The sequence below is a fragment of the Burkholderia sp. Bp8991 genome (assembly GCF_003853795.1).
Lineage (GTDB): Bacteria > Pseudomonadota > Gammaproteobacteria > Burkholderiales > Burkholderiaceae > Burkholderia.
Map to the genome: position 1 here is coordinate 1 of NZ_QTQJ01000007.1, position 56548 is coordinate 56548.

Genomic DNA, 56548 nt, shown 5'->3' on the forward strand with positions numbered 1-56548 from the left:
GCGGTCGCCTGCTGCTCGCGCGACGTCGCCGCGATTTCGGCGACCGACGTCGTCACCTGCAGCGACGACTGCTGCGCGCGCGCGACCAGCTCGGTCAGCTCGTCGGCCATCCGGTTGAAGCCCGTCTCGAGCGTGCCGAATTCATCGCGGCGGCGCAGATCGAGGCGGCGCGTCAGGTTGCCGGTACGCATCACGTCGTGCACCTCGACGAGCCGCGTCATCGGCACGGTGACGGAACGGTACAGCCCGTAGCCCAGCCCCAGCGCGGACAGCAGCACGATCGCCAGCGCGGTCGCGAGCACGACCTCGGTGTCCTGCACGGATTCGCGGATCAGCTTCGCGGACTGGTCGGCGAACTTGCGGTTCTCCTGCACCAGGATATTCGCGTTGCGCACGACCTCGGCCCATGAAGGCTGCACCTTCGCATAGGCGGCGACGGCCTCTTCGCGCGACACGCGGCTCTTCTGCACCGCGTCGTTCAGCAGCGGCAGGTAGCGGTCGAAGGCGCCTCGAAACGTCGCGAAGCGCTGGCGGTCGTCATCGCGGAACGTCGTGTTCTGGTAGTCGACCGACAACGACTCGACCTCCTTGAGCGCCTCGCCGATCTTCGCGAAATCGCGCTGCACGAGTTCGGGATCGGTGTCGACGAACGTCGCCTGCTGCAGCGCCGTGAACGATTCGTTGACCGCGCCGCGCAGCGACGCCGCGAGATAGACGCCGGGCAGCGAATCGCGTTCGATGCTGACGGCTTCGCTGTTGATCGCGCGCAGGCGCTCGTAGGACACGCCGGCCATCACCAGCATCAGCACGAACAGCACGCCGAAGCTGATCAGGATACGGTTGCCGAGCGTCAGCCGGGCGGCGCCGCTCGTCGTGTGCAGGCTTTCATTGGTCGCGCGGGGCGTCACGGTGGCCATGTTCGTTATGGGCTTTCTAAAATCAGCGTTGAAAAAATCCGCGCCCGCCTGCGCGCCGGACGGCGCGCCACGAGCGCATCGGGGTCTGCGGGCAACGCGGCACCGGCGGGCCGCGCCGCGAAATCATCGCTCCGCTTGTGCCGGCAGCCGAAGCGCGACCATGAAGCCGCGCGCCGTATTGCGCATCAGGATCTGGCCGCGATGCCGCGCGGCCGTCGCGCGGACGAACGCAAGCCCGAGGCCGAAGCCGCCGCGCGCCGCGCCATGCGCGGATTCGAGCCGCACGAACGACTCGGTCGCGGCCGTGCGCTGCTCGGGCGCGATGCCGGAGCCGGCGTCCTCGACGCCGATCAGCCAGGCACCGTCATCGTCGCTCAGCGTGCAATGCACGTCCGTACCGGCCGGGCCGTATTTCAGCGCGTTGTCGATCAGGTTCGCGACCGCGCGCGTGAGCATCATGCGGTCGCCCATCGTCACGCACTCGGTGCCGGGCACGTGGGCAACGACCCGGCTGCCGAATCCGGCCGCCTTCTCCCACAGCTGGTCGACCGCGTCGAGCACGATCTCGTTGAGGCTCAGGACCTCGTGCGCGCGGCGTTCCGACTGCGCGCGGGTCAGATGGATGAAGCCGTCGGCGAGCGCGAGCGCGCGCCGGGCGTGGCCGGCAATGCGCTCCATGATCGCCGGCATGTCGCCGTGCTCGGTCCGGTAGACCTCGAGCAGCGCGAGAATCGAGGTCTGCGGCGAGCGCATGTCGTGCGACAGGAAATCCAGTGCTTCGTCGCGCTGCCGCGACATCAGGTACGAATTCGAGTGATAGCGGATGCGCGCGGTCAGCTCCATCGCGTCCGGGAGCTTCACGAGATAGTCGTTCGCGCCGGCGATGAACGCCTCGCGCTTGACGATCGGCTCTTCCTTCGCCGACAGCACGATGATCGGCACGCGTGCGGTGTCGGCGTTCGCGCGCCACGCGCGAACGAGGTCGAGGCCGTCGATGTCCGGCATCACGAGATCCTGCAGGATGACCGTCGGCTTCACGTCGCGCGCGACCGCCATCGCCCGGTGTGCGTCGGTGCACACATGCAGGTCGATATCGTGCTCGCTGCGCAGCGCGCGACGGATCACCTCGCCGACGAACGGCTGATCGTCGACGAGCAGAACCGATAGCCCCGATTCGAGACAATCCGGCGCATTTTCACCGCTGGATTCTTTCATAAATACCGTTTCAAACGCCAAATCTCCAATTGATTCTTTCATAGGAGTTGTTTATCCGACTTGGACGCCATCTTAAAACATGGCGGCAGAGAAATCCGCCTGTGTTGCCGATCTGGCCTGTCGGCATTGCCTCGCGGGGATCCGAACGCCGAATTCACCCCGACGACGGTCGCATTACCTCCGCGCGCTTTCTCTCAATAAAGATAACCGGCTGATTCTAAATGAAATTAGAACACAGCATCTATCTCCTTCCGGTTTAGTTTTGCCAAATATGGTGAGAGAGCGGAATTCAGATAAATCAGATCATTTCCTGACGCGAAAGACGACAACGTTTGCGAAGCCGCCGCCATGAGGTTTGCATGCGCTGCAAGGCCGCCCGTCGAACGTATCGGGACCGGATTTCGATGCGACGGAATGGGGAAGGTGGAGAGGAGAAAAGCGCGCGCCGCCACCGGATCGGCCGCGACGCGGCACGCATCGAACGCCGCCGGCCGGCGCCGGTGGCGCAGCAAGGCGGCCGTGCGCTCACGCCCGACCGCGCGGCCGGTTACCCGCGCGCGTGCTGCGCGGACACTTCCTGCAGGTCGAGATCGCGCTCGACCATGTGCAGCATCTCGTCGTGAATGCGGCCCGTACGATGCAGGCGCAGCAGCTCCGCGCGCCCGGCCTTGATCGCGGCCAGCACGACGTCGTAGTGCGCGACGCGGACCTCCGCCGGATATTCGGGCTCGTTCTTCGCCCGCTCGGTCAGCTCCGCACGATACGTGTATTGCTCCAGCAGGCGCGGATGAATCACGTTGCCGCTGTCGTCGCGCACCAGCGGCTGGATCGCCGCGAGCTGCGCTGCCTCGATATGCGCCCACGTCTGCGGCTCGGTCAGGTGATGCGCGGCGCGCTCTTCGCGTTGCGGCAGGCGCAGCAGCCGGATCAGCGGCCCGATGGTCGTGCCCTGCAGCAGCACGGTGACGAGGATCACCGCGAACGACGCGACCAGGATCACGTCGCGGCCCGGCAGCGCCTCCGGCAACGACAGCGCGATCGCCAGCGTCACGACCCCGCGCATGCCGGCCCAGCTCATGACCGTCGCGGCCTTCCAGTCGGGCGCGCCGCCGCGCCGCACGATCCCGCGCACCGGCCACTTCAGCACCTCGACGGCATAGATCCACACGAAGCGCGATACGATCACGGCCGCCAGCACCGCGAGCACGGCCGGCATCATCGTGGCGAGCACCTGCTCGAAGCCGCCGAGCCGGTGGATCGCGCCGCGCAGCGACAGCCCGATCAGCACGAACACCAGCGCTTCGAGCAGGAACACGATGACCTGCCAGAACGCGGTGCCGCGCGTGCGCACGGCCGCCGAGAACACCTCGTGCTGATGCCAGCCGACGATCATGCCGGTCGTGACCGTCGCGATCACGCCCGACACCTCGGCCATCTCGCCCGCGATGTATGCGATCCAGCCGGCGATCACCGCGACGGTGACCACCAGGTAGTCGTCGTCGAGCAGCTTCAGGAACCACACGACGAGCTTGCCGACCAGGAAGCCGACCACGACGCCGCCGAGCCCGAGTTCCGCGAAACGCACGACCGCGTGCTCGAGGCTGAACGCGCCCGTCAGCGCGGCGGCGACCGCGAAGCGGAACAGCACCAGGCCCGCCGCGTCGTTCAGCAGGCTCTCCCCTTCGAGCAGCACCATCAGACGGCGCGGCAGCGCGACGCGTTCGAGCACCGCCTTCGCGGCCACCGCATCGGGCGGCGACACGATCGCGCCGAGCGCAAAGCACGCGGCCCACGGCAGCGACGGCACGACCCAGTGCACGGCGAAGCCGACCGCGAACGTCGTGAACACCACCGCGCCGATCGCGAGCAGCAGGATGCCGCCCACATTGCGCTTGAACTCTTCCCACACGGTGAAATACGCGCCGTCCATCAGCAGCGGCGGCAGGAACACGAGCAGCACGAGCTCCGGATCGAGGTTGATCGGCGGCAGGCCGGGAATGAACGCGATGCCGATTCCGCCGATCAGCAGCGCGGCCGCTGGCGGCAACCGCAACCGCTTGGCGATGTATTCGAGCGCAACGATCGCGAGGAATGACAACAGAACCAGCTTGAATGCCGAGACGGGGGACATGAATCGACCTCGTGAGGAATGAATGCGCACGCCAGCCGGTGTCGTACCCCGGTTGGCCATTTCGCGCGATTACATCACGATGCGATGCGTGCAGTCGAGCGCGTTCGGCCGGCGCGGCCCGCATTGCCACGACGATGGCGCACGGCGGACATCGCCGCGATCCGTCGGTGTGCGCCGAAACGAAAACGGCACGCGGGCCGGCGCGATGCGCCCGCCCGCGTGCCGTCATGCGGCGCCTCTCGCGCTAGCGGCGCCGCACGACCATCAGGCGCGGCTCGGTCATGTCCTCGATCGCGTAGCGGATCCCTTCGCGGCCGAGCCCCGAATCCTTCACGCCGCCATACGGCATGTTGTCGACGCGGAACGACGGCACGTCGTTGATCACGACGCCGCCCACCTCCAGTTCGTCCCATGCGCGCTGCGCATGCGCGAGCGAATCGGTGAACACGCCCGCCTGCAGGCCGAAGTCGCTGTCGTTGACGCGCGCGAGCGCATCGTCGAAGCGCTCGAACTTCTCGAGGATCGCGACCGGACCGAATGCCTCCTTCCGGTAGAGGTCCTGTTCGCGGCCGACGTTTTCCAGCAGCGTCGCCTCGAACATCGCGCCGTCGACCTTGCCGCCCGCGACGATCTTCGCGCCCGCCGCGACGGCCGCATCCATCCAGCCCGACAGGCGGCGCGATTCGGATTCCGAGATCATCGGGCCGACGAACGTCGACGGATCCTTCGGATCGCCCATCTTCAGCGAACGCGTCTTCGCGACCAGCTTGTCGCGCAGCGCGTCGTACAGGTCCGCATGCACGAGGATCCGCTGCACGCCGATACAGCTCTGGCCCGACTGGTAATACGCGCCGAACGCGAGACGCTCGACCACGTAGTCGAGCTGGTCGCGCTGGTCCGCGTCGACGATCGCCGCCGCGTTGCCGCCGAGCTCCAGCACGACTTTCTTCTTGCCGGCCTTCTCCTTCAGCGCCCAGCCCACGGCGGGCGAGCCCGTAAACGACAGCAGCCTGAAGCGCTCGTCGGTCGTGAACAGGTCCGCGCCGTCGCGATGCGCGGGCAACACCGAGAATGCGCCCTTCGGCAGGTCGGTTTCGGCGAGCACCTCGCCGATGATCAGCGCGCCGATCGGCGTGCGGCTCGCGGGTTTCAGCACGAACGGACAGCCAGCGGCCAGCGCCGGTGCGACCTTGTGCGCGGCGAGGTTCAACGGGAAGTTGAACGGCGAGATGAACGAGCACGGACCGATCGGCACACGCCGCGTATAGCCGGTGTAGCCTTGCGCGCGGGCCGAGATCTCGAGGTTGATCACTTCGCCGTCGATGCGCACCGACTCCTCGGACGCGACGCGGAACGTATCGATCAGCCGCGTCACTTCGCCCTTCGAATCGTTGATCGGCTTGCCGGCCTCGATGCACAGCGCCTCGGCCAGCTCGTCGAAGCGCTCGCGAAAGCGCGCGACACAGTGGTCGAGCACCGCCTGCCGCCTGTAGGCCGGCAACTCGCGCATCGGCTTCGCGGCGTCGACCGCCGCGCCGATGGCCGCATCGATCGCCTTCGCGTCGGCCAGCGCGACGCGTGTCGCGACCTTGCCGCTGAACTTGTCGGTGACTTCGAGATCGGTGTTCGCGTAGACGGCCTCGTTGGCCAGATAGTACGGATAGGTATCCTTCAGCATGGAACGCTCCTTCCGGTGAACGGCGGATTCAGAGTTGCGCCGACAGGCGCTTGATTTCGCGGTTGAGCACGCGCTCGTTGTCCGAATAGTCGATCGGCACGTCGATCACGTGCACGCCCGGCGTCGCGAAGCAGTCGCGCAGCAGCGGCCCGAGATCGTCGGCCGCTTCGACGCGATGCCCGTGCGCGCCGTAGCTCTGCGCATACGACACGAAATCGGGGTTCTTCAGCGTCATCGCGAAATCGGGGAAGTTCATGTTTTCCTGCTTCCAGCGGATCATCCCGAACGCATCGTCGCGCAGGATCATCACGACGATGTCGAGCTTCAGCCGCACGGCCGTTTCGAGTTCCTGCGAATTCATCATGAAGCCGCCGTCGCCGCAGACGGCGATCACCTTGCGCTGCGGATGCACGATCTTCGTCGCGATCGCCGACGGCAGGCCGGCGCCCATCGACGCGAGCGCGTTGTCGAGCAGCAGCGAGTTCGGTTCGTGCGCGCGCCAGTAGCGCGCGAACCAGATCTTGTACATCCCGTTGTCGAGACAGACGATCCCGTCGACCGGCAGCGCGTTGTACAGGTCGTTCACGATCCGCACCGGGTACATCGGGAAGCGCGGATCGTGCTGGCCCTTCTCGAGGTGCGCGTCGAAATGCGCCTTGATCATCTTGAAGCGCTCGAAATCCCAGTGCGATTGCGGCGTCACCGCTTCCTTCATCTGCCACACCGCGTTCGCGATGTCGCCGACCACTTCGATCTGCGGGAAGTAGACGGGATCGACCTGCGCGCCGAGGAAGTTCACGTGGATCACGGTCTTGTCGTCCGTGCGCATGAAGAACGGCGGTTTCTCGATCACGTCGTGGCCGACGTTGATGATGCAGTCCGCGTGCTCGATCGCGCGGTGCACGAAGTCGCCGTCGGACAGCGTCGCGTTGCCGAGCCACAGCGGATGCGTTTCGTCGATCACGCCCTTGCCCATCTGCGTCGTGAAGAACGGGATGCCCGTCTTGTCGACGAATTCGAGCAGCATCTTGCAGGTCGTCTTGCGGTTGCCGCCCGCGCCGATCATCAGCAGCGGGTGACGCGCGGCCTGGATCGCGTCGACCGCGTGCGCGACCGCCTTCTCCTCCGCCACCGGCCGCCGGCTGTAGCTGCGCGGAATCGGCTTGCCGTCGCCCTCCTCGTGCGCGATGTCTTCCGGCAGTTCGAGGTGCGCGGCGCCCGGGCGCTCCTCCTCCGCGCGGCGGAACGCCTCGCGCACCGCCGACGGAATGTTGCCGATCGACACGATCTGCCGCGTGAACTTCGTGAGCGGCTGCATCATGTCGACGACGTCGACGATCTGGAAGTGGCCCTGCTTGCTGGACTTGATCGGCTTCTGCCCGGTGATCATCAGCATCGGCATGCCGCCGAGCTGCGCATACGCGGCGGCCGTCACGAAGTTGGTCGCGCCCGGCCCGAGCGTCGCGAGACACACGCCGGTGCGGCCCGTCAGGCGGCCGTAGGTGGCGGCCATGAACCCGGCCGCCTGCTCGTGCCGGGTCAGCACGAGCTTGATCTTCGAGCGCCGCAGCGATTCGAGCAGATCGAGGTTTTCCTCGCCGGGAATGCCAAACACGTACTCGACGCCTTCGGCTTCCAGCGCCTTCACGAACAGATCCGATGCTTTCATGGGGGACTCTCGGTTGATGCCGCCTGCCCGGCTTACGGGCGCGCGACGTTCAGAACGCGCGCCGGCCTACGGCACGCGGACGCTTTACCTACTGGACACAAACCACGGCACTGCCCGCCGTGCGGAGCAACGTGTGCAACGCATGGCGGCGCCTCCCTGGGCGGGAGGACAAACGGATTCACCCGCGCGCGGCAAGCACGCGCGGGCGGCAAGGACGTTTTTGATTGTAGACGGATTCGCGGAATTCCGACTTCGGCCGAATGGCCGGGTCCGGCCGCGCGAAAGGGTCGGCCTGACGGCCAATTCGACCTCAAGCGGCGCGCGCGGCCCTATCGTTGGGGGCAAGCCAATTTCATTCATCGAACCTGTGAACCATGGTTGACATACCGAGATCCATGCCCTACAGTGCCCCTACGTTCAGTATCCGGACCACCGATGTCTTCGACGCGTGGTTTGCCGGCCTGCAGGATCGCGTCGCCAGGCGGCGCATCCAGGCCCGCATCGACCGCCTGTCGATGGGCAATCCGGGCGACTGGAAATCCGCCGGCTCGCCCGTCGTCGAAATGCGTATCGACCGCGGCCCCGGTTATCGCGTCCACTACGTCAGGCGCGAAACGATATGGGTGATCCTGCTCTGCGGCGGCGACAAGTCGACGCAACAGGCGGACATCCGCGCCGCCCACGCGATGCTCGAGCGGCTCGATCTGGAGTAACCGATGGACAAGATCAAGACCCGGCCGTGGGATTCGGCCGAACACCAGAAGACCGACGACGACATGGCCGACTACTTCGAGGCCTGCCTGCAGGAAGCCGGCGACGACCCGGCCTTCATCGCGCATGCGCTCGGCGTGATCGCCCGCGCGCGCGGCATGTCGCAGGTCGCGCGCGACGCGGGCCTGTCGCGCGAAGGGCTGTACAAGGCGCTGTCGCACGACGGCAATCCGAGCTTCGGCACGATCCTGAAGGTGATCAAGGCGCTCGGCCTGCAACTGCACGGCGCGAAAGCGCACGCGTGATGCGGCGGCACACGATGCCGCGCCACATGCTCGACGCTCGGGGCCGCATCAATGCAGCCACTCCGCGGCCCAGCGCGGCACCAGCGACACCAGATACAGCCCGAGCCCGATCAGCCCGCCGACCAGCGTGCCGTTGATGCGGATGTACTGCAGGTCCTTGCCGATGTTCAGCTCGATCTGCCGCGACATCTCGCGCGCATCCCAGTTGCGCACCGTGTCGCGGATGTGACGCATCAGGAAATCCGCGAAATCCGGCGCCATCTCGTGCACGGCCTTCTCGATGTGCTCGTTCAGCGACGCGCGCAGCGCCGGGCTCTCCGCGAGCCGCGCGCCGAGCCAGCCGCCGAGCGTCGCGGCCTGCCGGTGCAGCGTCGAATCGGGCCGTGCGAGATCGGCCTTCAGCCATGCGCGCAACTGGTCCCACAGATCGCGCACGTAGTCGTTGAACGCGTCACCATCGCGGATGTAGCGCTTGATCTCGTCGCCCTTCGCGATGAACGCCGGGTCGTGCTTCAGCCGCTCGGTCAGCCGCACGACCGTGCGGTCGAAGCGCTGCCGAAGCTCGTGTTCGGGATCGGCCGCCACGCCCTCGAGCACGCGGCTCACCGCGCTCGCCAGCATGCGCGCACCGTTCTCGCCGAACCACTGCGTCGGCATGATCTTCTCGATCTTCGGGTATTGCGTCTTCAGCCATTCGACGATGAAGCCCGCGATCACCTCGCGGTTCTCCTCCTTGTCGAGCACGTCGACCACCTGTTCGATCGCATCGTCGAGCAGCGCCTGGTGGCGGCCGTCCTTCGTCAGCGTGTCGAGGATCGCGCCGGCCGATTGCGACAGGTCGATCCGGTCGATCACCGCGCGGAACGCGTCGTGCACGAACGACTGGATCCGCGCGTCGTCGGTCATGTCGAGCGCGAAGCTCATCAGCTTCGTCACGTAGCCGCCGAGCGCGTCGGTGTTCGCGGGCTCGCCGAGCCATGCGCCGAGCTTCTGCGCGGGATCGTGCTGGCGAATCTGCGCGGCGAGCGCGTCGGGGCCGAGGAATTTCTCGCGCACGAACACCGCGAGGTTGTCGGCGATCTTGTCCTTGTTCTTCGGGATGATTTCGGTGTGGCGCGACACGAACGGAATCGGCACGCGGCGGAACAGCGCGACGACCGCGAACCAGTCGGCGAGCGCGCCGACCATCGCAGCCTCGGCCACCGCCTTGAAGCCGTCGACCCACGGGCCGCGCGGCAGCAGTATCGTCGTGACGAATACCGCGACGGCGGCCAGCAGCAGCCATAGCGCGCGGCGCTTGCTGCGTTTCAGTTCGAGGGCTTTGTCTGTCGTCATGGGCGACCGGTGAAACGGCAATGCCGCTAATATGCACCGATCGCCGGCCCGCGACAAACCCGAGCGCATTGCGCGCGCCGGGAATGTTGTCCCGAACGGGTTTCCTCCTGCGTTTGAGCGATCCGACGCGAACACGGCCGCCCCGGCCGCATTCGCGCGTTGCCTCAGAGAAACGTCTTCAGGTTCACCGCCGGATCGGCAAGCTTCGCCGGATCGGGCACGGCCCCTGCCGCAATCAACCGCCGCGACGCGCCGATGTCGCGCCCCAGGTTCGCCGCGGCCACCGCGACGATCTTCCCGTCGTCGCCCAGCCCGAACACCGTGAACGGCCCGCTCGCGGGATCGCCGCGCACGACGGTCGTCCGTTCGCTGCCGAACAGCCCGAGCATCTGCAGGTTGCAGTCGTACTGATCGGACCACAGCCAGGGCAGCTCGGCATAGGTTTCGTCCGCGCCGAGCAGGTTCGCGGCCGCGACGGCCGGCTGGTTTTCCGCGACCTGCCACGACTCGATCCGTACGTGGCGACCGAGCAGCGGATTGAAGTGCATCGTCACCTCGCCGGCGGCGAAGATCGCGCGATCGGCCGTCCGGCATCCCGCATCGACACGGATCCCGTTGTCGACCTCGAGGCCGGCCGCCTGCGCGAGCTCGACATTGGGCACGACGCCGATCCCGACTACCACGATATCGGCCGGCACGTCGCCGCGATCGGTCTCGACGATCGCGCCGCCGCCCGGGGCGCGGCGAATCGCGCGCGGCAGCGTCGCCATCTGGAAGAGCACGCCGCGCGCGTCATGCAGTTGCCGCGCATACGCGCCGACGACTTCCGGCAACGCACGCTGCAGCAGGCGCGCAGCCGGGTCGATCACCGTCACGTCGCAACCGAGCTGGCGCGCCGCGGCCGCCACTTCGAGGCCGATGAAGCCGCCGCCGAGCACCGCCACGCGACGCCCCGGCGCGAGCTGCGCGCGCAACGCACGCGCGTCGGCCACGGTGCGCACGTAATGCGGGACGACGCCTTCGTCGACCGGCCCGCCGAACGCACGCACGCGCGAACCGGTCGCGAGCACGAGCCGCGTGTACGGCACCGTCGCATCGTTATCGAGCCGCACACGCTGCGCGGCGCGGTCGATCGCGTCGACGCGCGAGCCGAGCCGCAACTCGATGCGCTGCGCGTCGTACCACGCGGCGTCGCGGATGAACGCGCGCTGCTCGCCGCCGTCCGACAGCAGCGCGTCCTTCGACAGCGCGGGCCGGTCGTACGGCAGCTCGCGCTCCGCGCCGATCATCACGATGCGTGCGTCGGCGTCGCGCGCGCGCAGCGCCTCGGCCGTACGCCGCGCCGCGTGGCCGGCGCCGACGATCACGAACGGGTCAGCCGACATTGACTTCCACCTGCCCGTCGACGATCCGGATCGGATAGGTCCGCACCGGCTCGGTGATCGGCGCGCATTTCGGCGCACCCGTGCGAATGTCGATCAGCCCCTGGTGCAGCGGGCATTCGACGCAGCCGTCTTCCACATAGCCTTCGGACAAGCGCGCGTGACCATGCGAACAGAGGTCATGCATCGCGAACAGTTCGTCGCCGATCCGGAACACCGCGATCGGCTTCTGGCCGGCGACGCGTGCCGCCGGTTCGTCTTCGGAGAATTCGTCGAATGTGCCCAGCGAGTGCCATTCGGCGAGGGTTGCTTCGGTCATGTCGTTTCCTTGGCTGTCGGATCGGTCAGATCGGGGTGGCGAGCAGCGTCTGCACGCGCGACGTGTCGTAGATCACGCGCTTGGTCTTGTAGCGCAGCCCGTCGGGCGTGCGCACGACCGTGTCGTAATACTTGCCGGCCTGGTACACGTTCGATTCGCCGTTGCTGCGCGTCTGCACGACCACGTAGTTGCTCTCGGTGTCGATCTCGCCGTCGCGTTCGGCGACGATCGTGAGGCCCGACGTCATGTGCCGGTACGTGTGCTCTTCGAAGATGTTCGCGTGCCGCAGCGACACCACGCGGTCGCGCAGCATCCGCTGGTTCGTGCAGTGGACGATCCCGACCGGCAGCCCGAGATCCGCGTTCTCCTTCGGCACGATCTCGTACGTGCAGTCCTCGGTGAACATCTCCGGCCAGCGTTCGAGCCGGTCGTTGTCAAGGTGGCCGATGTAGCGGTTCTGGAGCATGTAAATCTCGAACCACGTCTTCATGTCTTCCGTCAGGTTTTCCATCGTTCCGCGCTCCCGCTTCAATAGCCCATCAGCTTCTGATAACCGACCCAGAACTTGCGGATCAGGCTTTCGGTGATCACCGTGTCCTGCTGGTCAGGGTTGCCGCGCGACATCTCGATCACCGACGTCGCATCGGCGTCGCGCACCGTGCCGCGCTGCACGAGTTCGGTCGCCTCCGTGTCCTCCATCGAGATGTAGCCGGCCGGCCCGACGAGGTTCGCCTGCTTGATGCGCAGCGCGCGCAGCTCGGGCGTGTCGTCCGCATAGCCGAAGAAGTGGAAGATCAGCTCGAAGTTGTCCGGCCCCTTCGGCAGGATCTGGCGCGCGACCAGCGTGTTGTGGATCTGCTGGATCACGAGCTGCGGGAAGATCGGCTGGATGTGGTTCGTGCAGTCCTCGTCGTATTCCGACACGAGATCGAGGATCGACTCGTCTTCGAGATGGAAACCCTCGTCGAACGAGCGGATGTTCTGCTGCTTGTACGCGGCCGACGTGTCGTCGCCCGTCTTCGTCACCGTGATGATGCTGTGCAGCCCGTGGTTCGCATCGGGAATCGAGCGCGCCTTCATCCCGACGCGGAAGATGTTGAAGGTCGTATGGAACAGGTGCAGCATGCTCGCGTGATACGGATCCTTCACGTTCTCCATGTACAGCTTCCAGTTCGACTTCGAATACTGGCGCGTGCAGCCGAGATACTCGATCGGCTTGTGGAAGATCCGGTCGATCCACGGACGCATCTGCTCGCCCAGGTATTCGGGCAGCGGCGCCACGTCGTCGCTGAAGGTTGCGAACACGAGCCCGCGATAGCTGTCGACGCGCAGCTTGCGCAGCCCGTGCTGCTTCGGGTCGAAGTCGGCCGGCATCCCGGTCATCCCCTTCTGGCCGCGCCGGAACGGCACGCCGAGCAGGTTGCCCTGGTTGTCGAAGCTCCACTGGTGGTAGACGCACGTGTGCGAGCTCGCGTTGCCGCGCGACTTGCGGCAGACCTGCGCGCCGCGATGCGCGCAGCGGTTCACCCAGGCTGACAGCGTGCCGTCCTCGGTGCGCGTGACGACGACCGGCGTGTCGCCGACGAACGTGCTCTTGAAGTCGCCGGCGTTCGGGATTTCCGCTTCCAGCGCGACGAAATTCCAGGTCGGCCCGCGGAAGATGCGTTCCTGCTCGCGATCGTAGACCGCGCGCGAGCTGAACACCTTGTACGGCACGCGCGAACCGTCTTCGTGCGGAAAGCGCACATCGGACGCGTCGTCACGCGTGGCGAATACGACGGGCGATTCTGTCTGCTCCATGTCGGACTCCTTGTGGTTCCGTTTCGTTGATTCCATGGAGCCGATTTTTGAAAAGCTAATATTCGGCGTCTATCCGGAAAGTGCGATTGCGGCGGCGCAATATCCACTTTCGGCGGATTTCTGCGCTAGCATGGCGACACACGCGACCCGGCGCACGATCGCGACCCATTCGTCGGATCGAAGCGCGCGTCTACACCAAGGCCGATGCCCATGTCCCCAACGTCGTTCGAGCCGCTTGCGCTGCGCGCGCACCGGCTGTTCGAATCCCGCGATCTCGACGAGACGCGCGAGCGGATCTCGCGCGTGATGCAGCCGCACGCGCTGCTGCCGAGCGGGCGCGTGCAAGGCGCATCGCATATGGATTTCGTCCGGCTCGGCGGCCTCGGGATCGGCACCATCGCGTTCGGCGACGCGATGCGCGTGCAGGTCGACGCCGTCGACGGCTATTACCTGCTGATGTTCTGCCTGTCCGGGCAGGCGGAAGTCCACGCGATGGGGCGCCGGCTCGGCGTCGACGGGCAGACGGGCGTGCTGTGCGCGCCCGGCGAGCGCTTCGACGCGGTGCTCTCCGCCGACTGCGAGCAGTTCGTGCTGCGCATCGATGCCGCGACCGTCGGCTCGCTGACCGGCGATCCGCGCGCGATGCTCGACCCCGTGCTGCACATCAGCGATGCCGCGCTCGCCGCGTGGCGCCAGCAGCTGATGCTCGTCGCCCGCTCGCCCGAGCTGCTCGAACGTGCGAATGCCAACCCGCGCGTCGCGTCGCAGCTCGAGCACCTGCTGATCGATCTGCTGATCGAAGGCCACCCGCCGTCGGTACCGAGCGCGCGCCTCGATCCCGCGCCGGGGTTCGTGCGGCGCGCGCAGGAGTTCGTGAACGCGCACTACGCGCAACCGCTGCAGCTCGCCGATATCGTCCAGGCCGCCAACGTGCCGGAGCGGACGCTGCGCGACGCCTTCCTGCAGTTCCGCGGGATGAGCCCGATGCAATACCTGCGCGCGACGCGGCTCGAGCATGCGCGGGAGTTGCTGCGCGGGTCGGCGTCCAAGCGACGGATCGCCGATATCGCGCTCGATTGCGGGTTCACGCACCTCGGGCGGTTCGCGATCGCGTACCGGGAGAAATTCGGCGAATCGCCGTCGGAGACGCTCGACGGGATGCGGTAGGCGGGTGCCGGGCTTGTCGGGCTTGTCGGGCTCGGCTGCCTTGCTGCGTTAGCGCCTTAGCGCCTTACCGGCCTGATCGGCTCGCTCCGCGCCTGCATCTACGGCAAATGACATCGCATCGCGATGCCCTCTCCGCATTCGGCGTAGCGTGGTGAAATCGACCGTTAGTTGCAATCGATACGGAAACGGCCGGCCCTACGCCGCCGGCGCGATCATCGCCCGCGCGATCGCGCAGAACGCGGTCGTCGCGGCGCTTTCGCCGTGCAGGCGGCGGCTCATGATGATCGGCGACGTCGCCGTGGGTTCCGGCAGCCGCCGGTAGACGACGCCCTTCACGCGCACGCCTTCCACGCTTTCCGGCACCAGCGACACGCCCACCTGCGCGGCGACGAGCCCAAGCGCCGTCTGCAGTTCGCGCACCTCGTGCACGGCCGCGGGCACGAGCGCGCCGTCGCGCAGCGCGGACAACTGCTGGTCCGCGAAGCTCGGCCGCGGCGTGCTCGGATAGACGATCAGCGTCTCGTTCGCGATGTCCGCGAGCGTCAGCGGCCGGTCCGGATCGGCGAGCGGATGCCCGACCGGCAGCGCCGCGATCAGCTTTTCCTCGATCAGCGCCTCGCGCACGAGCTGGTCGTCGTCGAAGCGCAGGCGGCCGAACCCGACGTCGATCCGTCCGCCCTTCAGCGCGCCGAGTTGCTCGAGCGTGAACATTTCGATCAACGACAGCTCGACGTCCGGCTGCGCCTCGCGAAACGCGCGGATCACGTCCGGCAGCGCGCCATAGAGCGTCGACGGCACGAAGCCGATCACGATCCGCTCCGACAACTGCGCGAGCCGCCGCGTCAGCGGGCCGAGCTCGTCGGCCTGTTCGACGACCCGCGTCGCCTGCGCATAGAACACGCGGCCCGCGTCGGTCAGTTTCAGCGGCCGCGCGCCGCGCTCGAACAGCGGCAGCCCGACCTCGTCCTCGATCGCCTGGAGCTGGCGGCTCAGCGGCGGCTGCGTCATGTGCAGCCGCTCCGCGGCCCGCGTGATGTTCATTTCCTCCGCGACGGCGATGAAGTAGCGGAGCTGGCGCAATTCCATTTCATGCCTCAAAGGTATGGAAGTAGTCGGAAAGAGTGTTGGACGACGCCGGGCGGGAATTCCTACCATGTGCACCAACAGGAGGAATCGCATGATAGCAACTGCCGCCACCATCGAACGCATCGAGACGCTGCTCGTCGACGTGCCGACGATTCGGCCCCACAAACTGTCGGTCGCCACGATGAATTGCCAGACCCTCGTACTGGTCCGCGTTCGATGCACGGACGGTATCGAAGGCGTCGGCGAGGCGACCACGATCGGCGGGCTCGCGTATGGCGAGGAGAGCCCCGAGAGCATCAAGGTCAACATCGACACCTACTTCGCGCCGCTGCTGCAAGGCATGGACGCGACGCGTCCGGGCGCTGCGATGGCGCGTGCGCGCAAGCTGTTCCAGGGCAACCGGTTCGCGAAGTGCGCGCTCGAAACCGCGCTGTTCGATGCGCAGGCGCGCCGCCTCGGCGTGCCGCTGTCCGAGTTGTTCGGCGGCCGCACGACCGACGCGGTCGACGTCGCGTGGACGCTCGCGAGCGGCGACACGCAGCGCGACATCGCGGAAGCCGAGGCGATGCTCGACGCACGCCGCCATCGCGCATTCAAGCTGAAGATCGGCTCGAACGCGGTCGACGACGACGTCGCGCACGTGATCGCGATCAAGCGCGCGCTCGGCGAGCGCGGCGATGTGCGCGTCGACGTGAACCAGGCCTGGACCGAAACCGACGCGATCCGCGCCGGCGCACGACTCGCGGACGCCGGCGTGAGCCTCGTCGAGCAGCCGATCGCCGCAACCAATCGCGCGGGGCTGAAACGCCTCACGCAGCTCGCGCACATTCCGATCATGGCCGACGAGGCGCTGCACGGCCCCGTCGATGCGTTCGCGCTCGCACAGGACCGCGCGGCCGACGTGTTCGCGGTGAAGATCGCGCAGTCGGGCGGCCTGCTCGGCGCGGCGAGCGTCGCATCGATCGCGTCGGCGGCCGGCATCGACCTGTACGGCGGCACGATGCTCGAAGGCGCGGCCGGCACGATGGCGTCCGCGCAACTGTTCAGCACGTTCGGCTCGCTGAAATGGGGCACCGAGCTGTTCGGCCCGCTGCTGCTCACCGAGGAAATCCTCGTCGAGCCGCTGCGCTACCAGGATTTCAAGCTGCACCTGCCGGCGACGCCCGGCCTCGGCATCACCTTCGACTGGGCCCGCATCGAACGAATGCGACGCGACGCCCGCTGATCCCGCACGACACGACAACCGAAACCGGAGACACAGATGAACAAGCAAGCCATCGACGCCCTGCTGAAAACCTTCGACGACGCCGCGGAAAAGCCCGGCAATCCGCGCGTGCGCGCGATCGTCAACCGGATCGTGAAGGACCTCTGCTACACGATCGAGGATTTCGACGTGCAGCCGAGCGAGTTCTGGACCGCGCTCAACTACCTGAACGAAGCCGGCCGTGAATTCGGGCTGATCGCCGCGGGCCTCGGCCTCGAGCGCTTCCTCGACGTGCGGATGGACGAGGCCGAGGAGAAGGCCGGCTTCCACGGCGGCACGCCGCGCACGATCGAAGGGCCGCTGTATGTCGCGGGCGCACCGGAATCGGTCGGCCATGCGCGTCTCGACGACGGCACCGATCCGGGCCAGACGCTGATCATGCGCGGCCAGGTGCTCGGCCAGGACGGCACGCCGCTCGCGAATGCGCTCGTCGAGGTATGGCACGCGAACCATCTGGGCAACTACTCGTACTTCGATCAGTCGCAGCCGGCGTTCAACCTGCGCCGCTCGATCCGCACCGATGCCGAGGGCCGCTACAGCTTCCGCAGCGTGCTGCCGGTCGGCTACAGCGTGCCGCCGGGCAGCAAGACCGAGCAACTGCTCGACCAGCTCGGCCGCCACGGCCATCGTCCGGCGCACATCCACTTCTTCGTTTCCGCGGACGGATATCGTAAGCTGACGACGCAGATCAACATCGAAGGCGATCCGCATATCTGGGACGACTTCGCATTCGCGACCCGCGAAGGGCTGATCCCGAAGATCAGGCAGGCCGAGGGTGCGGAAGGCAAACCGTATGGCGTCGACGGGCAGTTCGCGCTGATCGACTTCGATTTCTCGCTGCTCAAGGACAAGCAGGACGTGCCGGCGAGCGAAGTCGAACGGGTGCGGGCGCAGGCCTGAGCGGCCGTCCCGTTCGCCGAATCGACAACAAGGAGCGCAGGATGCTGTTTCATGTGGAAATGACCGTCCGCCTGCCGGCGGACATGGATCCGGTCAAGGCGGCCACGCTGAAGGCCGAAGAGAAGGCGATGTGCCAGCGGCTGATGAACGAAGGCGTCTGGCGGCATCTGTGGCGGATCGCGGGGAAGTATGCGAACGTCAGTATTTTCGACGTCGAAAGCGTGCAGCAGCTGCACGACCTGTTGAGTCAGCTGCCATTGTTTCCGTATATGGAGATGGAAGTGCGGGCGCTGTGCCGGCATCCTTCTTCGGTGCGGGAAGATGATCGGTAAGAAGTGAATGTGAAGCGCGGCGTTATCGAACGGCCGCGCGAAGCACGCCCCGGGCGGCCGGCGATTTTCTCGCCGGTCGCCCGTGACGTTTTGCACAGCCGCCGGGTTCAGGTGGCGCCCGCGTCACGACGATACAGTGACGATCACCGCTCGCTCGCCAGATGCGCCGCGAACCCGACCGTCCCCGGCGCGATTTCCGCCTTCAGCGTCAGCGCCGGAATCTCGTAATCGCCCGCATTCTGCCGCCGGAACGGGATCGGCGGCGTGGTCCACAGATCGTCGAGGCGCTTGCCGAGCGCCGCGCGCGTTGCGTCGAAGCGCTCATCGTTCATCTTTCCCGTCCGGTAAATCACGAACGGCGGCAGCACGTCGAACCCCGGGTAGTACAGAATCCCGTGCTGGATCGGGAACAGCACGTCGTCGATCGGCCCGTTGATGCCGCGCGCGCTGTAATGCGACTCCCAGCCGCCCGTCGTGACGATCACCATCGCCCGTTTGCCCGCCAGCGAACCTTCGCCGTAACGGTCGCCCCAGTGCAGGTCGGAATGCTCGCCGACGCCGTATGCGAAACCATACGCATACACACGCTCGACCCAGCCCTTCATGATCGCCGGCATCGAGAACCACCACAGCGGGAACTGCAGGATCACCGCATCGGCCCACTTCAGCTTGTCCTGTTCGCGCGCGATGTCGTCGCGCTGCGTGCCCGTCTCGAACGCATGCTTCGAATCGAGCGCAGGATCGAAACGCGCGTCGGGTGCACGGACGGTCACGTCGTCCGCGTCGAATGCGGCCTTCCAGTTCATCGCATAGAGGTCCGTCACCTGCACGCTATGACCCGCCGCTTCGAGATGCTCGACGGCAAAGTCGCGCAGCGCGCCGTTCAGCGAACGCGGCTCCGGATGGGCATAAACGATCAGGACATTCATGTTCGTCACTCCGTTGATTGAATGACTGCAGGATGCCGTCGCCGAAGGTATATTGGAAATGAATTCCCGATATTCCAGGTATAGACATGAACAATCTCAGACGACTGGATCTGAACCTGCTGGTCACGCTCGACGTGCTGCTTGCCGAGCACAACGTCACGCGGGCGGCCGAGAAACTGAACATGTCGCAGCCGTCGGTCAGCGTGCAACTGCAGAAACTGCGCGACCTGTTCGGTGATCCGCTGTTGCTGCCGGGGCCGCGCGGAATGCGGCCGACCGCGCGGGCGGAAACGCTGCGCGAGCCGCTGCGAGATGCGCTCGAAGCAGTCGAACGCGCGGTGCTGACGGCCACGCCGTTCGATCCGGCAACCGCGACGAACACGTGGCGCGTGGCCGCAACCGACTATGGCGAATCGACGATCGTGCTGCCCGCGCTGAACAGGCTGCGCTCGGCCGCGCCCGCGACGCGCCTCGCCGTCGTCGAACTCGTGCCGCCGCGCATCGAGCAGGACGCCGAGCGAAACGGTATCGACCTGGCCTTCCACACGACAGACGGTTCGCCGGAAGGGATGCGGCGTCTGCCGCTGTTCGTCGAGCGCTACGTGCTCGTCGGCCGCGCCGGTCATCCGAAACTGAAGCGTCGCCCGACGCTCGCGCAGTTCGGCGCGCTGGAACACGTAATCGTGTCGCCCGACGGCGGCGGCTTCTTCGGCGTGACGGACGAAGCGCTCGCCAAAGCCGGCGCCACGCGGCGCGTGGTGCTGTCGGTGCCGCATTTCCTGTTCGTGATGACGGCCGTCGCCACAACCGACCTCGTGGCGATGCTGCCCGAGCGGCTGGTGCGCAATACGCCCGCATTGCGCGTCGTGGAGGCGCCGGTCGACGTGCCCGGCTATGAAATGTCGATGCTGTGGCACGAGCGCGTGCACCGCGATCCGGCGCATCGATGGTTGCGGGAGACGATCGCCGCGTCGGTGTAGATCGCCAGACGAGCGGTCGGCGCAGTGAGGCCACCGCGAGGTTCCGAGACATGACGTGCGCAGCGCGATGCAGCGAAGAGCACGGAGCAGAAACGCGCTTCTTGCCAATGCGGCTTCATGCGTCGGCCGCCCTCGCCGGTCGCCCTTGCCGGTCGCCCTTGCCGGCCGCCCTTGCCGGTTGCCCGAATCCGCTCACCCGAATCCCGGTCGCCCCACGAACACATTCATTCAGTACTTGAAACCGCCTCGAACACTGTATATATTTACAGTGCTTTTGTACCATTTGACCCGAATTCCGTCACCCATGACGGACGGACTTTTGTGAGGCGACCATGTTCCAGTCATCCGCATTCGATCCCGAGCAACCCGGCTTCAACCCCGTCCACTTCGAGCGTGCCGCGCGGCAAGCGGTCGTCGATCTTCAGCGTGTCGTCGGCGGCCCCGCGCAGCGGGCGCTCGGCTTGCGGCGCCGCAGCCATCCGGCCGCAGTCCGCACGATGAGCTGGCAGGCGCTGCTGAATGTCGAGGAGCTGGCGTTCTCGAACACCGGCTTCCTGAACCGCAACGATCCGATGGTCGTCGACGCCTTCATCCGGCTGCGCGACAGTCGGATGGTCGCCGCGGACGTCGAGGAAGCCGTCGACTGGAAGCGCGACGACGACGATCTGCCCGCCGTCTATCTGATCGTCAAGGCGATGCTGGAAGCGGAAGAGCGCGAGACACAACGCGTCGAGATGGAGTGACGGCGGCGCCTCGCGCGCCGTACCGTTACAGCCGCGCCGCGAGCCGCGCGCCCTGATCGATCGCACGCTTCGCATCGAGCTCGGCCGCCAGCTCCGCGCCGCCGATCAGATGCACGGAGCGTCCGGCCGCCTGCAGCGGCGCGAACAGCGCGCGCTGCGACTCCTGCCCCGTGCACAGCACGATCGTGTCGGCTTCGATCAGTTCGTGATCGGTGCGCTGCTCGCCGTACGACACGTGCAGCCCGCGCGCATCGATCAGTTCGTAGTTCACGCCGCCGATCATCTTCACCTGCTTCATCTTCAGCGTCGCGCGGTGAATCCAGCCGGTCGTCTTGCCGAGCCCCTTGCCGAGCGGCGCGGCCTTGCGCTGCAGCAGCGTCACTTCGCGAGCGGGCGCCGCGACCTGCGCGCGCGTCACGCCGCCGCGCGTCGCGGCCGGATCGGTCACGCCCCACTCCGCCTTCCACTCTTCCAGATCGAGCGTCGGCGACTCGCCGTCCTGCACCAGATACTCGGCGACATCGAAGCCGATGCCGCCCGCGCCGACCACGGCGACCCTCCGGCCGACCGGCTGCCTGCCGGCGAGCACGTCGATATAGCTGAGCACGTTCGGCCCGTCCTGGCCGGGAATCTTCGGGTCGCGCGGCGCCACGCCGGTCGCGAGCACGATCTCGTCGTAGCCGCCCGCGATCAGTTCGCTCGCATCGACGCGGCGGTTGAGGTGCAGATTCACGCCGGTCAGCTCGACCTGACGGCCGAAGTAACGCAGCGCTTCGTCGAACTCCTCCTTGCCCGGAATCCGCTTCGCCATGTTGAACTGGCCGCCGATCTCCGGCGCCGCGTCGAACAGGTCGACGTGGTGGCCGCGCTGCGCGAGCACGGTCGAGCATGCAAGCCCGGCCGGCCCGGCGCCGACCACCGCAATGCGCTTCGGCTGCTGCACGCGCGTATAGATCAGCTCGGTCTCGTGGCAGGCGCGCGGGTTCAGCAGGCACGACGCGATCTTGTTCCTGAACGCGTGGTCGAGACACGCCTGGTTGCAGCCGATGCAGGTGTTGATCTCGTCGGCGCGGCCCTGCGCGGCCTTGACGACGAACTCGGCATCCGCGAGCAGCGGGCGCGCCATCGACACCATGTCCGCGCAGCCGTCCGCAAGGATCTGCTCGGCCACTTCCGGCCGGTTGATCCGGTTGGTCGTCACGAGCGGAATACCGACCTCGCCCTTCATCTTCTTCGTCACCCACGCGAACGCGCCGCGCGGCACCGACGTCGCGATCGTCGGCACGCGTGCCTCGTGCCAGCCGATCCCGGTGTTGATGATGGTCGCGCCCGCGCGCTCGACGGCCTTCGCAAGCTGCACGGTCTCGCTCCAGTCGCTGCCGTCGGGAATCAGGTCGAGCATCGACAGCCGGTAGATCAGGATGAAGTCGCGCCCGACCGCTTCGCGCGTGCGCTCGATGATCTCGATCGGCAGGCGGATCCGGTTCTCGTACGAACCGCCCCACTGATCGGTGCGCTTGTTCGTATGCATCGAGATGAACTGGTTGATCAGGTAGCCCTCGGAGCCCATGATCTCGACGCCGTCGTAACCGGCCTCGCGCGCGAGCTGCGCACAGCGGACGAATGCACGAATCTGCCGCTCCACGCCGCTTGCGCTGAGTTCGCGCGGCGCGAACGGCGAAATCGGCGACTTGATCTTCGACGGCGCAACCGCGAACGGGTGGTAGCCGTAGCGGCCGGTATGCAGGATCTGCAGCGCGATCTTGCCGTCGTCCGCATGCACGGCGTCGGTGATCACGCGATGGCGCCGCGCGCCGGCCGACGTCATCAGCGTGCCGCCGAACGGCTTGGTCCAGCCGGCCACGTTCGGCGCGAAGCCGCCGGTCACGATCAGGCCGACGCCGCCGCGCGCGCGTTCGGCGAAATAGTCGGCGAGCCGCGGCAGCGTCTTGCGGCTGTCCTCGAGGCCCGTGTGCATCGACCCCATCAGCACGCGATTCTTCAGCGTGGTGAAGCCGAGGTCGAGCGGCGCGAGCAGATGGGGAAAGGAGGTCGTCATGATGATCCTGCCGGTAAGCGATGCGTGTCATCGTAGGCCGCGCGCCGCCTTGAACGTGAGGGGGCAAACAGCCATAATGCTTGTCATTTCCGGCCAAATCGACATGACCTCCCCGTCTCGCAAGGATCACCTCGGGCTACGCCGGCCGACGATTCCGGTCGCCTATACGCGCCTGCTGCTGCAGGCGCTGGCCGCACGCGGCGTCGACCTGGCCGCGGTGCGCGCGGGCACCGGGCTGCGCGATGCGGTGTTGGCCGAACCGGACGCGCGCGTCGCGCCGTCGCAATGGGGCCGGCTCGTGCTCAACGCGATCGAGATCGGCGGCGATCCGGGCATCGGGCTGGCGTTCGGGCTGCTGCTGAAGCCGACCGTGCACGGCTTCCTCGGCTATGCGACGCTGACCGCGCGGGACATCCGGGAAGCGCTGGTCGTCACGCAGCGCTACTTCCGGATGCGCAACCGCCAATATCGGCTGACCTACGCGGAGGACGCGCACGGCGCGACGCTCGAGCTGCACGGCGTGCAGGCGAGCCCCGTGCTGCAGCATCACGTGATGTTCGAGTTCGTGCTGACGGGGCTCGCGCAGAACATCTCGCAGTGGTCCGGACGCGCGTCGCCGCCGATCGTGCTGCGCTTCACGTGGCCCGAGCCCGGTTATTTCGCGCGTTATCGCGACCAGTTGCCGCCGGTCGAATTCGGCTGCGCGGCGAACGCGCTGTGGATCGCGCACGACGTGCTCGACTGGCCGCTGCCGCTCGCCGACGAAGTCGCGCACCGGCAGGCGCTGGTGCAGGTCGAGCGCGAGTATGCGCAGGTACGCCAGGAGGAAGGCGATCTCGTCGAGCGCGTGCGTGCGGAACTGGCGCGAACGGCCGGCGACTATTCGAGCCCGGAGGCGCTCGCCGACGCGCTGCTGGTATCGACGCGCACGTTGCGGCGCCGGCTCGAGGACGCCGGGTCGAGCTATCGGCAACTGCTCGACGAAGCGCGGTTTCGCGACGCGAAGCAATTGCTCTGCGCGTCGGACCTCGACCTGAAGACGATCGCCGAACGGCTGCAGTTCACCGACCCGGCGAATTTCACGCGCGCATTCCGGCACTGGGCCGGGCAGACGCCGAGTGCGTATCGGGAAGCTGCGGCGGGAACCGCGCACGAATAACGGGAAAACGCGGGGGGCACCATACCGCCATACGCGTGGCCCCCATTTCATTTTCATCGGTATGATGAATGCCACGCCAATGCGATACGGGCCGACGCCCGCTTCCACCCATGTCCAGTCACACCACCGTGATCGAGTCGACGATCGACCGTATCGATACGAACCTGGTCCGTATCGCGGTCGACAACAAGAAGGTGCCGATTTATCGCGTGACGATGCAGGACGCCTGCTACTTCCTTTGCGCCGACGATATCGACGCCGACGCGTTCAAGCAGGTCGATCTGTTGAAACCCGGGATGGCGGTGCGGGCGTGCGTTTTCGACGACCATGGTCGTCGCCGAATCGCGTGGATCACCAGCAACGATCTGACGATTCAGCCCTACGACGCGCTCGCGCAAAAGGAACGTAATCTGTCGCTGCTCACATGGGCGTCGTGCGTGTTCGTGCTGAGCCTGCTGATCGGTAGCGCCGCGTTCAAATCCGGCTGGGCGCTCGTCCTCGCCCTGACCATGTTCGTCAGCATCATCAGCATGCTGGGCACGCTGCTCTCGATCGCCGGCTTGTCCGAACTGGTGTTCCGGCCGCAACGGCGCGAAGCCCAGGAAAAGTGGCAACGCCAGCCGCGCCGGGTCACATTCGAACGGAGCAACGTATGACCGATCGTTCCATGCGAATCGCGTCCGGCTGCGTGACGTCCGTCAGTCAGAAGACGATCAGTACGAAGGTCTGGAGCAACAACCTCGGCTGGACCACGCAAAGCATCGAGGAGATCGAGCTTCGACTCGACGCTTTCGATGCGCCGCTGACGCTCCGGACCGGCGCGACACGCGACCTGTTCGTCGTTGCGGGCGACCGGCTGGATGTCGCGTATGCCGCGGGGCGCGATAATCTCGCAATCTGCGGCATCCGCAACGTGACTGACGGTTCGATCTATCTCGTTCGTCTCGCACGCGTCGCCAGCGCCCGAACCGATGTCATCGTGACGATCGGCGTTCTGATCACCGTCGCGTTCGCTATCGGTATCATGTCCGCGCTACAAGGCAGCACGGACGGCATGCTCGACATCTTTGCGTGGTTTGGCGGAACCGCGCTCGGCTTCCTCGCGCTGAGCACCATCCTGCGTTCGGTGTTCGGCGTGATTGCCTGGCCCGAAATCCGACGGCTCAATCAGCCCGGCGGCAGACGCGAGATGAATGCGGCAAAAAACGCGCTGTCGCTCAAGGCGGCAGATGCGCCGCACATCCGCTTCCTCTGAGCCGACGAGCGCGCGATGCGTCAGCCACCGACGTGAATCCACGCGCCGCCGTCGCCCTCACCCGCCTCGATCCGCACCTCGCCCGTCGCGGCGACGATCGCGTCGTACACGTCGTCCGTCACGCACACCACCGGCACCGCGATCGCATACAGCTCGGCGGCGACGATCGCGCCGATCGAGATGATCAGGTCGCGCTCCTTCAGCACGATCCCGACCGGCCCCGTGCCGTTGCGCACCGCTTCCGCGAGCACGCTGCTGCTCGAACTCGAGCCCTTCGCGTGCGGCATCACCATGATCCGGCCGGCGAGGCTCGCGCCCGCCTGCGGATGCCCGCGATCGACGATCCGCCCCGCCCCCGAGTCGTAGCCGCCCCAGAAGCTGAGCGGCTTGTCGAGCACGATCGTCTTCGCGCATGCGCTGCCCGGCACGAGCGTGTCGCCCGTCAGTTTCCCGATCGTTGCATCAGTCATCGAATCGCACCTTTCCTTCGAACGCGGAACGCACGCATTCGCGCATGCTGCCGTACGCCACCGTGACGCCGATGTTCGCGGGCGCATACGACGCCCACTTCCCCGAGTTGGTCATCACCAGGCCCGACAGCTGTTTCATGACCGGCGTGATGTACGTGCAGGTATCGACGACGATCTGGATGCCGCGCGCGTCGAACTTGCCGGCGAGCCCGAGCTCGCCCAGCTCCCACAGGATGAAGCGGCTCGTGTTCACGTAGAAATCGCACTTCGGCCGGCCGTCGAACTGATCGAGCAGCGCGTCGAGCGTGCGGAACTCGGCCAGCGAGAAGTGCGGCGTGCCGAGCGCGACCGCGACGAGCGCATCGCCGGCCGCGCCGTGGTTCAGCGTGCGGCGGATCTCGTCGAGATCGGCCATCGCGACATCGACCGTGCGCTGCGCCGCCCGCCCGTGCAACGCGGCGTCGAGCGTCGGCGCCTCGGGCGTGACGCCCACCGCATGGAACAGCGCGACCGCCCCGCTCGATGCGGCAGCCGCGCCCAGCGCCTTGAGTTCGTCTTCGGTGGTGTCCGCGGGCAGCCCGACGATCGCCGGCACGGTCGCGCCGGCGATCCGGCCGATCAGAAGCCCAAGCGCCGCGAAATAGATGTCGCGCGAGGGCCGCTTGCCGAAGTCCGGCGCGTTGAACACGATCCGCGCCGCGCGATTCGCTTCGACGTGCAGCCCCGCATACGGCGCACGCCCGGTGATCGCGGCGGCCAGGTCGAGAAAGTCGCCGTAGCGGCTGGTACGCGCACCGAGCACCGAATTGGCGAACACGATCGCATTGGATTCCGCCCACGCGATCTGCTCGCCCAGGCGCGGACGATTCTTCAGCTGATATGGCGCGCACGTGAAGCTCGATTCGCAGCCGAGCTGCAGATGCGCATCCATCAGGCGCTGCGCGTCGCGCTGGATCGCGCGGTCGCCGTGATACAGCTCGGGATGGATCAGGTCGAGCGACCCGACGTTCAAAGTGGTCGGCACCGCGACCCGCGCGCCGGTGTCGACGAAATACTCGACGAAGTCGAGGCTGGTCCGGCCGTGGTAAAGACAGCCGTCGATATGCGCGGACGTAATGTCGATCAGGTGCGGCGCCGACATGACCTCGGCCGTGCGCGCGACGATCCGCATCGCGCGCGCGACGCCGTCGCCGAATGCGCCGCGCAACATCGCGTCGTCGCGTTCGCTCAACTGCAGCATGGGGGGCTCCTCGTGTCTCGTCCGGTGGATCCGGATCGCTTTTGTCATACTACCGCGCGTCGCGCCTAGCGCTGCGCCGTCAGGCTGAACAACTCGTCGCGCAACGCCTGGGCGCGGCCCTGGCCGAATTGCGTCTCGAACTCGTCCTGCGCGGCTTGCCACGCGACCTTCGCCTGCGCGTAGGTGCGCTCGCCGAGCTTCGTCAGGCTGAGCGCATGCGCGCGGGCGTCGTGCTCGGCCGCGGCCGCGGCGACGAAGCCGTCGCGCTGCAGCGGCTTCAGCGCACGCAACAGCGTCGTGCGGTCCATCACCAGCCGATCGGCGAGTTCGCTCATCAACAGGCCGGGCCGGCGCGACAGGTTCGCCATGATCGAGAACTGCGCGGCCGTGACGCCGACGGGGGCCAGATGCCGCTCGTAGAGTTGCGTGACGAAGCGCGCCGCCTGACGCAGCGCGAGGCAATTGCAGGCCTGGGCCATCTGGATGTCGTTCATGACCGGCAATTTAAATGTGCATATGCATAAAGTCAATGTACACTCGGCCGTAACAAGGGCCGGCGCCGGCCGCGCGCATCCGGCGCCGCGCCATCGCTTCGAGGAGACGGACATGGACTACATCGACAAGCTGCGGATCTTCCGGTCGGTGGTGGAAATGCGCAGCTTCACGCGCGCGGCCGACATGCACGGCCTCGCGCGGCCGGTCGTGTCGCGGGCGGTCGCGGATCTGGAAGCGCGCTTCGGCAGCCGCCTGCTGCACCGGACCACGCGCCAGGTCTCGCTGACCGAAACCGCCGAGCGCATCTACGAGCGATGCGCGGCGGTGCTCGACGAGCTCGACTCGCTGGAAGCGCAGGCGCAGTCGTACACGCGCGAGCCCGAGGGACTGCTGCGGCTCGTCGCGCACACGACGGCCGCGCTGAACCGGCTCGTGCCGCTGATCGCCGGTTTCAAGGCCGCGCATCCGAAGGTGCGGCTCGACGTCACGCTGACCGAGCGCCCGGTCGACCTCGTCGGCGAAGGCTACGACATCGGCATCGTCGTGCCGTACATGCTGACGAGCGAGACGACCGTCGTGCGGCTGATCGAACGCATTCCGGTGGTGATCGTCGCGACGCCCGCCTACCTGCGCGCGCATCCGCGTCCCGAAACACCGGCCGAGCTCGCCGGCCACATGTTCGTGCCGATGTCGCCGTCGCTGCGCCGGCCCGCGCTGTCGTTCCGCGTCGACGGCGACACGCTGACCGTGCCGTTGAGCTTCGACGTCTCGTCGAACAGCCCCGTCTTCAACCGCGAAATGGTGATGCACGACTTCGGCATCGGCGTGGTGCCGAGAGCGCTCGTCGAAGCCGAACTCGCGTCGGGTGCGCTCGTGCAGTTGCTCGAAGGCGCCGATCTCGTCGACGCGTTCGTGGAAATCAAGCTCGCCTACGCGAACCGCGCGCTGCTGCCCGCGAAGGTCAAGGCGTTCATCGACTACACGGCCGCGTACTACGACCGCGAAGGCTCGATTGTTCCGGCCGCGGCCTGATCCGGCGCGCAAACGCACCTTTCCACCGCCGATTGGTACAGCCACGGCACCAATCTGATCCTGTCTCGCCGCTCGCTTCGCATCGCGTGGGCACCTAATATGTGCACATGCACAAGTCCACGCTTATCGATGACGATTGTTTCGCGGTCCGGCAAGCCGCCCGGCGAATCTCGCAGTTCTACGAGCGCTACCTGTCGCGGGCGGGCGTCACGCCGTCGCAGTACAGCATTCTCGCGCTGCTGCGGGAGCGTCCGGGCCTGACGATGGCGACGCTGTCGGCCGTGCTGGTGATCGAGCGCACCGCGCTGTTGCGCGCGCTGAAGCCGCTGGTCGGCGCGGCGCTGGTCACGGGCCGGCTCGAGCCGCGTTGCCGGCGCCAGACGTTCGCGCTGACCGCGCACGGCGAAACGAAGATCGCCGACGCGCATGTGCACTGGCTCGCCGCGCAGGAAGCGTTCGAGCAGCGGTTCGGACCGGCGCAGGCGGCCCGCCTCAGAGACGAATTGTTCCGGATCACGCACAACCTGCCGGAACGCTAACTTCCCCGATCGGCGACGCGTCGTCGGTCGTTTCAATAAGTGCATATACATAGGTGAATCGATGGAAACGACCCAAGCCGCTGCCTCCCGCGAGGCAGCCACAACCGACCGGCCGGCAAAGCAGCGCCGCGTGCCGTGGATGCGGATCGCGGTGGCCGCCGTCGTCGTCGCGGTCGCGGCCGCGGCGCTCGACTGGCTGTTCGTGCTGCGTTTCCAGGAGAGCACCGACGATGCGTATGTCGGCGGCGACGTGACGGTGCTCGCACCGAAGGTGAACGGTTTCGTCGACAAGATCCTCGTGACCGACAACCAGCGCGTGAAGGCCGGCGACGTGCTCGTGCAGCTCGATGCGCGCGACTACGATGCGAAGCTCACGCAGGCGAGCGCGGAAGTCGACAGCGCGCGCTCCGCGGTGGCCGAACTCGAAGCGAAGCAGCAACTTCAATACGCGGTGATCGGCCAGCATGCGGCGGACCGGAATGCGTCGTCGGCCGAGCTCACGCGCGCGTCGTCCGATCGCGTGCGCTACCGCGAGCTCGTGAAATCCGATGCGGTATCGAACCAGATCGTCGAGCGCGCGGACGCCGATTACTCGAAGGCGGATGCGGCCGTCGCACGCAGCGACGCCGCGCTGCTCGCGTCGAAGCGGCAGCTCGACGTGCTCGGCGCGCAGCTCGCCGATGCGCGGGCCCGCGTGAACACGGCACTCGCCGCGCAACGCGTCGCGGCGCTGAACGTCGAGTACACGACGATCCGCTCGCCGGTCGACGGTTACGTCGGCAACCGCACTGGCCGCGTCGGGATGCTCGCGAACGTCGGCGTGCCGCTGCTGACGGTCGTGCCCGCGGCCGGGCTGTGGATCGACGCGAACTTCAAGGAAGACCAGCTGCGCAAGATGCACTCAGGCGATCGCGTCGACGTCACGCTCGATGCGTCGAGCACGCGCCTCCACGGCCGCGTCGACAGCCTGGCGCCCGCGACCGGCGCGACCTTCAGCGTGCTGCCGCCCGAGAACGCGACCGGCAACTTCACGAAGATCGTCCAGCGCGTGCCGGTGCGCGTGCATCTCGATCCGCAGCCGGGCATCGAGCACGTGCTGCGCCCCGGTCTCTCCGCGGTCGTGACCGTGCATACCGACCACGCGAACTGAACGGGAGCCTGCGATGACCACCGCGATTTCCGGCGACCCCGCGTCGCAACCGACCAGGCAGCGCGTCTTCGCGTTCGCGCTGATGTGCGTCGGCTTCTTCATGGCGACGCTCGACATCCAGATCGTCGCATCGTCGCTGCGCGACATCGGCGGCGGGCTCTCCGCGAGCCAGGACGAGCTGTCGTGGGTGCAGACGGCCTACCTGATCGCCGAGATCATCGTGATCCCGATGTCGGGCTGGCTGTCGAAGGTGATGTCGACGCGCTGGCTGTTCACCGCGTCGGCGGTCGGCTTCACGATCACGAGCATGCTGTGCGGGCTCGCGTGGGACATCAACTCGATGATCCTGTTCCGCGGGATGCAGGGTGCGCTCGGCGCCGCGATGATCCCGACCGTGTTCACGACCGCGTTCGTGCTGTTCCCGGGCAAGCAGCGGCTGATCGCGTCGACGACGATCGGCGCGCTCGCGTCGCTCGCGCCGGCGATCGGGCCGGTGATCGGCGGCTGGATCACCGATCAATGGTCGTGGCACTGGCTGTTCTACCTGAACCTCGTGCCGGGCATCGCGGTGGCCGCGCTCGTACCGCGCTACGTGCACATCGACGCACCGGACCTGAGCCTCGTCAAGCGCGGCGACTATCTCGGCATCGTGCTGATGTCGGGCTTCCTCGGCTGCCTCGAATACGTGCTCGAGGAAGGCCCGCGCAAGAACTGGTTCGGCGATCACGTGATCGTGTTCTGCGCGTGGATCTCCGCCATCTGCGGCTTCCTGTTCATCGTGCACGCCCTGACCGCGGAAGACCCGATCGTCGACCTGCGCGCGCTCGCCGTGCGCAACTTCGGGATCGGCAGCCTGCTGTCGTTCGTGACCGGTATCGGGATCTTCGTCACCGTGTTCCTGACGCCGCTGTTTCTCGCGCAGGTGCGGGCGTTCAGTTCGCTGCAGATCGGCATCGCGCTGCTGTCGGTCGGCGCGTTCCAGCTGCTCGCGCTCTGCGCGTATGCATTCGCCGCGCGCTACTTCAGCATGCGCGCGCTGCTCGTGTTCGGGCTGATCTGCTTCGGCCTCGGCTGCTACCTGTACACGCCGATCACGCACGACTGGGGCTGGCGGGAACTGCTGCTGCCGCAGGCGCTGCGCGGCATCGGCCAGCAGTTCAGCGTGCCGCCGATCGTGACGATGGCGCTCGGTTCGCTGCCGCAGTCGCGGCTGAAATCGGCGAGCGGCCTGTTCAACCTGATGCGCAACCTCGGCGGTGCGATCGGCATCGCGGTGAGCGCGACGATGCTCAACGACCGGCTGAACTTCCACTACCTGCGCCTGAACGAGCATGTGAGCGCCGGCGAGCCGCAAGTCGCGTCGCTGCTCGACCGCCAGGCCGCGTACTGGACCTCGGTGGCCGGCAACACGCTGGATACCGCGCAGGCCGGCCTCGCGAACCTGCACCGCCTGATCTATCGGGAAGCGCTGACGCTCACCTACGCGGATGCGTACTACGTGCTGTCGCTGTGCTTCGTGGTCGCGCTGGTCGCCGTCGCGTTTTCCCGTCCCATCACCCTGAACGCGCCGCCGCCGGACGCGCACTGAAGCCAAGGTCGTCATCATGAAAAAGCTACTCGTCGCGCTGGCCGTCAGCGCCTTCGCCGCAGGGTGTGCGGTGCAGCCCGCGCAGCATCCCGCGCTGCACGATTCCGTCCAGTCGCTTGCGCCCGCCGCGTGGGACACCGACGTGCCGCGCGCCGACATCGACGCCGCCGCGTGGTGGGCGCAGTTCAACGACCCCGTGCTCGACCGGCTGATCGCGACCGTGCTCGACGGCAACCTCGATCTGCAGGCCGCCGCCGAACGCGTGAAGCAGGCGCAGGCGCTGACCGTGCAGAAGCGCGCGGTGCTGCTGCCGGAACTCGACGCGACCGCGCATGCAGCCGACGCGCGCCAGAACACGCCGCCGCCGCTCGGCTACGTGCGGCAGGCCGGTGCGGGGCTCGCGCTGAGCTGGTCGCCCGACGTGTTCGGCGGCGAACGGCTCGACCTGCTGGCCGCGCAGGCCGAGCTGGTCGGGCAAAAGCATGCGGAAGACGCGATGCGGCTCGCGCTCGCGGCCGATGCGGCATCCGCCTATGTCGACCTGCGCTGGGCGCAGCAGGAACTGAAGATCCTGGAGGACAACGCGGCGATCCGCCGGCATGCGCTCGAACTCACGCGCAAGCGGCAGGCGTTCGGGCTGTCGACGGAACTCGACGTCACGCGCGCGCAGAACCAGCTCGATGCGCTGGAGGCGCGGATTCCGCCGACGCAGGCGCAGATCGCGCATCAGCTCAACCTGATCGCCGTGTATTCGGGCCGCACGCCCGAATCGGTGGACCGGCTCGTGCTCGCGCAGGCCGGCGCCATTCCGGCGCCGCCGGCCGGGTCGCCCGCCACGCTGCCGTCGCAGGCGCTGCTGCGCCGGCCGGACGTGCTGACCGCTTACGCACAGGTCGAGCGGCGCGCGGCACAGGTCGGTGTCGCGAAGGCCGAGCGGTATCCGAAGTTCTCGCTGAACCTGACGGACGGGATTCTGGCCGCGTCGTATCTCGGCTTGCCGACGCTGACCGACAACCTGTTCAGCGCGGCGCTGAGCGCGACGAGCCCGATCTTCAACGCGGGACGGATTACCGCCGATATCTCGCAGAGCGAAAGCCGGATGCGCGAGTCTGAACTCGGGTTGCGGCAGACGATGCTGCAGGCGTTGCGGGAGGTCGAGGATGCGCGCGCGAACCTCGTCAGCAGCGATGAAGCGACGCAGCGGCTCGGCAGCGCGCTCGCGGCTTCGGACAAGGCGCTCGGGCTGGCGAACCAGCTCTACAAGGGCGGCGCGACGGATTTTCTGGACGTGCTGTCGGCGCAGGAGGTGTATCTGCGGGATTCGGACGCGCTCAACCAGGTCAGGCGCGAGCATGCGCTGGCGGCGGTCGCGTTGTATCGCTCGCTCGGGGGCGGGTGGAGCAGGAATGATGCGGCCGGTGGGCCCGAGGTGGAAGCCGTGGCGAAGAACTAGGCGCGATCACGATACGGCGCCGGCCTCGACACGTGCCGGGGCCCCGCTCTTCAGCCGCACGATCCCGGGCATTCGACCGACAACGCGATCAAGCAAGCCGCCAACCACGCGATTGCGAATTCGCGTATGCCGGAGGACGAGGTCATCCCGCGTCGGGCCAACGGTAACCGATCACTTCGTTCAGCGGGTACGCAAGCTCGCGTACCTCTTCAAGCTGATTGCCGCCGAACAGATGCACGTGCTCGTCGTCGTGGCGCAAGTAGAACCCGACATGCCCTTTCCAGCTCGCGGGATCGTCACGCGTCAGAATCGCGATGCAGCCGTAGACCGGGCGGTCCAGCGGGCGGCCCCATTCGAGCCACGAACGCGCGAGCGCGGACCCCGTGCCGCGGATGCCCGCATGCGTCATGCACCAGTTGACGAACGATGAGCACCAGGAAATCTTGTCGTCGTAGCCGACCAGATTCGTCCGGTTGTTGTACTCGACGATGCGCGGGTTCACGCTGCCGGGCGGATGGCGGCGGATGCCGAGTTCGGCCAGGGCGACGGCCATCCACGGCGGATCGGCGGCGTCCGGGTTGCGCTCAGGATTTGCTCGGGTCACGTCGTTCTCGGGCGAGTGTGATGTGCGTGCAATCTTCGCACGGATGCGGAGGTCGGCACCACCGTTCGGTCAGCCCAGGCCTCTCATGTACACCACCCGCTTCGACGCCGGGATGGCGTCATGCGCCGCCGGCGTCGAAAGGAAAGTCCGGTAACCCGAATCGAGCGCGCGGCTCCAGTCGGGAGGTACAGAATTGATCGCACGCGAGGTTCGGGCGCGCATTGTTGCGCGCCCGGGCGACTCCTATGCGTCGGGTATCCGGTCCCACGGCGCTGCCTTTAACCGCGCGTATCGACCCAGTTGCGTGCCCAGCATTCCGAGTGCCGCAGTGCCTGCGCTTCACTCGCGAAGTAATCGAGCGAATAGAACCGGTAGCGGCCTTCGACAGACGCGCTATCGATGCGCTCGAGCAGCAGGTTGGCTGAAAAACTGCCATCGGGCAAACGATGCGCCGAGGGCCGGACGGCATAGCCGTTGTATTGGTGATTTTGTGTGTTTTGCATTTTTAATTTTAATAATGTTCGGCTGCGCGCGTGCCGTGCGAAATGTGCACGGATGCGCCGATCCAACGCCATTGCGAGCTGAATCTGAAGCAGTCGGAAAGCGAAAGTACGGCGCTGCGGCCGGAGGGGGAACGAAGTGTATGGCGCCTGGTTGGCGGCTCAATGAGCAGACGCAGCCGGAAACGAGCGCGCCAACTTTACGAGACCAAGCTCCGTGCGGATGTCGCTGCGGCCCGGCGCCCATCGTGGGATGGCCGGGCCCTTCAGACTTTACAGCGGCTTGATGTTGGCCGCTTGCAGACCCTTCGGGCCTTGCTTCGTCTCGAAGCTCACTTTCTGGTTTTCGGCCAGCGTCTTGAAGCCGTCGGCACGAATTTCCGAGAAATGAGCGAACAGGTCGTCGCCGCCGTTGTCCGGCGTGATGAAGCCAAAGCCTTTGCTGTCGTTGAACCACTTGACGATACCGGTATCCATGAAGATTCCTTGAGAAAAATGAAGATTTGCCCTGCTGGAGAGCGCGTGAAGCATCAAGGAGGGAGAGGACAACGAATACCGCTGAGGAGAGCGAGCAATTGATGAACAGCAATCGGACTTCTTGGACTTCGACGCACACACTAACCGCCGGGGAGATGCGCGTCAACGGCTAACTTGTAACTGTTTTACCTCGCGACCCGCTGTTCGGGCGAAGCGATGCGGCCCTGACTGACGGCGCGCGTGGCCTGGCCGGGCGCGCGTTGCACATGATCTCCGCACGAACGGGCCGATCGGCAACGATTTTCCCGCCTTCCGGTTTCCGTTCGATCCGCCCGTATCGTGTCGACAGCCTCCTCCGATTCCCTGCGCCCATGACGTCGTCGTGCTCGCCGGAAATCCGCTCGACGATATCGGCCTCGTCGCGGGAGAAGGCGAACGTGTCGCGTACGTGCTGCAGCGGGGCAAGATCGTGAAGGCCCGGGCGGCGGCCTTGCGCTGACCGTCCGCGCGGGCCGGCCGGCAATCGTCGGCCGGCCCTGCCCGTCACTCGACCGTCACCGATTTCGCCAGATTCCTCGGCTTGTCGATATCCGCGCCGCGCAGGCACGCGGCGTGATACGCGAGCAGTTGCAGCGGCACGACGTGCAGGATCGGCGACAGCAGCCCGTAGTAATCCGGCATCCTCATCACCGACACGCCTTCGCTGCCGTCGATCCGCGTATCGGCATCGGCGAACACGTACAGCTGACCGCCCCGCGCCCGCACTTCCTGCATGTTCGACTTGAGCTTCTCGAGCAGCGCGTCGTTCGGCGCGATCGTCGCGACCGGCATCGCGTGTGTCACGAGCGCGAGCGGCCCGTGCTTCAGCTCGCCGGCCGGATACGCTTCCGCGTGGATATACGAAATCTCCTTCAGCTTCAGCGCCCCTTCGAGTGCGATCGGGTAATGCAGCCCGCGCCCGAGAAACAGCGCATTCTCGTGCCGCGAGAATTCCGCGGCCCAGCGCTCGATCTGCGGCTCCAGCGCGAGCACGTCGTCGAGCGCGCCCGGCAGCCGCCGCAGCTGCGTCGCATAGCGCGCAAGCTGCGCATCGTCGACGTAGCCGCGCAACCGGCCGAGCGTCACCGCGAGAATGAACAGCGCGACGAGCTGGGTCGTAAACGCCTTGGTCGACGCGACGCCGATTTCCGGGCCGGCGCGCGTCAGGAACCGCAGGCTTGTCTGCCGCATCATCGCGCTGGTCGGCACGTTGCAGATCGCGAGCGTATCGATATGCCCGAGCGCCTGCGCATACTTGAGCGCGGCGAGCGTGTCGGCGGTCTCGCCGGATTGCGACACGCCGACCACGAGCGTATTCGGCAGCGCGAGCGCATCGCTGTAACGGTATTCGCTCGCGAGCTCGACCTGCGCCGGCAGGCGCGCGATCGTCTCGAGCCAGCGGCGCGCGGTCAGGCCGGAATAGTGACTCGTGCCGCACGCGAGGATCAGCACGTTGTCGATCTGCTCGAACGCGCGCGCGGCATCGGGGCCGAACGCCGCCGGATCGAACAGCCCCGCATCGGGGATGGTCGCGGCCACGGCCTGCGGCTGCTCGAAGATCTCCTTCTGCATGAAATGCCGGTACGGCCCGAGCTCGACCACGCCTTGCGTCGACGAGACGGTCTGGATCGGACGATCGACCGGCGTGCCGCCGCGTTCGAGAATGCGCACGCCGCCCGGCGTCAATTCGACGATGTCGCCCTCCTCGAGAAAGATGAAGCGGTCGGTGATGCCGGCGAGCGCGAGCGCGTCGGACGCGAGAAAGCATTCGTCGTCCTTCAGGCCGACGACGAGCGGCGAGCCGACCCGCGCGCCGATCAGCCGCTGCGGCTCGTGCTTGCTGAACACCGCGATCGCGTATGCGCCGTGCAGCTGCGACGTCGCATCGCGCACGGCGGCGAGCAGGTCGCCGTGGTACTTGCTGTGGATCAGGTGGGCGACGACCTCGGTGTCGGTCTGGCCATCGAACTGGTAATGCTCGTCGGACAGTTGCCTGCGCAACGTCTCGTGATTCTCGATGATGCCGTTGTGCACGAGCGCGATCTCGTCGCGCGAGAAGATCGGATGCGCGTTGCAGGTGGCGGGCGCGCCGTGCGTCGCCCAACGGGTGTGCGCGATGCCGGTGCTGCCGGACAGCCCGGCGCTGCGCACGTGCGCGTCGAGATCGGCGACGCGCGACACACTGCGTTCGCGGCGCGCCTGGCCGTCGACGACGGTCGCCACACCGCATGAATCGTAGCCGCGATACTCGAGGCGGCGCAGACCTTCAATCAGAATCGGAACGACGTTCCGTTGCGCGACCGCGCCGACGATGCCACACATGACACGTCTCCTTCCCCTGTTTCCATTGATCGACCGTGCGCTTCTGTATCAACGCGATCCGGTCACCGTTGTCTTCGCCATCGTGAACCCGCATGGGCGGGAGCGAGCGGGTCGGCATCGGCGTAATGGCCGGCACACACTCCGTCGCGTCGGCAACCGGCCGTGGTGCGAGGTCAAGCGCGGCCTGCACGCCGCCCGCCCGGCACGGGTCGTCGCGCCTGGCAGGTTTGTCGTATCGGTATCCCCGCCCTTCCGTCGTCGCTCGAACTCGGACGGGCACGCCTGTCCTCCTGAACAAAGCAAGCGGTGAGCCATGGATCGCCCTGCCCCGTGATGCAATGGCCTGCGGGTACCCGATCGACGGGCTCGCGGCACGGATCGCGTGTTTTTGATTCACCGGTGAATCAGGGTTCACCTCCCCCCTAGCGGGATCTTCCGCCTTCAGTGAACCGAAACGTCGCGCGCCACCCTTTCTGCTGGTCGACCGCTGCAGGCTGTCGTTGCAGGGCTCTTGTCCGGCAACGCTCCGTGCGCGGCATGGCACACATCGACCAACCGACGTGCGGATATGGCCGGCCGGCTCCGGGCGGTCGTTACAGATACGCAACATTTCGCATCGCCCGCTACGGACGATGCGAGCGCCGCGATTCGTCAGGGTCATCCTTCGTGCGGAACCACTGCGTGGCAGCCGACGACGTCCCCCGGGTTGCCCGGACAAAACTCGCATGTCGAAACGCTCCGAGGCGCGTGACACGGCGCATGCGGTTCGATCGGCAGCCAGCGCGCGACGCAAGTCGCCATCCTCCGCATGACGTGACCGGCTCGATGGCGCAAACGGTCGGATTTTTACCCGCACCGCGGCAGGGCGCCGCAATCGCGCTCGTAGCAATTGTGAAACGTTCCCTGGCATTCCACCGGTGCGGCGCGAAGCGGGGCCGGCCACAGGGCCACTGGTTTGAATATTGCTCTATCGGAAGGAGGAACGGGTGCGGGCGCGCAGCGACGTGGAAACGTACGCGGCCTGACCGACAGACATGGCGATCGACACAGCGAGAAATGCTCATGACGTGATTGACGAGGTGCAACGGGACGGCCGTAGTTCGACGATTGCGTGGCGCAGACCACGCGGACAAAAACGGCGCGCTCGCCCCGCAATACCGCTGCATGTCGCGCGACTGGCGCCGATACATGCGGGGACGGGACGGGTGGCCTGCAACCATGCCTGGCGCCAGACGCCGGATCTTCCGGCGCGAAGATGCTCAACGAGGACATCGATGAAAAAGATCTTGCTTGTGTTCGGAACTCGACCGGAAGCCATCAAGATGGCGCCGCTCGTCCGCGCGCTGAAGGCGCGCAAGGATGTCGATGCCCGCGTATGCGTGACCGCCCAGCATCGGGAAATGCTGGATCAGGTCCTCACGTTGTTCGACATCAAGCCCGACTACGATCTCAACCTGATGCGTCAGAGCCAGACGCTGACCGACGTGACGACCGGCATTCTTCAGGCGATCGGGACCGTCTTCGACGACTTGCGTCCGGACGTCGTGCTGGTGCACGGTGACACGACGACGACGCTGGCCGTCAGTATCGCGGCGTTCTACCGCTATCTGCCGGTCGGGCACGTGGAAGCGGGCCTGCGCAGCGGCGACATCTGGTCGCCGTGGCCGGAGGAATTGAATCGCCGCGTGACCGATGCGGTGTCGTCATGGCATTTCGCGCCGACCGGCCAGGCGCGCGACAACCTGTTCAGCGAAGGCGTGCCGGTGGGCGCGGTCGTGATGACGGGCAACACCGTGATCGATGCGCTGCACGACGTCAAGCGCATGCTCGACCACGATAGCGCGCTCCACGACAAGGTCGCCGCACACTTTCCGTTTCTCGAAGCGTCGCGCCGCGTCGTGCTGATCACCGGCCATCGCCGCGAGAGTTTCGGCGAACCGTTCCGGCATTTCTGCGAGGCGCTCTGCACGCTCGCGAAGCGCTATCCCGATGCGCAGTTCGTCTATCCGCTGCACTTGAATCCGAACGTGCGCGAGCCGGCGCGCGCGCTGCTCGGCAGCGTACCGAACATCTACCTGATCGAACCCCAGGAATATCTTTCGTTCGTATTCCTGATGTCGCGCTCGCACTTCATCATCACCGATTCGGGCGGCATCCAGGAGGAAGGGCCGGCACTCGGCAAGCCGGTGCTCGTCACGCGCGAGACGACCGAGCGGCCCGAAGCGATCCACGCCGGCACCGCGCGGCTCGTCGGCACGGACCAGGAGCGGATCGTCTGGGAGGCGTCGCGGCTATTCGACAGCGACAGCGCGTATGAGGAAATGGCGCGCGCGAGCAATCCGTATGGCGACGGCCATGCGAGCGAGCGGATCGTTCATGCGCTGATGCACGCGCCCGGGGCGACCGCAAAGGCGACGAGCTTTTCGATGGGCGCCGCGGAGATGCCGTTCAACCCGCTCACCCTGGGGTTGCAGGCGTTGCGCTCGCGTTGAAGTCGCTCGCCGGACGGCATGCCGACGGTCGGCGACGCGTGATGTCGCCGACCGTCATTCGTCGGACGCGAACCTCCATCCAGCGCCGTCGAATCGCGCCGTGCGAGCGACGGCTGCGACCCGTGTCTGCCGCCCGCTATCCCGCTATCGGACCACGGCATCGGCCATCGATTGCGCCTGCGCGACCAGCCGCGGATAAATCCGCTGGGTCCCCACCTGCCTGGCGAAACACGCCTGCCGCGCGTTCTCGGGCACGCGCGCCGCGCCGCACGCCGCGATCGGGCGCAGCGTCACGCCCCGCCACAGGATATAGACGCGTTGGCCCTGCCGGACCGACACGGCCAGCGTGTTCGGCCCGTCCGGCACGCCGTCCTGGCTTTCGCCCAGCAGCCACGCCTTCACCACGCCGTCGGCCGGCTGCCGCTTGACGGGCAACTCGGCGAAGCGAAACGCGGCGGCGTCGTCGCTGAATACGTGCGTGTAAAGCGTTTCGTTGCCGAACATCGCGGCGACGTCGTCGGTCGGCTTGATGCCGGCGTCCGCCGTGCTCGCCCAGGCCTTCAGCAGCGGAACGGTCGTCACGACGAGATGCGTCTTGCCGTCGTCCGACTTGAAGGACAACCCGTCCGGCCCCGGCGGCATCCCGTCGACCGGGCCAACGCTCTGCACCGTGCCCTCGGCCTGCGCGACGAACCCTCTCGCCCTGACCGTGCCAATTAGTTTGGCGAGCCGCGCGTTCACGTCGGCCGTGTACTGCCGGTCGAGGCCCGCCCGATCCTCCATCCGGGCCGCCGCCACGGCCGCCGCGGCCTGCTTCCGATAGGCAAGATACGCATCCGCCGGCGATGCGATCACCTTCGCCCCGACCGCGGCGAGCACCGCCGCGACCGCCACCGCCCCCACCCCGATCTTCAGTCTTGAAATGCGCTTCATTTTTATGACGTCACCGATTCCCGCGCTGACAGCGAAAACGGCTACCGTATCCCCACGGTAGCCGTCCCCCAGAAACGCGTTCATTCTAACGTCGCGCGGACGCTATTCATCTACCTTGAACGCCGATACCAGGCGCGTCAGATCCGCCGCCTGCTGCTTCAGGCTCGCCGCGGCCGCGGCGCTTTCCTCGACCAGCGCCGCGTTCTGCTGCGTCATCTGATCGAGCGACTGCACCGCATCGCCGATCTGGTCGATGCCCGCGCTCTGCTCCAGGCTCGCCTCGGCGATCTCGCTCATCATCGCGCTGACGCCCTGCACCTGCGACACGACATCGCGCATCACCTTCCCGGCCTCGCCGACGAGCCGCGACCCGGTGCTCACCGTCCCCGCACTGTGCTCGATCAGCGCCTTGATCTCCTTCGCCGCCTGCGCGCTGCGCTGCGCGAGGTTCCGCACTTCCGCCGCGACGACCGCGAACCCGCGCCCCTGCTCGCCGGCGCGGGCGGCCTCGACCGCCGCATTCAGCGCGAGGATGTTGGTCTGGAACGAGATGCCGTCGATCATCACGATGATCTCGGCGATCCGCCGCGACGCATCGCTGATCTGCTCCATCGTGGTCACGACTTCGCCCACGACCTGCCCGCCGCGCGTCGCCGTGTCGGCGGCGCCGGTGATCAGCTGCGCGGCCGTCGTCGCGGTTTCGGTGTTGTTGCGCACGACCGCCGTGATCTCCTCCATCGACGAAGCCGTCCGCTCGAGGTTGCCCGACTGCCCTTCGGTGCGTTCGCTGAGGTCGGCATTGCCCGACGCGATCTGCGCGGACCCGGTCGCAATCGACGCGGACGCCGCGCGGATCCGGTGGACGAGCGTCGACAACGACGCCACGAAACGGTTGAACGCGTCCGACAGCTGGCCGATCTCGTCCTGGCTTTCGACCGTCATCCGGCGCGTCAGGTCGCCCTGGCCGCTCGCGATGTCCGACAGCAGCGTCGCCGCGCGGCGGATCGGCGCTGCGATCGCACGCCCGACCAGCCAGATCACGACCAGCGCGACGCCGAGGCCCGCGATCGCGGCGACGAGCGACGCACTGCGAATCGCACGCGTCACCGGCCCGAGCAGCTCGGCCTGCGGCACTTCGACGACCACGTACGCATTCAGCTCCGGAACGAACGACGTCGCGATGAAGCGCGCGCCGCCGTCGCCGTCGTAGCTCAGCGTCGCATACGGCTTGCCGGCCAGCAGCGTCGACGATGCGTCGCCGGGCAGGCCCGGTTCGTCCTTCAGGAAGTGCTTGCCGTCGATCAGCGACGCATCGCGATGCATCATGATCGCGCCGTCCGGCCGCACGAGGTACGCAAACCCGGTGTCGCCGATCCGGTATGCGGCGATTCCCTTCGCGAGCGCGTCGACGGACAGGCTCATGCCGGCCGCGCCGATCGGCGCGCCGTCGAGCTCCACCCGGCTGTTGATGAACATCATGTAGCCGCCGGCCGTGACCTCGCGGTCCATGTTCACCTCGCAGGCCTTGCCCGACGCGAGGAAATCCGTCAGCCACCGATCCTTGTCGGTGACCTTCCGCTGCAGGCCGGCTTCGTTGTAGTAGTTGCCGCTCTTCACCGACACCCACTGCACGGACGCCGCCTTCTGCTCGTCCTTCACGTTCTTCGCCAGCTGAATCCAGCTGCGCGTGCCGGCATCGGGCTCGCCGTCGGCCTCCCATTGCAGCAGGAACGCATCGCGCGCAAGGAGGCGCGACGCGGCAATCGGCCCGGCCATCTGCCGCTGCACGTCGGCGCGGATGCCGCTCACGGCCGTCGGCAGCTCCTCGCGGACGACGCGATCGCGCACGGCGTTGCCGATCAGACGGACGCTCAACCCGCTCGAAATCGCGACGAACACGAGCAGGCAACTCGTCATGCTGAGAATCAGCTTGTTCTGAATGGACAGCTTGCGCCAGAAATGCATGGGGAACCCTCGATAACCGCTCGGTCTGAGCCAGCCTGGGTTATCGGCAGGCACGCGCGGAATCGCATCGCCGGGTTCACATGTTCGTCATCCGAGATCCGATATGTCGTCGACGGGCGGCCGTCGCGCGCCCGTCGAGGTTCGCGCGCTCAATACGCGACGAAGATCGTCACCCGCCGGTTGCGCGCCCGCGCGGCCGCATCGTCGCCCGCGACGAGCGGCTGCGTATCGGCCCGCCCGATCGCGGCGAGCCGGTGCGGCGCGACGCCGCGATCGGCCAGATAGCGCACGACGCTGCCCGCCCGCGCGGACGACAGCTCCCAGTTCGACTCGTATTTCGCGTTCGCGATCGGCACGCTGTCGGTATGCCCTTCGACGAGGATGTCGCCGCTCGCATGCGCGCTCAGCGCCTGCGCGATCTGGCTCAGCACCGGTGTCGCGTCCGGCAGCAAGCGCGCATCGCCGACGTTGAACAGGATCTTTGCGTCGATGCCGATCTCGATGCCGTGCGGCGCGCGCACGAGCGAGATGTGGCCGGTCGTCTTCAGCGCGTCGAGCGATGCGAGCCACGCGGGCATGCGCCCGGTCGCTGCGTCGGGCGCGCTTGCTGTCCCGCCGTCATGCCGCGCAAGCGTCTGATAACGCGCATCGAGCGCGTTGTATTTCGCGAGCTGCAGCACGTACAGCGCGAGAAACAGCACCATCAGCGTCGTGACGAGATCCGCGTAGGAAATCAGCCAGCGCCCGGACTGCGTGCCTTCGGCGTCATCGTCGTCGCGCCCGGCCGTGGCCGAACCCGCGCGCGCGCCGTCAGTTCGAGCGGTCATGTCGAAGCTCCCGGTGCGTCATGCGAGCGACTCCGCCGCGCGACCGCGCACGTCGCCGGTCAGCCGCGTCTCGATCGTGTGAGGCGACTCCTTGCGCGAGATCGCGAGCAAGCCGTCGAGATACAGCTTGCGGAACCGCAGCTCGCTGTCGATCTGCGCGCGCAGCTTGCCGTAGAGCGGCAGAAACACGAGGTTCGCGAACGCGAGGCCGTAGAGCGTCGCGATGAACGCGACCGCGATGCCCGGCCCGAGCTGCGCCGGTTCGAGAATATGGCTCGTCACCTGCACCAGCCCGAGCACCGAGCCGAGAATGCCGAACGTCGGCGCATAGCCGCCGGCCTGGTGCCAGACGCGCGCGGCCGCGAGGCGGCTGCGCTCGTAGGCGTCGAGCTCGCGCTGCAGCGCGTCCTCGAGCACCGCGGTCGACACGCCGTTCGCGAGCAGTTCGAGCCCGCGCCGCGCGAACGGATGGATGCCGCTCACGTCCATCGATTCGAAGGCGAGCAGCCCGTCGAGCTTCGCGCGATCGCCCCACTCCAGCAGGTCGGTCAGGTGCTTGCGGTCGACTTCCTGCGCGCGCACGAACGCGAGCCGCAGCTGCTTCACCGCATCGAAGAAGCGCGCCCACGTATTCTGGATCATCACCGCGCCGAGCGTGCCGCCGAGCACGATCACGAGCGCTTCGAACTGGAACAGCATTGAAAAATGTCCGCCTTCCAGCGCGAAGCCGAACACGATCGCCACGCCGCCGAGCAGCACGCCGGCGAGGGTCAACAGGTCCATGGATGTCTCCGTCGGGTGGGCGTTACGCGGCGGATGAAGCCGGCGGCACGGACGCCGCCGGCGCCTTGGCCGCGCGCACGGCATCGAGCACGCGCCGCTCGATCTCCTCGATCTCGATCGGGTCGAGCTTGAGCTCGCGGCGCATCACCCACGACACCTCGTTGCGCCGCGCTTCCGTCATCACCGAGAACAGCTTGTCGGCCACCGCGCGATCGTCGAGGCTCGCGATCAGCTTCGCGAGATCGTACGTATCGAATGCGCTGATCACGTCGAACAGCGTGCGCTGGTCGACCCCCACGAGATCCTCGAGCGCGCGCACGTCGCCGCCGGCGCGCGGGCTGCGCCGCGAGAAATACGCGACGCCTTTCTGCCCGACGTAACCGAGCACCTTCGACTTGCGGAACGCGAACACCTCGTCGGCGATCTCGCCGTGCGACAGCTTGTTGAGCAGCAGCTTCCGGTCGACGCCGATCAGCGCTTCGAGATCGGCGAGCTCGATCAGCTCCAGCTCGCTGTTGATCGACACGTCGAGATCGTGATCGGCAACCTGCTGCGCGCGATCGACCACGCGCGCCGCATCGAACGTGACGGTCTGGCGCGCATCCGACGACGCCGGGTAATCGGCCGCGCCGCCGGCATGGTCGCCCTGCGCGGCTTCGATCGTGACGAGATTGAGCTTCTCCATGCGGCGCAGCATCGCAAGCACGTGCGGGCGCGAATGGCCGGCAATCGCGCGGCACCGGCGGATCACCTCCGCGAGCGGCACCGACACCTCCGCATGTGCCTGCATCGGCCGCCGCGACCACGCGTCATCGGAGCCGCGCGCGTCGGCGCCCGCCATCAGCGACAGCACGTGCGCATACGACAGCACGCCCGGCATGAAGTCGGCATGCGTATAGGTCGCGAGCTGGTCGTCCTTGCGCTTCACGCGCCGGATCATCGTGCGCACGATGTGGCGAAGCAGCGCCGACACGTGCTCGATTTCCTCGTCGATCGTCGCGGCCGGCACGACCGTGAGCTGGCAGAACGACAGCGCCTTCGCGGTATGCGCGCGCGGCTCGGCGGCGAGCAGCGCCGATTCGCCGAAGAACTCGCCGCGCCCGAGCGTCGCGACGACGACGCGCTTGTCGTCGCAGCGCGTCGACAGCTCGACCTTGCCGTCGGCGATCAGAAAGATGACGGGCTCGCCGGCGAAGCCCTCCGAGTAGATGATCTCGCCGGGCGCGGCCGTACGCGTCCACGATTGCTGACGATTCATGTTGGTTCCCCTGCAGCGCTGGTTGTTGCGGACTGCGCGTCGCATGTCACATGCATGCGATCGGCAGTCATCCCCGTGCCCGTTTAACGTCATCGGCGCCGGCATCCTTTAGCGAAATCCTGCGCGTTACCGACGAAAATCAACGTGAAACGTTTGCGGATTGCCAGCATCGTCAGCAGATTCTTCGATGCGTGCGCTTGCGTGCGGCACCGCCCGTGAGCGGATCACCGCCTGGCCATCGCGAACGATGCGGCCGATCGTGAGCACGGCAGTGTTGACGATGGCGAAGTCGATGTCGATGTCGATGTCGAAGCCGATGTCGATGTCGATGTCGATGTCGAAGCCGATGTCGAAGTCGAAGTCGAAGTCGAAGTCGATGCCGACGCCGACGCCGAAGCCGAAGCCGAAGCCGATGTCGAAGCCGACCGCGAAGCCGAAGCCGAATCGCAGCGCGTATACCCGAATGCGCCACCACGCCCGGTCGTCAGGAGATTCGCCGTTCCGCCGGCCGTCCCGATGCCCGCGTGCAAATGTTTCGGGATGCTGCGTTTTTGATCGCCAGCCAGCCGCGCAGCAATTTCCATTCCGCAGCATCCGCCCCCTTATTGCGCATATCGTCCGATAATTACCTTTTATTTTCGTCTAAAATCGCGCTTCTTCTTACCTTAGGACGGAACCGAAGTTTTGATTAAACTGACGAAAACCATCTCACGCACGGCCATTGCCGCATGCGTTGCTTATGCCGGGCTGATGCCCTTGTCCCAAACCGCCAACGCCCAGGTCGAACCGCTGAAGAATCCGGTCTACGGCGTCACGCTCGATGACCTGACGAAACTGGATGCGATCATCGCGTCGCTGCAGAACCTGCCGTACCGACCGACGGTGCGCGTCGTGTTCGATCCGGGCACGTCGGCCGCCGACTACTACGCACCGCTGCTGCGCCTGCACTCGGTCGCATACGTGATGGGCGAAGTCTACGATTCGTACTATTTCCCGACGGATATCACGACGTACAAGGCGCGCACGCAGGAACTGGTGTCGCAGCTGAAGAACACGGTCGACGTGTGGGAAATCGCCAACGAAATCAACGGCGAATGGCTGCGCAACGATCCGAGCGGCACGAACACCGTGGTCAATTCGGAAGAGCAGCAGATCGGCCAGATGGTCGCCGCGGCCAACACGATCGTCAAATCGAACGGCGGCAAGACTGCGATCACGCTGTACTACAACGACGACAGCAAGGGCAACAACTGCTGGGAGAAGCCGCAGGATTACTGGAAGACGTGGCCGACCGCGTTCCTGCCCGCAACGGTTCGCCAGCAGGCCGACTACGCGCTGTTCAGCTACTACCCGTACCAGGATTGCCCGGGGCTGAATCCGTCGTGGAACAACGACTTCGCGGCGCTGGAAAGCATCTTCCCGAACGCGAAGGTCGGCTTCGGCGAAATCGGCACGTCGGATATCGCGGCGCCTGCGTCGGTGCAGCAGAACCTGATCAAGACCTACTACCCGATGGTCAACAGCATGACCGATCCGCGTTTCATCGGCGGATTCTTCTGGTGGAACTACGTCGAGCAGATGCTTCCGTATTCGACTAGCTCGTACTTCCAGCTGCTGCGTCAAACGATCATCACGCTCAAGTCGCCCAGCTGATCAGCCTCACCATCGAGTCGCCTGATCGTCAGCGCAGTTGCTCAGAACCACAATGTCGCGCGTACCACGAGACCACGTGCGCGTGCCGCTGACGTCAACCCGAACCGGTATTGCACCGTCACGTCGAGATAGCTCGCCGGCGCGGTATACCTGCCTTCGCGAAACCAGTACCTGAACTGGACCCCTGGCCCCGCACCGATTGCCGTCTTGTCAGGCTGACGGTTGTCGTGATCGCCCGCCACCGCGGCGTGCGGGTAGACGGTCAGCCGGTCGCTGATCATCGGCAAGCGCCACGTGTGCCCGTAACGCAACTCCGAATAGATGATGTAACGCCCGGCATTGATGAAGTACGCACCTTCTACATAGGCCTGCCAGCTGCGCCAGCTCGGTTCGGTGACCCGCAGGTCGGTGCCCGCCTCCGACGAGTAACCCAGACGCATCAGCCAGTCCGTCATCGACAGGCTGCCGATATGGAACAACCGCTCGGCGGTCACCACCACGTTCTGATCGGGTATCGGCTTGTAGCGCACGCCCACCGACCCCTGCACGGTCGGCATGCCGGTCACGTTGCCCGTGCCGTCGTAGGCCGTGCCGTATCCGCGCACGAAGAACTGGAGAATGCGGCCGTTCCGATAGCCGATCTTCGGCGGCTGCCAATACGCCTCGATACCCGGCTGGAGCACGCTGATCGTGCCTTGCGGGCCGAATGCGGCCGACTGGTATGGCGCGCTCAGCACGAAACCCCAGGTGCGCTCGAGTTGCTCGACCTCCCGCCGATAGCCGAACTTGCGCTGCGCGTCGAACGCATGTTCGTTTTCGTCGGCGTCGAGACTCTGCTCGAACATCTGGACGGACTGCTCGTTCAAGCCGATCCGCTTGGCCGCATAGCCGGCGTCCGCGTAGTTCATCGCGTTGCCGGCGCCACCGGCGAAACCTTCCTGAAATGCGTCGAGCGCCTCGCGATCCTTGTGTTCGCGCAGGAGATCATAGGCGTGCTGCAAGGTCCGTTGCGCGGTATCGTCCACCGGCACCTCGGGCTGCTGATCGGCTTGCCGCGCCTGTGCCGCGATCGACGCGGCCATGCTCCGCTCGGCATCGGTCGATGCGTCGCCGGCCGCCAGCTCGGCCACGCGGAGCGCGCTGTCGTGGTCGCCCGCCTGCAAGCTCATCTGCGCGATACGCAACTGAATCACGGCCGATTTTTCATCAGCCAGCGGCGCCAGTGCGACGCCGGCCTCGTGCGGACGCTTCGCCGCGAGCGCACTGTCCGACCACGCGAGGCGCAAGTTGCGCTGCTGCTCCTTGCTCCAGTTTCCAGTCGCGACGGCCGCCGCGAAATTGCTGCACGCGACGTCGTAGCGCATCTGCCGCTGCGCCAGATAGCCATGCTGCGCCAGTACCGCCGCGCTTTTCGGAAAACGAACGCTCAGCGATTCCAGCAGCGCGTCCGCTTCGTCGACTTTCCCTTCGCGCCGGTACACATCCACGAGCAACAGCCCGAGTTGCTCGCTTCCCGGCTGAATCTTGAGGGCGCGCAACGCGTACGCTTCCGCGCGGGGCAGGTCGCCTGCGTTGATCGCCTTGTAGGCGCCATCGGCGAGCCGATAGGCTTTGGGGTTGAGCTGCTGGGCGGCGGATGCCGGCGCCTGCCAGGCGAGCGACAGGGCAATGGCCAGCGCGCTCAAGCGTGCGCAGCGCTTGAGGCCGGCCGCGATCGGACGTGTCGAGCGCTTCATGCCTGTTCTCCCGACGGCTTTTTCACCGGCACTGCCTGCTGCGTCGCGCCGTCGCCGTCGCGCAGCCGCGCGATTTCGACGAAGCGCGAGTGCCGGCCGAGTTCGGCGGCGATCTCCGCATCGCAGGCAATGAAATACGCAACGTTCGTTCGGGCGCCGCGCCGCACGACGTCCTGTTCGTCGTGCGTGAGCGGCCGCCCGACCGCGACGTTCAGCGTCCCGTCGGCGGCGGTCGAAAACGGGACGACACGATACGCGTACTGCAGCTCGAATGCCAGCGAGTCCGCGAAGTGGCCCACCGCCACGTTGCCGAGGCTTACCCGCGGCAGATCGGCCTGCTCGGCGATCGCATCCGCCAGCGATTCGGTGGACAACGCACTGGCTTCGAGCAACAGTTCGCCCAGCCGCTTGCCGCATGTCAGTTGCCGCTCGAGGCCGTCCTCCAGTTGCGCCGGGGAAACCACGCCCCAGCCGACCAGGATCTCGCCGATCTTGTGGCGCACTTTCCCGAGTTCTTCGTTGGACAGGTATGTGTGACTGGTCTTGTCCCATGCGATCGGCTTGCCGCTCACCAGGTGGCCGACATAGATGCGCCACGCGCGACTCACCGCGCAGAAATTGATCAGGTTGTTGACGAACATCCTCGGGATCGAGAGCAGCCCCTGGAGCGGGCCGTTCAGCTTGCTGACGAAGTAGAAGCGCTGTCCGGCACGGGCGAACAGCATGAGGGTGTTGACCCACAGCAGCGGCGTGACCCAGGCACTGGCCGTCACGAGGTGAGCGCTGGCGGGAATGACGTGACCGGCATTCTGAAGAACGGAAAGCAACACGAAGTTGAGCAGCACGCCATAGGCAATCACCGAAAACAGCGACGTCACGATGCCCTTGCGATCGTGGAAGAACATGTAGCGGGTGAGGAAGTCGCCCTTCCAGCCGAGTTGCTCCCAGCCTTGAAACGCAATGCCGAGAATCCAGCGCGCGCGCTGCCGGTAGGCGGTGCGGAATGTCTTGGGAAAGTACTCGCGCGTGGCCAGCAGGTTTCGACCGGCGGCACCGTCCTTGGCGCGATTGCCGCCGGCATCGCGCACGATGTCCGAAAGCGGCGTGCGGGCGAAGGTTTCCTTCATGCCGAGGTCTCTCAAGCGAAAGCTGAAGTCATAGTCCTCGGTCAGCGAACTCGTGTTGAACGGGCAACCGTTGCGCTCCTTCATCGCCGCTTCGATCGAACGCCGGCTGTAGCATGATGCAACACCCGCGCCCGGCACGACCCCGGTCAAGCGTGCCCGCACCGGCACGTCCTTCTGGTGCGTTTCGCTGAAATCGTCGAGATAGCAGCCGGCGACGAACTCGTTCCATTTCCGGGGCAATGACAGCACGGGAAGCTGGACCAGATCGCTCTCCGCCACCGCATGGTTGAGGTACTTGAGTTCGACCGGATGAATGACATCTTCGCAGTCGTGCATGACGACGCCCGCGAACTGAATATGATGGACCGCTTCGTAACGCAGGATCGCTTCGAGAATCCAGTTGAGGCAGTCCGCCTTGCAGGTCGGCCCGTCGTTCATGACCGTGGCACGCGTCACCCTGCCCGGATACCGGCGGACCATCCGTTCGACTTCCGCCGTGGTTTCGGCGTCGTTGTGATAGGTGCCGACGAAGATGACATACCGCTCGTACTCGATGGTCGCCAGCGTGTTTTCGATCATCTTGGCGATCACGTCGTACTCTTTCCATGCCGGCACCATGAGTGCCAGATGGCGCTCTTCCAGCGCGCGCAGCATGCCGATGTCGACGGTCTGCGATTTCTCGCGACGCAGGATGCGCCCGATTTCGAATGACCAGTAACAGCCATCCAGCGTCAGGTCATCCAGCGTGCTGACCAGGATGACGAGGGCGGTCACAATGGCGACAAGGTTGAGCGCATATAAATACGCACTCCATATCATATTATCCATTACCTTTCCGCGATTTTCGCTCGTCTGTATTTCTTCTCCGCACACCAACGGAAGACGAAACCGCCCCGTCCCCGTCGACCCCGTCACGTCCACTCCTGCGGCTAACGCCACATCCGTTCTCGTCGTTCTCAAAAGACTCGAGGCTGCCTGGAGCGCTATTGATACGACCACGCAACATCACCAAAAATGCAACGTGTTCAGTGGATGACTTTTGACAGCCGGTTTCCCCGCTTGCCTGCATTCGTCCCCTGCGTGCGCCGGCGCTTGCAGCCGCCCCCCGATCCAGCGCCTTGCAGTGCGCCCCATACACCGCCTCTTCGATACACAGCGCTTCAAGCAAGTCGTGCGCCATCGTCCACCACCCTTGCGCCTTCCGGGTACCGGGCGTGTGCCGCACACGATCGGCGAATCGAAACCGAGCCAAATGTTTCAGTGCTGAAACATGCGGACCGGCGTTCCGAATATGAGACGTTTGGCAGGTTCTCTACCCGCGCCCCCGATCATCGCGACCGGAGCGCGTCACGCGATTCCGTCGATCCTGGACGGACGGATCGACGATGAAACCGAAAATCCGGTGCTCCGGTCGCCGTTGGATGGATGCGCCGCCGGCTCGGTTGCCGCGTTGCCGTGGGCGGAACGAAGCACGCAACCGGTTTCACCTGAATCGCTCAAACAGACGTTACGCGTTCGTCGGACCCAATTTCCGAAACCGGTCGCGTTGCATGCGTGAAACGTTTATCGAGACAATTTCGGACCGTCTCGACGCGCCGATTTTGGCATCCCGGCCCGGTGTCCATTTGCGGCGGATGGTACAGAACTAGCTTGAAAGCCAACTGTCCGGTTTCGTTTCATTAACCGGGGTATTAAACGCAAAAAAATAACGACATAACACCCGATTCTAAATCGGGCAATGGGGCGTGCTCGTTTCGTTAACGAGAATCCAATTTGCATATCAAAGGATGAAAATCATGCCCTCGCATCGCAATCGATTTTTTCGAATCGGGTTGAGCACCGTTGGGCTACTCCTTGCATTGAGTCCCGCGCTCGTCATCACCAGCGCGGTTCAGCATGCGAGTGCGCAGCAGACGAACCAGTCGTCCGGCGGCAAGATCAAGCCCCCGCCATTGCCAAACGGCTCTGCCCAAGTCAACGTGAAACCCGGCATGTCCGATGAGGATTGGGACAAGGCATACAAGGAGACGGGGCGCCCGAAGTTCAGCAGAAATTCCGTCAAGAAGCACGGCGGCAACATCGAACGCGACTAGGGAGATACGGCCATGAAAAAGATCTTGATCGTCATAGCCCTGCTTGCCGGACTCGCGCAAATGACATTGCCGGGCACGGCGCACGCGCAGACCACGACCGCACATACGCTCGTGTTATACGACAACCCGGCCAACGACCCGTTTTCGAAGCTCGGCCTGATGTACAGCATCATGTTGAGGAACCTGCTCGGCCACTTCAATACGACCGTCGACCTGGTACCGATACAGAACTACACGTCCGGCATGATCGGGAGCCACGACGCCACGTTCTATATCGGCGACTACTACAACAACCCGATTCCGACGGCGTTCATGAGCGACGTGATGACCGCCACGAAAACCGTGGTCTGGTTCAAGTACAACCTGTGGCAGCTCGCGTGGAACACGGCCTATACGTTCAACCAGACCTTCGGGTTCAGCTTCCTGGGCCTTGCCGGGATGAACGCGACGCCTTCGTCGAGCAATCCGAATCCCGGCTTCTACGACACCGTCACGTACAAGAACCTGGCGATGGTCAAGTACTACGCGTTCGACGCGTCGACCGGCGCCATCAACGCGGACCCGGATGTCGGCCTGACCCAGGTTCTCGATGCCACCAAGGCGCAAGTGCTCGTCACCATCAAGAACAGCAAGAGCGGCGCAACGACGCCCTACGTCATGCGCTCCGGCAAGTTCTGGTACTTCGCGGACATGCCGTTCTCCTACATCGGCCCGACGGATCGCTACCTGGTGATATGCGACATCCTGCACGACATCCTGCAGACCAATGCACCGGTGAATCATCGTGCACTGGTCCGCCTCGAGGATCTGGACGCATTCACGACGACGAGCTCGATGAGGCAGCTGTCGGACTATCTGTACTCGAAGAGGATCAAGTTCACGATGGCGACCATTCCGTTGTATACCGACCCGAACGGGTATTACAACGGCGGTGTGCCGGAGACGATTCACCTCGCGCAGGCAACGGGCCTCAAGAGCGGGTTGAACTACGCGCTCCTGCGCGGCGGCTCGATCGTGATGCACGGCTATACGCACCAGTATGACTCGACGCCGAATCTTCTGAACGCAGTCAGCGGAAGCGACTACGAGTTCTGGTACGCGGTCCAGAATCGTCCGGTCGACGAGGACTCGGTGCAATGGGCGAAAGGCAGAATGGCCGACGGCCTGCTCGAGTTCACGCTCAACGGCTACAAGATCGTCGGCTGGGCTGCGCCGCAGTACCAGATGTCGCCGAAGGCATCAACGGCCACGGCGCAGACGTTCCCGACCACGTTCCAGCGGGCCGTCTACTACACGTCGACCAATCCTCAGATCGGGACGGGCGCACCCAACCAGGACTTTTCGGCCGGGCAATTCTTCCCGTACATCATCAACTCCGATTACTACGGGCAACGAATCATTCCGGAGAACCTGGGCAGCCTTCAGTACAACATCTGCAGTATCGACCCGTTCTCGTGCATCACGTACACGTGGCAGCAAATCGTCACCAACGCGCAATACGGTCTGGCGGTGCGGGACGGCTTCGCGTCGTTCTTCTTCCATCCGTACTGGCTCGAGCCCGATCTCGGGCTACCCGCCTTCCAGGACTTCCAGAGTATCGTGACGGGCATCACGAATCTCGGCTACACATGGGCGGACGGCACGACGGCCAAGTGACGCGAGCCGGTGGAAGCCTCGTGCGACCCGCAGCAGCAAGGCGGGTCGCACGTTTGCATGTGATCGGCTACGATGTCGCGCAGGAATGCTTCCGGGGAGGCCGCGATGATCACGTACGCCATCCCGGCCTTGCGCGGGATTCGACTGCGTCTGGGCCGGTTCCGGCACGCAGGCCGGCCACGCCGGCGCGCGCGCGCGCCGCGTTCGTCCCGCGCGGCGATGCTCGCGGCCGTCGGGGCATCGCTCGCCGTGGCCGCGTGCAGCTGGACGCCGCATGACGTGCATGCCGACGGAATCGTCTGGCAGGTGGACAACGCGACGACGAATCCCGTCGGAAACTGGCAACAGCTCGGCGTGCACGATCTGTTGATCCAGTGGAGCGTTGTCGACGATACCGCGTACGTGCCCGACGCCGGCATCCGTCCCGCGGCACACCTTCCCGACTGGGGGCGCATCGGCCGTGAACCCTGGGCCAGAAACGTCATCCTGGGCCTCGCCGGTTACCAGGATGAAAAGCGAGCACGCACCCATCTGTCGACACTCGCGGACCAGTCCCTGGCGGTAGCGCGCACGCACGTTCCGCTGAATGTCACCGGCTACTACTTCCCGGTCGAAATCGACCCGACCTGGCAGGACGCGCCAAAGCTGGCCGATATCCTGAAGCGACTGCCGCGTCCGCTGTGGGTAAGCGTCTACGACCAGACCAATATCGGCGGGAAGGCGCTGGTGGACTGGCTCGTGTCGTGGCTGCCGTCGGACGTCGGGGTGTTCTTCCAGGACGGCTGCGGCGTCTATGCGCGCGAACCCCACGTCGCGCGCACCTATGTCGACGAGCTGACCTCGCGCCTCGGAAAGCAACGTGTGCGGGTAATCGCGGAGGCCTTCCGGCCCGCCGAGCACGGGGGATTCCGGGCGGCCAGCGCCGACGAATTGAGCAGGCAGCTGACAACCTACCGTGGCTATCAAGTCTATCTGTTCGATGGCCCGCACTATGTGTCGGACAACCTCACACGCGAACTCCTCACGCGTCCGGCCAAGCCACCCGCGGCCGAGCCGGCCAAAACGAGTCCCTGATCCTGCTGCGCCGTGCTGCAATGCGGGGAGCGAGCCTCAGGGTGCCCGGCAACAGGTAAGCGACGCCCTGCCGAAACGGCGGGGCGCGATGCCCGACAGATGCTGCGCGGGCAATGCGCGAGCAGGACACGCGCGGCCGCATCGACGATTCGTTTCGATGCACGTGCCGGTCATCCGGTTGAACGCGCGAAGGTGCGTTGCAGGTCAGAACTCCATGTCGAGTTCGTCGATGTCTTCGTGCTCCGCCTTCGCGGCATCGATCCACTCCGCCACGAACGGATGCGCGAGCATGCGCATGCAGTACTCGGCAATATCGGGTTCGAGTTTCACGTCGTACGTCAGGAATCGCGTGACGACCGGCGCGTACATCGCATCGGCGATGCCGATCTGCTCGCCGAACAGCCAGGGGCCGCCATACGCGGCCAGACACGCGCGCCAGATCGTCACGATGCGCTCGATGTCGTGCTGCGCACGCGACCAGATCCGGAAGCCGGGAAAATGCGCACGCAGGTTCATCGGCAGCGCGGAGCGCAGCGCACTGAAACCGGAATGCATCTCGCCGCAGATCGACCGGCAATGCGCACGCGCACGCCGGTCGTCGGGCAGCAGCCGCGCCTGCGGCCGGATTTCGTTCAGGTATTCGGCGATCGCGAGCGTGTCCCATACCGTGCTGCCGTCGTGTGTCAGGCACGGCACGAGAATCGACGGCGACAGCAGCAGCAGTTCCGCGCGCGATGCCGCATCGATCGGCACGCTGATCGTCTCGAACGCGAGGCCGCTCAGCTTCGCGAGCAGCCAGCCACGCATCGACCACGACGAGTAATTGCGGCTGCTGATGGTCAACGTCGTCTGTCCGGTAACGTCCATGTCGCTCCCCTGCTGATTGCCGTTCGTACCCCTGCACCGAAAGCGCGCGCCACGCCGTGCGAAGCGCACCACGCCTGTGCGAAGCATTCGCCGAAGTGGCGCAGCGCGCTGCCCGGCGCAGCGACACATCGAGTACGCCGAGCGTCGTTGGCAACGGCGGCGCATCGCATTCGGTCGTCGGGCCCCACGCGCCGCATGCATCGCCGCATGAGACGCCGCGCGCGTCGCCACGCGTATCGCCGCATTCGCAAACCCCGTGCAACGCGCGTGCCAGCCGCACGCTGGCATACGGCTTGCCTCGCTCGACGTAACGCGACGCAACGAACGACGGCCATGAACCTGCTTGCCTATCCTTTCTACCAATGGTCTGCCGAATGCCTGCGTCCGGCGCGCGCATGGGCGGCCGCCACGCGCGCGACGATGTCGCTGTGGCCGCCCGCCACGTCGACCCCGACGGGCCGCATGGTCGACGCGCTGTGCGAACTGCTCGAATGCTGCGCGTTCTCGCACCGGCGTCCGGCGTTCGGCATCGCGTCGACCGTCGTCGACGGCGAAGTGGTGCCGATCGTCGAGGAAGCCGCGGCGGCCACGCCGTTCGGCACGCTGCTGCATTTCCGCAAGGCGCGGCCGGTGGCGCGCCAGCCTCGCGTGCTGATCGTCGCGCCGATGTCCGGGCATTTCGCGACGCTGCTCCGCGGCACGGTCAGCACGATGCTGGCCGATCACGACGTGTACATCACCGATTGGCACAACCCGCGCGACATCCCGCTCGCGGCGGGCCGCTTCGGCTTCGACGAATACGTCGGGCACGTGATCGATTTCATTCGCCACATCGGCCC

51 protein-coding genes (1 of these 51 cut by a window edge) are annotated in these 56548 nt (G+C 66.2%); 22 read left to right on the forward strand and 29 right to left on the reverse strand.

Annotation, left to right across the window (positions count from 1 at the left end):
* The 5 genes from DIE02_RS09790 to DIE02_RS09815 form a co-directional block, all read right to left on the reverse strand.
* A partial coding sequence (locus tag DIE02_RS09790) for a methyl-accepting chemotaxis protein (protein WP_148091649.1) occupies positions 1–917 on the reverse strand: 917 nt, incomplete at its 3' end.
* A gap of 123 nt (positions 918–1040) precedes the next feature.
* Positions 1041–2174 (reverse strand): hybrid sensor histidine kinase/response regulator, encoded by a 1134-nt coding sequence (locus tag DIE02_RS09800; RefSeq protein WP_044847544.1) that lies wholly within the window; start codon positions 2172–2174, stop codon positions 1041–1043.
* 505 nt (positions 2175–2679) lie between these two features.
* Positions 2680–4263, reverse strand: coding sequence for a Na+/H+ antiporter (locus DIE02_RS09805; RefSeq protein ID WP_044847545.1), 1584 nt, complete (start codon positions 4261–4263; stop codon positions 2680–2682).
* 244 nt (positions 4264–4507) lie between these two features.
* Positions 4508–5941 carry an aldehyde dehydrogenase family protein gene (locus tag DIE02_RS09810; RefSeq protein ID WP_044847546.1) on the reverse strand — a complete coding sequence of 478 codons (1434 nt, stop codon included), beginning with the start codon at positions 5939–5941 and terminating at the stop codon, positions 4508–4510.
* A gap of 28 nt (positions 5942–5969) precedes the next feature.
* Complete coding sequence (locus tag DIE02_RS09815; protein WP_044847547.1) at positions 5970–7610, reverse strand: acetolactate synthase large subunit; 1641 nt, start codon at positions 7608–7610, stop codon at positions 5970–5972.
* A 395-nt stretch (positions 7611–8005) separates the two neighbouring features.
* Here DIE02_RS09815 and DIE02_RS09825 point away from each other — a divergent pair, with 395 nt between their 5' ends.
* Both DIE02_RS09825 and DIE02_RS09830 read left to right on the forward strand, forming a co-directional pair.
* Positions 8006–8323: a type II toxin-antitoxin system RelE/ParE family toxin gene (locus DIE02_RS09825; protein ID WP_124488819.1), complete on the forward strand. Its 318-nt coding sequence runs from the start codon at positions 8006–8008 to the stop codon at positions 8321–8323.
* A gap of 3 nt (positions 8324–8326) precedes the next feature.
* Positions 8327–8626, forward strand: coding sequence for an addiction module antidote protein (locus DIE02_RS09830; protein ID WP_124488768.1), 300 nt, complete (start codon positions 8327–8329; stop codon positions 8624–8626).
* Between the two features lie 48 nt (positions 8627–8674).
* On the opposite strand, the gene DIE02_RS09835 is transcribed toward DIE02_RS09830, so the two are convergent.
* The 5 genes from DIE02_RS09835 to andAc form a co-directional block, all read right to left on the reverse strand.
* A complete protein-coding gene (locus DIE02_RS09835) occupies positions 8675–9961 on the reverse strand; it encodes a DUF445 domain-containing protein (RefSeq protein WP_124488769.1) in 1287 nt (428 codons plus the stop codon).
* Positions 9962–10125: 164 nt separating this feature from the next.
* Positions 10126–11346 (reverse strand): anthranilate 1,2-dioxygenase system ferredoxin--NAD(+) reductase, encoded by a 1221-nt coding sequence (gene andAa / locus DIE02_RS09840; RefSeq protein WP_124488770.1) that lies wholly within the window; start codon positions 11344–11346, stop codon positions 10126–10128.
* Entirely contained in the window at positions 11336–11662 is a 327-nt protein-coding gene (andAb, locus tag DIE02_RS09845) for an anthranilate 1,2-dioxygenase ferredoxin subunit AndAb (protein ID WP_124488771.1), read from the reverse strand. Before andAb ends, andAa begins: the two co-directional genes overlap by 11 nt.
* A gap of 25 nt (positions 11663–11687) precedes the next feature.
* Positions 11688–12173 carry an anthranilate 1,2-dioxygenase small subunit AndAd gene (andAd, locus tag DIE02_RS09850; RefSeq protein ID WP_044847552.1) on the reverse strand — a complete coding sequence of 162 codons (486 nt, stop codon included), beginning with the start codon at positions 12171–12173 and terminating at the stop codon, positions 11688–11690.
* Positions 12174–12190: 17 nt separating this feature from the next.
* Entirely contained in the window at positions 12191–13462 is a 1272-nt protein-coding gene (andAc, locus tag DIE02_RS09855) for an anthranilate 1,2-dioxygenase large subunit AndAc (protein ID WP_044847583.1), read from the reverse strand.
* Positions 13463–13672: 210 nt separating this feature from the next.
* Here andAc and andR point away from each other — a divergent pair, with 210 nt between their 5' ends.
* Positions 13673–14629 (forward strand): anthranilate 1,2-dioxygenase regulatory protein AndR, encoded by a 957-nt coding sequence (gene andR, locus DIE02_RS09860; protein WP_124488772.1) that lies wholly within the window; start codon positions 13673–13675, stop codon positions 14627–14629.
* 195 nt (positions 14630–14824) lie between these two features.
* Here the strand turns inward: andR and DIE02_RS09865 are convergent, their stop codons facing one another.
* Complete coding sequence (locus DIE02_RS09865) at positions 14825–15715, reverse strand: LysR family transcriptional regulator (protein ID WP_044847554.1); 891 nt, start codon at positions 15713–15715, stop codon at positions 14825–14827.
* 91 nt (positions 15716–15806) lie between these two features.
* On the opposite strand from DIE02_RS09865, the gene DIE02_RS09870 reads away from it, so the two are divergent.
* The 3 genes from DIE02_RS09870 to catC are packed head-to-tail and all read left to right on the forward strand — an operon-like array spanning position 15807 to position 18211.
* Positions 15807–16940 (forward strand): muconate/chloromuconate family cycloisomerase, encoded by a 1134-nt coding sequence (locus DIE02_RS09870; RefSeq protein ID WP_124488773.1) that lies wholly within the window; start codon positions 15807–15809, stop codon positions 16938–16940.
* Positions 16941–16976: 36 nt separating this feature from the next.
* A complete protein-coding gene (gene catA, locus DIE02_RS09875) occupies positions 16977–17879 on the forward strand; it encodes a catechol 1,2-dioxygenase (protein WP_044847556.1) in 903 nt (300 codons plus the stop codon).
* 41 nt (positions 17880–17920) lie between these two features.
* Positions 17921–18211, forward strand: a complete 291-nt coding sequence (gene catC / locus DIE02_RS09880) for a muconolactone Delta-isomerase (RefSeq protein WP_044847557.1) — start codon at positions 17921–17923, stop codon at positions 18209–18211.
* A 143-nt stretch (positions 18212–18354) separates the two neighbouring features.
* On the opposite strand, the gene DIE02_RS09885 is transcribed toward catC, so the two are convergent.
* Positions 18355–19140, reverse strand: a complete 786-nt coding sequence (locus tag DIE02_RS09885) for an NAD(P)H-dependent oxidoreductase (protein ID WP_124488774.1) — start codon at positions 19138–19140, stop codon at positions 18355–18357.
* An 86-nt stretch (positions 19141–19226) separates the two neighbouring features.
* Here DIE02_RS09885 and DIE02_RS09890 point away from each other — a divergent pair, with 86 nt between their 5' ends.
* Positions 19227–20120 (forward strand): LysR family transcriptional regulator, encoded by an 894-nt coding sequence (locus tag DIE02_RS09890; protein ID WP_124488775.1) that lies wholly within the window; start codon positions 19227–19229, stop codon positions 20118–20120.
* Positions 20121–20452: 332 nt separating this feature from the next.
* Complete coding sequence (locus DIE02_RS09895; protein ID WP_044847560.1) at positions 20453–20863, forward strand: DUF2471 family protein; 411 nt, start codon at positions 20453–20455, stop codon at positions 20861–20863.
* A 25-nt stretch (positions 20864–20888) separates the two neighbouring features.
* Here DIE02_RS09895 and DIE02_RS09900 read toward each other — a convergent pair whose 3' ends face one another.
* A complete protein-coding gene (locus DIE02_RS09900) occupies positions 20889–22922 on the reverse strand; it encodes an NADPH-dependent 2,4-dienoyl-CoA reductase (protein WP_124488776.1) in 2034 nt (677 codons plus the stop codon).
* Positions 22923–22998: 76 nt separating this feature from the next.
* Here DIE02_RS09900 and DIE02_RS09905 point away from each other — a divergent pair, with 76 nt between their 5' ends.
* The 3 genes from DIE02_RS09905 to DIE02_RS35465 all read left to right on the forward strand — a co-directional run bounded on the left by DIE02_RS09905 (position 22999) and on the right by DIE02_RS35465 (position 25336).
* A complete protein-coding gene (locus DIE02_RS09905) occupies positions 22999–24081 on the forward strand; it encodes an AraC family transcriptional regulator (protein ID WP_124488777.1) in 1083 nt (360 codons plus the stop codon).
* 128 nt (positions 24082–24209) lie between these two features.
* On the forward strand, positions 24210–24737 hold the full coding sequence (locus tag DIE02_RS09910; protein ID WP_260427332.1) for a hypothetical protein: 528 nt from the start codon (positions 24210–24212) through the stop codon (positions 24735–24737).
* Positions 24734–25336: a hypothetical protein gene (locus DIE02_RS35465; protein ID WP_185702613.1), complete on the forward strand. Its 603-nt coding sequence runs from the start codon at positions 24734–24736 to the stop codon at positions 25334–25336. The genes DIE02_RS09910 and DIE02_RS35465 overlap by 4 nt, the downstream gene beginning before the upstream one ends.
* Before the next feature lie 20 nt (positions 25337–25356).
* On the opposite strand, the gene DIE02_RS09920 is transcribed toward DIE02_RS35465, so the two are convergent.
* The 3 genes from DIE02_RS09920 to DIE02_RS09930 form a co-directional block, all read right to left on the reverse strand.
* Positions 25357–25806 (reverse strand): aconitase X swivel domain-containing protein, encoded by a 450-nt coding sequence (locus tag DIE02_RS09920; protein WP_124488778.1) that lies wholly within the window; start codon positions 25804–25806, stop codon positions 25357–25359.
* On the reverse strand, positions 25799–27046 hold the full coding sequence (locus tag DIE02_RS09925) for an aconitase X (RefSeq protein WP_044847565.1): 1248 nt from the start codon (positions 27044–27046) through the stop codon (positions 25799–25801). Before DIE02_RS09925 ends, DIE02_RS09920 begins: the two co-directional genes overlap by 8 nt.
* Before the next feature lie 65 nt (positions 27047–27111).
* Entirely contained in the window at positions 27112–27540 is a 429-nt protein-coding gene (locus tag DIE02_RS09930; RefSeq protein ID WP_124488779.1) for a MarR family winged helix-turn-helix transcriptional regulator, read from the reverse strand.
* A 112-nt stretch (positions 27541–27652) separates the two neighbouring features.
* Here DIE02_RS09930 and DIE02_RS09935 point away from each other — a divergent pair, with 112 nt between their 5' ends.
* The 5 genes from DIE02_RS09935 (at position 27653) to DIE02_RS09955 (ending at position 33303) form a co-directional block, all read left to right on the forward strand.
* Positions 27653–28573: a LysR family transcriptional regulator gene (locus tag DIE02_RS09935; RefSeq protein ID WP_044847567.1), complete on the forward strand. Its 921-nt coding sequence runs from the start codon at positions 27653–27655 to the stop codon at positions 28571–28573.
* A 107-nt stretch (positions 28574–28680) separates the two neighbouring features.
* Positions 28681–29112: a MarR family winged helix-turn-helix transcriptional regulator gene (locus DIE02_RS09940; RefSeq protein ID WP_044847568.1), complete on the forward strand. Its 432-nt coding sequence runs from the start codon at positions 28681–28683 to the stop codon at positions 29110–29112.
* 61 nt (positions 29113–29173) lie between these two features.
* A complete protein-coding gene (locus tag DIE02_RS09945) occupies positions 29174–30262 on the forward strand; it encodes an HlyD family secretion protein (RefSeq protein WP_124488780.1) in 1089 nt (362 codons plus the stop codon).
* A gap of 13 nt (positions 30263–30275) precedes the next feature.
* A complete protein-coding gene (locus DIE02_RS09950) occupies positions 30276–31850 on the forward strand; it encodes a DHA2 family efflux MFS transporter permease subunit (RefSeq protein ID WP_124488781.1) in 1575 nt (524 codons plus the stop codon).
* Between the two features lie 16 nt (positions 31851–31866).
* Positions 31867–33303, forward strand: coding sequence for an efflux transporter outer membrane subunit (locus tag DIE02_RS09955; RefSeq protein WP_124488782.1), 1437 nt, complete (start codon positions 31867–31869; stop codon positions 33301–33303).
* Positions 33304–33445: 142 nt separating this feature from the next.
* Here DIE02_RS09955 and DIE02_RS09960 read toward each other — a convergent pair whose 3' ends face one another.
* From DIE02_RS09960 to glmS, 4 genes are all read right to left on the reverse strand, one after another.
* Positions 33446–33856: a TIGR02594 family protein gene (locus DIE02_RS09960; protein WP_124488821.1), complete on the reverse strand. Its 411-nt coding sequence runs from the start codon at positions 33854–33856 to the stop codon at positions 33446–33448.
* Positions 33857–34185: 329 nt separating this feature from the next.
* A complete protein-coding gene (locus DIE02_RS09965) occupies positions 34186–34410 on the reverse strand; it encodes a hypothetical protein (protein ID WP_124488783.1) in 225 nt (74 codons plus the stop codon).
* A 270-nt stretch (positions 34411–34680) separates the two neighbouring features.
* The gene (locus DIE02_RS09970) at positions 34681–34884 is read right to left on the reverse strand and encodes a cold-shock protein (RefSeq protein ID WP_006485974.1); all 204 of its coding nucleotides are present in this window, start codon (positions 34882–34884) and stop codon (positions 34681–34683) included.
* 543 nt (positions 34885–35427) lie between these two features.
* Positions 35428–37245 (reverse strand): glutamine--fructose-6-phosphate transaminase (isomerizing), encoded by a 1818-nt coding sequence (gene glmS / locus DIE02_RS09975; protein WP_124488784.1) that lies wholly within the window; start codon positions 37243–37245, stop codon positions 35428–35430.
* Positions 37246–38519: 1274 nt separating this feature from the next.
* On the opposite strand from glmS, the gene wecB reads away from it, so the two are divergent.
* On the forward strand, positions 38520–39737 hold the full coding sequence (gene wecB, locus DIE02_RS09980; RefSeq protein ID WP_124488785.1) for a non-hydrolyzing UDP-N-acetylglucosamine 2-epimerase: 1218 nt from the start codon (positions 38520–38522) through the stop codon (positions 39735–39737).
* Between the two features lie 144 nt (positions 39738–39881).
* Here the strand turns inward: wecB and DIE02_RS09985 are convergent, their stop codons facing one another.
* The 6 genes from DIE02_RS09985 to DIE02_RS10010 all read right to left on the reverse strand — a co-directional run bounded on the left by DIE02_RS09985 (position 39882) and on the right by DIE02_RS10010 (position 46097).
* Complete coding sequence (locus DIE02_RS09985) at positions 39882–40670, reverse strand: hypothetical protein (protein ID WP_124488822.1); 789 nt, start codon at positions 40668–40670, stop codon at positions 39882–39884.
* A 102-nt stretch (positions 40671–40772) separates the two neighbouring features.
* Positions 40773–42635, reverse strand: a complete 1863-nt coding sequence (locus DIE02_RS09990) for a methyl-accepting chemotaxis protein (protein WP_124488786.1) — start codon at positions 42633–42635, stop codon at positions 40773–40775.
* Between the two features lie 149 nt (positions 42636–42784).
* Complete coding sequence (locus DIE02_RS09995) at positions 42785–43462, reverse strand: OmpA family protein (RefSeq protein ID WP_124488787.1); 678 nt, start codon at positions 43460–43462, stop codon at positions 42785–42787.
* Between the two features lie 18 nt (positions 43463–43480).
* Positions 43481–44245, reverse strand: a complete 765-nt coding sequence (locus DIE02_RS10000; RefSeq protein WP_044847579.1) for a flagellar motor protein — start codon at positions 44243–44245, stop codon at positions 43481–43483.
* Between the two features lie 22 nt (positions 44246–44267).
* On the reverse strand, positions 44268–45503 hold the full coding sequence (locus DIE02_RS10005; RefSeq protein ID WP_044847580.1) for a Crp/Fnr family transcriptional regulator: 1236 nt from the start codon (positions 45501–45503) through the stop codon (positions 44268–44270).
* 126 nt (positions 45504–45629) lie between these two features.
* Positions 45630–46097: a hypothetical protein gene (locus tag DIE02_RS10010; RefSeq protein WP_124528872.1), complete on the reverse strand. Its 468-nt coding sequence runs from the start codon at positions 46095–46097 to the stop codon at positions 45630–45632.
* Positions 46098–46253: 156 nt separating this feature from the next.
* On the opposite strand from DIE02_RS10010, the gene DIE02_RS10015 reads away from it, so the two are divergent.
* Positions 46254–47156 carry a hypothetical protein gene (locus DIE02_RS10015; protein ID WP_260426900.1) on the forward strand — a complete coding sequence of 301 codons (903 nt, stop codon included), beginning with the start codon at positions 46254–46256 and terminating at the stop codon, positions 47154–47156.
* Positions 47157–47197: 41 nt separating this feature from the next.
* On the opposite strand, the gene DIE02_RS10020 is transcribed toward DIE02_RS10015, so the two are convergent.
* On the reverse strand, positions 47198–48892 hold the full coding sequence (locus DIE02_RS10020; RefSeq protein ID WP_124488789.1) for a bacteriophage N4 adsorption protein A: 1695 nt from the start codon (positions 48890–48892) through the stop codon (positions 47198–47200).
* Positions 48889–50847, reverse strand: a complete 1959-nt coding sequence (locus DIE02_RS10025; protein WP_124488790.1) for a glycosyl transferase family protein — start codon at positions 50845–50847, stop codon at positions 48889–48891. Before DIE02_RS10025 ends, DIE02_RS10020 begins: the two co-directional genes overlap by 4 nt.
* A gap of 959 nt (positions 50848–51806) precedes the next feature.
* Between DIE02_RS10025 and DIE02_RS10030 the strand changes: the two genes are divergently transcribed.
* The 3 genes from DIE02_RS10030 to DIE02_RS10040 all read left to right on the forward strand — a co-directional run bounded on the left by DIE02_RS10030 (position 51807) and on the right by DIE02_RS10040 (position 54842).
* The gene (locus DIE02_RS10030; RefSeq protein WP_260427333.1) at positions 51807–52112 is read left to right on the forward strand and encodes a hypothetical protein; all 306 of its coding nucleotides are present in this window, start codon (positions 51807–51809) and stop codon (positions 52110–52112) included.
* A 12-nt stretch (positions 52113–52124) separates the two neighbouring features.
* Positions 52125–53768 carry a DUF2334 domain-containing protein gene (locus tag DIE02_RS10035; protein WP_124488791.1) on the forward strand — a complete coding sequence of 548 codons (1644 nt, stop codon included), beginning with the start codon at positions 52125–52127 and terminating at the stop codon, positions 53766–53768.
* Positions 53769–53873: 105 nt separating this feature from the next.
* Positions 53874–54842, forward strand: coding sequence for a hypothetical protein (locus DIE02_RS10040; protein ID WP_124488792.1), 969 nt, complete (start codon positions 53874–53876; stop codon positions 54840–54842).
* 204 nt (positions 54843–55046) lie between these two features.
* Here DIE02_RS10040 and DIE02_RS10045 read toward each other — a convergent pair whose 3' ends face one another.
* Positions 55047–55709, reverse strand: a complete 663-nt coding sequence (locus DIE02_RS10045; protein WP_124488793.1) for a glutathione S-transferase family protein — start codon at positions 55707–55709, stop codon at positions 55047–55049.
* A gap of 333 nt (positions 55710–56042) precedes the next feature.
* On the opposite strand from DIE02_RS10045, the gene DIE02_RS10050 reads away from it, so the two are divergent.
* Positions 56043–56548: the 5' portion of a polyhydroxyalkanoate depolymerase gene (locus DIE02_RS10050; RefSeq protein ID WP_124488794.1), read on the forward strand. 850 nt of this gene lie beyond the right edge of the window; the window shows 506 of its 1356 coding nt (coding positions 1–506); the start codon lies at positions 56043–56045; its stop codon lies off the right edge, out of view.

Bases quoted from the DNA above. Each gene is read 5' to 3' on its own strand.
- DIE02_RS10025 (WP_124488790.1), bottom strand. From the start codon at position 50,847: ATGGATAATATGATATGGAGTGCGTATTTATATGCGCTCAACCTTGTC.
- wecB (WP_124488785.1), top strand. From the start codon at position 38,520: ATGAAAAAGATCTTGCTTGTGTTCGGAACTCGACCGGAAGCCATCAAG.
- DIE02_RS09940 (WP_044847568.1), top strand. From the start codon at position 28,681: ATGCACAAGTCCACGCTTATCGATGACGATTGTTTCGCGGTCCGGCAA.
- DIE02_RS09935 (WP_044847567.1), top strand. From the start codon at position 27,653: ATGGACTACATCGACAAGCTGCGGATCTTCCGGTCGGTGGTGGAAATG.
- DIE02_RS09925 (WP_044847565.1), bottom strand. From the start codon at position 27,046: ATGCTGCAGTTGAGCGAACGCGACGACGCGATGTTGCGCGGCGCATTC.
- DIE02_RS09885 (WP_124488774.1), bottom strand. From the start codon at position 19,140: ATGAATGTCCTGATCGTTTATGCCCATCCGGAGCCGCGTTCGCTGAAC.
- DIE02_RS10035 (WP_124488791.1), top strand. From the start codon at position 52,125: ATGAAAAAGATCTTGATCGTCATAGCCCTGCTTGCCGGACTCGCGCAA.
- DIE02_RS09965 (WP_124488783.1), bottom strand. From the start codon at position 34,410: ATGCAAAACACACAAAATCACCAATACAACGGCTATGCCGTCCGGCCC.
- catA (WP_044847556.1), top strand. From the start codon at position 16,977: ATGAACAAGCAAGCCATCGACGCCCTGCTGAAAACCTTCGACGACGCC.
- DIE02_RS10020 (WP_124488789.1), bottom strand. From the start codon at position 48,892: ATGAAGCGCTCGACACGTCCGATCGCGGCCGGCCTCAAGCGCTGCGCA.
- DIE02_RS09970 (WP_006485974.1), bottom strand. From the start codon at position 34,884: ATGGATACCGGTATCGTCAAGTGGTTCAACGACAGCAAAGGCTTTGGC.
- catC (WP_044847557.1), top strand. From the start codon at position 17,921: ATGCTGTTTCATGTGGAAATGACCGTCCGCCTGCCGGCGGACATGGAT.
- DIE02_RS10010 (WP_124528872.1), bottom strand. From the start codon at position 46,097: ATGCTGCGGAATGGAAATTGCTGCGCGGCTGGCTGGCGATCAAAAACG.
- DIE02_RS09810 (WP_044847546.1), bottom strand. From the start codon at position 5,941: ATGCTGAAGGATACCTATCCGTACTATCTGGCCAACGAGGCCGTCTAC.
- andAc (WP_044847583.1), bottom strand. From the start codon at position 13,462: ATGGAGCAGACAGAATCGCCCGTCGTATTCGCCACGCGTGACGACGCG.
- DIE02_RS09830 (WP_124488768.1), top strand. From the start codon at position 8,327: ATGGACAAGATCAAGACCCGGCCGTGGGATTCGGCCGAACACCAGAAG.
- DIE02_RS09920 (WP_124488778.1), bottom strand. From the start codon at position 25,806: ATGACTGATGCAACGATCGGGAAACTGACGGGCGACACGCTCGTGCCG.
- DIE02_RS09900 (WP_124488776.1), bottom strand. From the start codon at position 22,922: ATGACGACCTCCTTTCCCCATCTGCTCGCGCCGCTCGACCTCGGCTTC.
- DIE02_RS09865 (WP_044847554.1), bottom strand. From the start codon at position 15,715: ATGGAATTGCGCCAGCTCCGCTACTTCATCGCCGTCGCGGAGGAAATG.
- DIE02_RS10005 (WP_044847580.1), bottom strand. From the start codon at position 45,503: ATGAATCGTCAGCAATCGTGGACGCGTACGGCCGCGCCCGGCGAGATC.
- andAb (WP_124488771.1), bottom strand. From the start codon at position 11,662: ATGACCGAAGCAACCCTCGCCGAATGGCACTCGCTGGGCACATTCGAC.
- DIE02_RS09955 (WP_124488782.1), top strand. From the start codon at position 31,867: ATGAAAAAGCTACTCGTCGCGCTGGCCGTCAGCGCCTTCGCCGCAGGG.
- DIE02_RS10030 (WP_260427333.1), top strand. From the start codon at position 51,807: ATGAAAATCATGCCCTCGCATCGCAATCGATTTTTTCGAATCGGGTTG.
- DIE02_RS10045 (WP_124488793.1), bottom strand. From the start codon at position 55,709: ATGGACGTTACCGGACAGACGACGTTGACCATCAGCAGCCGCAATTAC.
- DIE02_RS09930 (WP_124488779.1), bottom strand. From the start codon at position 27,540: ATGAACGACATCCAGATGGCCCAGGCCTGCAATTGCCTCGCGCTGCGT.
- DIE02_RS09895 (WP_044847560.1), top strand. From the start codon at position 20,453: ATGTTCCAGTCATCCGCATTCGATCCCGAGCAACCCGGCTTCAACCCC.
- DIE02_RS09985 (WP_124488822.1), bottom strand. From the start codon at position 40,670: ATGAAGCGCATTTCAAGACTGAAGATCGGGGTGGGGGCGGTGGCGGTC.
- DIE02_RS10000 (WP_044847579.1), bottom strand. From the start codon at position 44,245: ATGGACCTGTTGACCCTCGCCGGCGTGCTGCTCGGCGGCGTGGCGATC.
- DIE02_RS10040 (WP_124488792.1), top strand. From the start codon at position 53,874: ATGATCACGTACGCCATCCCGGCCTTGCGCGGGATTCGACTGCGTCTG.
- DIE02_RS09825 (WP_124488819.1), top strand. From the start codon at position 8,006: ATGCCCTACAGTGCCCCTACGTTCAGTATCCGGACCACCGATGTCTTC.
- andR (WP_124488772.1), top strand. From the start codon at position 13,673: ATGTCCCCAACGTCGTTCGAGCCGCTTGCGCTGCGCGCGCACCGGCTG.
- glmS (WP_124488784.1), bottom strand. From the start codon at position 37,245: ATGTGTGGCATCGTCGGCGCGGTCGCGCAACGGAACGTCGTTCCGATT.
- andAd (WP_044847552.1), bottom strand. From the start codon at position 12,173: ATGGAAAACCTGACGGAAGACATGAAGACGTGGTTCGAGATTTACATG.
- DIE02_RS09995 (WP_124488787.1), bottom strand. From the start codon at position 43,462: ATGACCGCTCGAACTGACGGCGCGCGCGCGGGTTCGGCCACGGCCGGG.
- DIE02_RS09960 (WP_124488821.1), bottom strand. From the start codon at position 33,856: ATGGCCGTCGCCCTGGCCGAACTCGGCATCCGCCGCCATCCGCCCGGC.
- DIE02_RS09945 (WP_124488780.1), top strand. From the start codon at position 29,174: ATGGAAACGACCCAAGCCGCTGCCTCCCGCGAGGCAGCCACAACCGAC.
- DIE02_RS09905 (WP_124488777.1), top strand. From the start codon at position 22,999: ATGCTTGTCATTTCCGGCCAAATCGACATGACCTCCCCGTCTCGCAAG.
- DIE02_RS09815 (WP_044847547.1), bottom strand. From the start codon at position 7,610: ATGAAAGCATCGGATCTGTTCGTGAAGGCGCTGGAAGCCGAAGGCGTC.
- DIE02_RS09870 (WP_124488773.1), top strand. From the start codon at position 15,807: ATGATAGCAACTGCCGCCACCATCGAACGCATCGAGACGCTGCTCGTC.
- DIE02_RS09890 (WP_124488775.1), top strand. From the start codon at position 19,227: ATGAACAATCTCAGACGACTGGATCTGAACCTGCTGGTCACGCTCGAC.
- DIE02_RS09805 (WP_044847545.1), bottom strand. From the start codon at position 4,263: ATGTCCCCCGTCTCGGCATTCAAGCTGGTTCTGTTGTCATTCCTCGCG.
- DIE02_RS09835 (WP_124488769.1), bottom strand. From the start codon at position 9,961: ATGACGACAGACAAAGCCCTCGAACTGAAACGCAGCAAGCGCCGCGCG.
- DIE02_RS09950 (WP_124488781.1), top strand. From the start codon at position 30,276: ATGACCACCGCGATTTCCGGCGACCCCGCGTCGCAACCGACCAGGCAG.
- DIE02_RS09800 (WP_044847544.1), bottom strand. From the start codon at position 2,174: ATGAAAGAATCAATTGGAGATTTGGCGTTTGAAACGGTATTTATGAAA.
- andAa (WP_124488770.1), bottom strand. From the start codon at position 11,346: ATGTCGGCTGACCCGTTCGTGATCGTCGGCGCCGGCCACGCGGCGCGG.
- DIE02_RS35465 (WP_185702613.1), top strand. From the start codon at position 24,734: ATGACCGATCGTTCCATGCGAATCGCGTCCGGCTGCGTGACGTCCGTC.
- DIE02_RS09990 (WP_124488786.1), bottom strand. From the start codon at position 42,635: ATGCATTTCTGGCGCAAGCTGTCCATTCAGAACAAGCTGATTCTCAGC.
- DIE02_RS10015 (WP_260426900.1), top strand. From the start codon at position 46,254: ATGCCCTTGTCCCAAACCGCCAACGCCCAGGTCGAACCGCTGAAGAAT.